This window comes from Mesorhizobium sp. M0768, assembly GCF_040320195.1.
Taxonomy (GTDB): Bacteria; Pseudomonadota; Alphaproteobacteria; order Rhizobiales; family Rhizobiaceae; genus Mesorhizobium.
Genome location: NZ_JAMYPD010000003.1, coordinates 227918 through 283441, shown reverse-complemented (window position 1 = coordinate 283441; position 55524 = coordinate 227918). Strand labels below are relative to the sequence as shown.

The window sequence follows — 55524 nt, the reverse complement described above, 5'->3', positions numbered from 1 at the left end:
ATGTCGGCCGGCTTGCATCGGTTGTGGAAGGACGCCATGGTCGCCTGGCTCAATCCACCGAAGCGGCCGGGCTGGAGCGTTCTCGACGTTGCCGGCGGCACCGGCGACGTCGCCTTCCGCATCGTCGAGGCGAGCGGCAGGCACTCTCATGCAACGGTTCTCGATATCAACGGCTCGATGCTCGCCGTCGGCCGCGACCGGGCCGAGAAAAAAGGCCTGTCGGCAAATACCGATTTCGTCGAAGCCAATGCCGAGGAACTGCCTTTTGCCGACGCTACTTTCGACGCCTACACCATCGCTTTCGGCATCCGCAACGTGCCGCGCATCGATGTGGCGCTTGCCGAAGCCTATCGCGTGCTGAAGCCTGGCGGGCGCTTTCTCTGCCTTGAATTCTCCGAGGTCGAGATGCCGCTGCTCGACAAGGTCTATGAAGCATGGTCGTTCAACGCCATTCCGCGGATCGGCAAGGTGGTGACCGGCGATGACGAGCCCTATTCCTATCTGGTCGAATCGATCCGCAAGTTTCCCAATCAGCAGAATTTCGCGGCGATGATTTCGCGCGCAGGCTTCGAGCGCGCCTCATTCCGCAATTATTCCGGCGGCATCGCCGCGCTTCATTCGGGCTGGAAGCTTTGAGGCTGGCCCGCATTTTCCGACGTGCCTTGCGCCAGTTCAGGAAACCGGCAGGGCAAAGCCAGCCATGAGCAGCATCGGCGCTGGTTTCAGGCTCGTGCGGGCCGGCTGGGTGCTTGTGCGCGAGGGCGTCATCGCGGCTTTGCCCGGTGACGAGCTCTTCGGCTTGCCGAAATTCGGCTGGCGCATGGCCCGGCTATTCACCCGCCGTCGGGCGCTTGCCTATGAGCGCGGCGACAGGCTGGCCAAGGCGGTCGTGCGGCTCGGCCCATCCTACGTCAAGCTCGGCCAGTTCCTGGCGACACGGCCGGATGTCGTCGGCAACGATATCGCGCTTGATCTTGCCATGCTGCAGGACAAGATGCAGACCTTTCCCAAGGCCGAGGCCATAGCGGCGATAGAAGCATCGCTCGGACGCAAGGTCGGTGAGCTCTATGCCAGTTTTGGCGAGGCCGTCGCCGCCGCCTCGATCGCCCAGGTCCATACCGCTGAAACCCTGCAGGACGGCGTCGTTAGGCGAGTGGCGGTGAAGGTCATCCGGCCGGGCGTGCGCCGCCGCTTCTTTCGCGATCTCGAAAGCTATTTCCTCGCCGCCCGGCTGCAGGAAAAGTACATCCCGTCGTCGCGCCGGCTGCGGCCGGTCGAGGTGACGGAGACGCTGGCCCAGACTACCAAGATCGAAATGGATTTGAGGCTGGAGGCAGCGGCTTTTTCGGAGCTCGGCGAGAATACCAAGGACGATCCGGGCTTCCGTGTGCCGTCGGTCGACTGGGAGCGCACCGGTCGTGACGTGCTGACCATGGAATGGGTCGACGGCATCAAGATGAACGATATTGCCGGCCTGACCGCCGCCGGCCACGACCTGAAAGCGATTGCCGCCAACCTCGTTCAGTCGTTTCTGCGCCATACGCTGCGTGACGGTTTCTTCCACGCCGACATGCACCCGGGCAACCTGTTTATAGAAGCCGACGGCACCATCGTCGCCGTCGATCTCGGCATTGCCGGCCGGCTCGGCAAAAAGGAGCGCCGCTTCCTCGCCGAAATCCTCTATGGCTTCATCACGCGCGATTACCAGCGCGTCGCCGAGGTGCATTTCGAGGCCGGCTACGTGCCGCGCCAGCACAATGTCGCCGCCTTCGCCCAGGCGATCCGGGCGATCGGCGAACCGATCCACGGCCAGCCTGCCGAGACCATCTCGATGGCCAAGCTGCTGACGCTGCTGTTCGAAGTGACCGACCTCTTCGACATGGCGACGCGGTCCGAGCTGGTGCTGCTGCAGAAGACCATGGTCGTCGTCGAAGGCGTCGCCCGCACCCTCGACCCGGCCTTCAACATGTGGAAGACGTCGGAGCCGGTGGTGAGCGGCTGGATTGCCCGCAACCTCGGCCCGCGCGCCCTGCTGGCCGATGCGCGCGACGGTGCCAACGCGCTGCTGGCGCTGGCCCGCCAGGCACCGGACCTCGCCGCCCGCACCGAGCGGCTGTCGCGTGAGATCGACCTGATGGCCGAACACGGCCTGCGCTTCGACGAAAGGACCGCACGCGCGATCGGCAAGGCCGAGGCGCGCTACACCCGCTCCGGCCGGCTGGCGCTGTGGGTGATCGCATTGACGCTCGTGTATATCGCCTGGCGTATTTTCTAGCGCTTGTTGCAAAGTGATTGCATTGCTATCATTGCACTCAGCAATTCCGGGCAAGGTGCAATCAGATGGCCAGCATCACGATCCGCAACCTTGATGACGAGGTCAAGGACCTGCTGCGCCGACTGGCGGCGGAGAATGGCCGGTCGATGGAAGACCAGGCGCGGGTGATGATCCGCGCAGCGGTCGAAGGTCAGTTCGGTTCGGCCGGTCGCATCGACCAGATCGAGAAAACACTGCGCGAACTGACGAGTTCGCAGAGTCCAGCAGCGCCGGTGGTCGCCGTCTCCAGCCCGCGAGGCATCCTCTCCGGCAAGCGCATCCTGCTGATCATCGGCGGCGGCATCGCCGCCTACAAGGCGCTCGACCTGATCCGCCGGCTGCGCGAGCGCGGCGCGGCAGTGCGGGTGGTGATGACCGCGGCGGCGCAGGAGTTCGTCACTACGCTGTCGGCCGGGGCGCTGTCGGCCGACCATGTTTTCACCGAATTGTTCGACCGGCAGGACGAGCACGACATCGGCCATATCAGGCTGTCGCGCGAGGCCGACCTTTTGGTCGTGGCGCCGGCCACCGCCGACCTGATGGCAAAGCTCGCCAATGGCCATGCCAACGACCTTGCCTCGACCGTGCTCATCGCCACCGACAAGCGAGTTTTGATGGCGCCGGCGATGAACCCGAAAATGTGGGCGCATCCGGCGGCCCGCCGCAACCGCGCGACGCTGAGCAAGGACGGCGTCGCATTCGTCGGCCCGGCGAAGGGCGAGATGGCCGAGAGCAACGAGGTGGGCGAGGGCCGCATGGCCGAGCCGCTGGAGATCGTCGCCGCGATCGAGGCGCTGCTCGACAGCCGGCCAAAGCCGCTGGCGGGCAGGAAGATCATTGTCACCTCCGGGCCGACGCATGAACCGATCGACCCGGTCCGCTACATCGCCAACCGGTCGTCGGGCAAGCAGGGCCACGCCATTGCGGCGGCGCTGGCCAGGCTCGGTGCCGACGTGCGTCTCGTCTCCGGCCCGGTCGGCATTGCCGATCCGGCCGGCGTCGCCACGCTGCACGTCGAAACGGCCGTCGAGATGAAGGACGCCGTCGAGCAACTGCTGCCGGCCGACGCGGCAGTGTTCGTCGCGGCTGTCGCCGACTGGCGCACTCAAAGTTCGGCCGGGGAAAAGATCAAGAAGGTGGCGGGCGAGGGGCCACCGGCGCTGCAGATGGTGGAAAATCCCGATATTCTCGCCGGTGTCGGGCATCACAAAAAGCGGCCGATGCTGGTGGTCGGTTTCGCCGCCGAGACGCAGGACCTGGTCAGGAATGCCCAGGCCAAGCTTGCAAAAAAGGGCGCCGATCTTATCGTTGCCAATGATGTCTCCCATGAAGATGGTTCCCCGGGCGTGATGGGCGGCGACCGCAACAAGGTGCGGATCGTCTCGAAGGCCGGCGTCGAGGAATGGCCGGAGATGAGCAAGGACGAGGTGGCGACGCGGCTCGCGGCGCTGATCGCCGACCGGATGAAGACGGTCGTTGTCTAGTCAATCTCCCCCACGGAGATTGACAGCTTCGCCGGCTTCGTGTCGGTCGCCCCCGAAATCCGCAAGGCGGCAAGGCATCCCAGGATTCCGAGCGGGATAAACGCCAGGAACAGCCAGGCGGCGACACTTGCCGCGGCCTCACGGTTCAGGCCTTCGGAAAAGCCGCTGGCGTTGGCGACGATGCCGGTCAGTGCCGCACCCACGGCATAACCGATGCGCTGCATGGTCGGCACAGCGGCCGAGGCGATCGTCTGCTCGCCTTCCTTGGCCGATGCCACGATGACACGCGTGACGAACGGCCAGGCGATGCCGAAACCGCCGCCTTGCAGCAAGGCACAAAGCAGGATCAACGGGATAGAGCCGGCCGGCACCGTATAGGCGAAACCGGCGACGCCCGTGGCGATCATCAGCGCCCCGCCGACGATGATGTAGCCGGTGGTCAGGATCGGAATGCCGTGCAGGCTGGTCAGAAGCAGCGGACCGTAGACGGTAAAGGAGCAGGTCGCCACCGAGAACGCGGCGACCATGGTCATGCCCGCGCCAACCGGCGAGCGCCATGAGAACAGCCGCGACGGGAACAGGCGCGAGCGCGGCTTCAGTGCGTCGATGTAGATAAACAGCGCCAGGCCGACCAGGCCGAGGGTGAGCAGCAGCGACGAGCGCAGCAGGGCGATGTCGACGCCGGCGGTGGCAATCAGCACGACGCTGACGGCGAGGCAGCCAAGTGCCGCAAAGGGAAAGGGCGGCGCCGAGCCGCCCGTCGCCTGCGGCCTTGTTGCTTCCGGTGTGTCGAGCACGATGAAGCTTGCCAGCGCCATCGCCGTGCCGCCGAGGGTGAAGACGCCGAAGGCCCAGCGCCAGGACAGCAATTCGGTCATGACCGCGCCGAGCACGGGGCCGCTGAAGGCGGCGACGCCCCAGATCGCCGACATGACGCCGAAAAGCTGCGGCCAGATCGCGCGGGCAAACAGCCGCTCGACCGAGACGAAGGCCAGCGACACCAGCGCGCCGCCCCCGAGCCCCTCGATCAGGCGGCCGCAGAGGAACAGCGGCATCGAAGGCGCGGTGGCGCAGACCAGCGCGCCGGCGGCATAGAGCATTGCGGCGACCATCATGTTGGTACGCAGCGCGACATAGCTCACCAGCCGTCCGGCGGCCGCACCGGCAACGATGGCGCCGAGCTCGTAGATCGCCAGCGACCAGCCGACCAGTTGCACGCCGGCGAGTTCGCCGACCATGGCCGGCATGACCGTTGCCACCATGGTTTCGTTGGTGGCGTGCAGCAGGATGCCGAGGCTGATGAAGCAGAAGCGCGCCAGGTCGCCGCTCGCCCACAGCGCGCGCCAGTCGACCCTGTTTGTGCTTGTCTTGGTCATCCGGTCCCCCAGGCTTTGCTGGTCTGAAGTATTGGAGCGTTCTTCACGTCCAAATGAGTACATGCCGCAGTATGGGAGGACTTCTAGAACCTCAACCGTAGTTGAGATCAAGCGGTCTTGATCGCCGTTGACGTGGCGGATTTCAAAATTGTGCGATGGGGGACGATCACGAGGCGTTGAGATTCTGGTCAGACCGAAGACAAGCAATATTGGATCGCCGCAATCTTCGGTCACGGTAACGGCATGAACACAGTTGCCATGCCGTGATCTTCGAGCGCCGCAACTTTGAACATCAGGGCGGCCCGTCCTCTGCGGAGTGGGCCTGCCGGAATCTATGAGCCTTCGGCAGCCATTCGCAGGCCGACACCTACGCTCCCCGCCGCTCGGGAGCCATGCTGCGCCGTTATTTGAACGAGTGGATCAGGTCGAGCGAGGTGACGGCGACCGCCAGGTTGACGCCGGTCTGTGCCTGGACACTGAGCGGCTGCAGCGAAAAGGCGCTGTCGAGGCCGCCGACCAGGAGATTGGCGCCGCCACCGGTGACCACGCTGGCCTCGGCGTTCACGCCATAGTAGCTGCCGGCAAGGTCGCCTTCATCGTGGTTGCGGGTCGCCGCCAGAACCGCCCATACCAGCTGGCCCTGATGCGTCCGGCCGACATCGACGCCGAGCTTGGAAATCACACCGGTATAGACTTCAGAGGGGCCGCCACGATGCGGACGAAAGACACAGGAAACACCCTTGTTGGAAGTGACGAGATAGGCCGTGCCGCCGTCGATGGTGCAGTCGAGCACGCCGAGCTGGAGTTTGCTGGCGCTGGCGGGAGCGGCAACGACGGTCGTGGCGAGAACAGCGGCACAAGCGAGTTTCTTGATCATGGCAGGGTCCTTTCGAAATTGCCTTGTACAAACGGCTGAGCACGCCGAGCGTTCCGCCGAAAACTTGGCGCCAGCAAGGCGAAGCTAAACGCAGGGTTGTCGGAGTGCGGAAACGGAGGCCCGATTAACCGGCCGCTCAGCCGGCACTGGTGCGGGCCAGGCCGTCCTTGGCCGGCTGGTAGGTCGGATTGAGGTGCACGGCCTCGCGGTAGGATTTCGCGGCCCTGACCTTGTCGCCGCGCCGCTCGTAGATCAACGCCTGGTTGGACCAGGCCTCAGCATTCTTGCCGTCGAGCTTGATCGCCATGTTGAAGTCGGCGAAGGCATTGTCCTCGTCGTTCATGGCAAGGTAGGAGAGGCCGCGCCCGTTGTAAGGCTCGGAGGCGTCCGGCGCCAACGAAATGGCGGTCGAGAAATCCTCGATGGCAAAGGCGTGCTGGCCCTGACTCTGGTAGATCAGGCCGCGATTGTGATAGGCGCGCGCATCGGTCGTGTCGAGCTGGATGGCTTTCTGGAAATCGTTGAAGGCTTCCTGGACCCGGCCCGCCCTGCGGTAGAGATTGCCGCGGCCGATATAGGCGGCGTCATAGTTGGAATTGATCTGGATCGAGCGATTGTAGTCGGCGAGCGCGCTCGCCTGATCGCCGAGGAAGCGCTGGATGAGCGCACGGTTCGAATAGGCCTGGTAAAAATTCGGATTGAGCTGGATGGCGGTGTTGAAGTCCTTCAGCGCCGCCTGGTACTGGCCGCCGCGGCCATAGGCCGAGCCGCGCACATTGTAGGCTTCCGGATCCTGGGGGTTGCGCTGGATCACCGCCGACAGCGAGGAGATGTTCTCGCTCGAGCCTTGCGCCTTGTCGATGTTGTTGAACTCGCCGGTCGGAACACTCTGGCAGCTGGCAAGCGCCATCCCGGAAAGCAGGGCTGCCGTCAGGGCGAGGCCGCGCCACGCGGTTCTGCGCTCTACGGTGATTGCGTCCATGTCTGCCCTGTCCTTACTGCGCCGTCTGGTCCGTTCCCCCTCCGAACCGGCATCTCTCCCAACCGGTCCTCTCGGACCGGGTCGAACTCACAACAAAAAGGTGGCGGCGATTCCGCATCGCGCCACCTTGGATATCCTTGGAAAAGGACGAAAAATTGACGTCAGAACCGCGGCGGACGCGGAGCACCGGCACCGGCAGCACCGGCCGCGACCGGACGCGGCGTCATCGGCAGCAGGCCTTCGCGCTGGGCGCGCTTGCGGGCCAGCTTGCGGGCACGGCGCACGGCTTCCGCCTTTTCACGGGCGCGCTTCTCGGAGGGCTTTTCGTAATGTCCGCGCATCTTCATTTCGCGGAAGATGCCTTCGCGCTGCATCTTTTTCTTGAGCGCGCGAAGCGCCTGATCAACATTGTTGTCGCGGACGAGTACCTGCACGTGCAATCCTGTCTTTCGGGTTTGAAATCAACAGGCAAGCGGCCATAGCCGCAAGCCTCCGCGGCGCGTTACACCACGAATTGGGGCGGCTGATAGCAGAATCAAGGGGCTCTGTCCACAGCCGATTGAGAGGCGGTGCCGTCCGGGCGGGCACGACAGTCCCACATGGCGGCTTGATTTTTTCAATCTGTGAACTATAGTTCACGAGTGACCATCGTTGAGCAAACCGCCGAGTTCCGGGACTGGCTCAAGGGTCTAAACGATATGCGGGCGGCCGAGCGGATTGCGATCCGCGTGGCACGTATCCAGTCCGGACTGATGGGAGACGTGAAGTTCTTCGATGGCATCGGCGAGCTTCGGATAGACTACGGTCCCGGTTACCGACTGTACTTCGTCAAGCGCGGCAGCGCGCTCGTTATCCTGCTCTGCGGCGGCGACAAGTCCTCGCAGAAGCGCGATATCAGGAAGGCCATTGAAATGGCCAAGGAGATCTGAAATGCCCCACGAGACCTTGCCTTTTGATCCTGCCGAACATCTCGGCCGCGCGGAGGCCCAGGCCGAACTTCTTGCCGACGCCTTTGCCACGGGCGATACCGGCTATATCGCGAATGCTCTCGGCATAGTTGCCCGCGCGCGTGGCATGTCCAAGGTGGCGAAAGATGCCGGCGTCACCCGGGAGGCCCTGTACAAGGCACTGAGCCCCGATGGCGACCCGCGCCTCTCGACATTGCTTGGCGTGGTGAAGGCCTTAGGGGTGAAACTCACCGCCGAAAAGACCGAAGCCTGAGGCCGCCGAATCCCGAAACGAAAAAACCCGCCTCGGCGGCGGGTCGCTGGTGTGAATCAGCACCGTAGAGAAATTAATAGCATAGCTGCCGGCACAAAGCAAGAACAAAATTCGCCTTGGGCCAGATAGGCGCCGCTACGCCGTGGCCAGGTGGAGCTGCTCGAAACCCTCGAAGAACTCGCCGTAGTCGCAGGTTATTTCCTCGCCGGCGGCGATGTCGCGGGTCGCGGTGGCCCCGCCATATTGCGAAAAGTCGGTGTTCGGCTTGTCGGCGTGGTTCATGAAGCGGCCATTGTCGACCTCATACACCATGAAGCCCGGCCGGTCCGGACTGGGATAGGCATATCTGTCGAGCAATTCCTTGAGGTGCGGCGGCGCCGTCTCGTATCTTTCCATCGGGATCAGCCGGTCGAAGTCCGGATCGAGCCGCCAGATCTGCGCCCCTTTCCGGATCGGCTCGGCGGCGAACACGCCGACGCCTTCGATTGCGCTTGCAGCGATATAGGTCCTGATCAGCAGCATGTTTCCAACCCGTTTTCGAGGAGAAGACGGAATCGTCAAATCGCCGGGAAAAGCAAGACCGGTTTTTCCGGCATTGCGGCTGGCGGCCGACATTGCGGCTGGCGGGCCGACGCCAACCGCGAAACGCTTCACGTGCGGGTGATCGAGACACCGCCGTCGGCGAACAGTGCCGTGCCGGTGGTGAAGCTCGATGCATCGGAAGCCAGGTAAAGCGCCGAGCGGGCGATCTCCTCTGGCTCGGCGACGCGCTTCAAGGCATGCAGGTTTTCGACGAACGCCCGCGATTCAGGTGTGTTGAATGTCGCCAAAGGCGTGTCGGTGCCGCCCGGCAGCAGCGCGTTGACCCGGACGCCCTTGGCGCCAAATTCGGCGGCCAGCACCTGCGTCAATCCGATCAGTCCGGCCTTGCTCGCGGCATAGCTGGTCATGCCGGGCATGCCGACCGTGTAGCCGACGAAGGTTGAGGTGAAGATCAGCGAGCCGCCGCCGCGTTCGACCATCGCCGGCACCTGGTATTTCGCGCCGAGAAAGGCGCTGGTCAGATTGGTATCGAGTGTCTCGCGCCAGCCCTCCAGCGACAGCTCAGAAACCGGCCCCATCCTGCCGACGGAGCCGGCATTGTTGAAGGCGATGTCGAGCCCGCCGAATTTCTCGACCGCCAGGTCGACCAGGACTTTCGCGTAGGCCTCGTCACGGACATCGCCGGCAAGAGCGATAGCCGTGCCGTCGGCGTCTTCGATTTCGGCAACCAGCGCATCGAGTTCCGCCTGGCGGCGGGCGGCGACGACGAGCCTGGCGCCTTCCTCGGCAAAGAGCTTTGCCGTGGCGCGGCCGATGCCGGAACTGGCGCCGGTGACGATGGCGACTTTGTTGGTGAGTGTGAACATTTTCTGCATCCTTTTTTCGCGCCGGTTCTGGCCGGCAATTGGATGCTTGGTCGCAAATCGGGGCGGTGCGGACCACCCGATACTTGCGCTGTTTTCAACAGCGCTCCTTGACGTCCGTTGGCCACCAAGTTACGGATCGTCATCCAAAACTCGCGGGTGGACGCGCCACCCATTCCAATGACCCCCCAAGACATAATGATCAAGTTGTTGGCCCCCGGCTTCGAGGGCGACAGCGAGTTGACGATCGCCCTTCAATCGGAATTTGGCAAAGGCTTTCCCCTTGAAAACCTCCGGCCGCTGCTGACGTCCGGCAACCTTCATACACAGGCCGCTGCCGCGTACTTGGTGGCCGAAGCCAATTCCAAAATGAGTTACAAGATGAATTGCGTCGTCGCGGAGATCGCCGATCTGCTCGACAGTGAATCTTCGGGTATCCGGTTCGACGCGATCGAGGCGCTTCTGGGATGCACGACGCCGGCCGATGGAGCCGTTCTCGGTCGCCTCATGCTGCGGCTGGATGACGAACATGCCGGTGTGCGGTGGAGGGTCGTCCAGTTCATCTGCCTTGCGGAGCGCTGGCAGCTAAGGCTTGCGGTGGAAAATGCCGCTACCCTGCGTCCGGACTCGGCTTTCAAGACACTGGTCAATGCTTATGGTCAATATAACATGCCGAGCGCCAAGGACCTGCCACGGTTGCTCGCGCATCCGGATGCCGTGTTGAGGCGCTTTGCTGCGGCAGTGGCTATTAGGCCGCGCCAGGTGATCGTCGAGCGCTTCGTGGCCATGGTGGAGCAGTCAGACGATGCGGAAATTCGTAAAATCGCCGCCGATTGCCGTGAGGGTTATTTGCGGCCGATCTATGCAATCGGGCCGTGCATCCTGAAGCGTGCTCCGGCTGACCCGTCAAAAGGCGAAGCTCAGAACAGCGATCAGTGAAAGCACGGCGCAAAACGGCAAGCGCCGTCGCAAACGGTGCAAGGCGACTATTGCCTGAGCAGCCAGCCGAGCCGATCGAGCGAAAATGCGTAGCTGACGGCGATCAGCAGGGCGACGGCAATGCCGGCTGTCGTGTAACCGGCCAGGTGGAATCCGGCAGCGCCGCCGAACAGGACGGCGAGTTCGAGCACCAGCCGCAAACCGCCCGGCACCGGAACCGGCGCCCGCCCCGACCGGCTCGGATCGTTCGGCACCGCGAAGATTCCCCAGAGCGCGGCGGCAACGAACGGCAATGCCACGGCAAGGATCCAGCGCCACATGCCCGCTGAGAGGCTCCAGCCCGCCATGCCGAGGCCGAGCAAAGCGGCGAGCTCCAGCAAGAAGCGCAACGTCAGATTCCACCAGACGTTACCCACCGCCATAATCCTCCGATCGTCAGGCGACGGATAGCGGTGGAAGGCAATTGCATCAACCTGCCCGGATGCGGCTTTTTCGCCACGGCGCAAAACGGCAAGCGCCGTCGCAAATAGTGCAAGGCTGGCAGCACGGTTTCGCTAGTGATACAAGCTCGCGCGCCGGGGTTGGCTGATCTGCCCGGCCGCCATTTGCGAGGCCTGCGACGTTGAAGAAATACTCGGTATTCGCCATTGCCCGCGAGGCCATGCGCGGCCATAGAGGCTGGGAGGAACAGTGGTCCTCGCCGGAACCGAAGAAGGAATACGACGTCGTCATCGTCGGCGCCGGCGGCCACGGCCTGGCCACCGCCTATTATCTCGCCACCGTACACGGCATCACCAACGTCGCAGTATTGGAAAAAGGCTGGCTCGGCGGCGGCAATACCGGCCGCAACACCACCATCATCCGCTCCAACTATCTCTACGACGAGAGCGCCGGCATCTACGACCATGCGCTGAAGCTGTGGGACGGGCTCAGCCAGGAGCTCAACTACAACGTCATGTATTCGCCGCGCGGCGTCATGATGCTCGCCCACAACATCCACGACATCCAGGTGCTGAAGCGGCACGTCCACGCCAACCGGCTGAACGGCATCGACAATGAATGGCTGACGCCGGAGCAGGCCAAGGAATTCTGCCCGCCGCTCAACATTTCGCGCAATGCGCGCTATCCGGTGATGGGCGCCTCCCTGCAGCGCCGTGGCGGCACGGCGCGCCACGATGCCGTCGCCTGGGGCTATGCGCGCGGCGCCTCGGCGCGCGGCGTCCACATCATCCAGAATTGCGAGGTCACCGGCGTCAAACGGGCGCCGAACGGCGCGGTCACCGGCGTCGAGACGACGCGCGGCTTCATCGGCGCCAGGAAGGTCGGCGTGGTTGCCGCCGGGCACTCATCGGTGATCATGAACATGGCCGGCGTGCGCATGCCGCTGGAAAGCTATCCGCTGCAGGCGCTGGTGTCGGAGCCGGTCAAGCCGGTGGTGCCTTGCGTGGTGATGTCGAACACCGTGCATGCCTATATCTCGCAGTCCGACAAGGGCGAGCTGGTCATCGGCGCCGGCACCGACCAATATGTCTCCTATTCGCAGACCGGCGGCCTGCACATTTTGCAGCATACGCTGGACGCCATCTGCGAGATGTTCCCGATCTTCACGCGCATGAAGATGCTGCGCTCATGGGGCGGCATCGTCGACGTGACGCCTGACCGTTCGCCGATCCTGGCCAAGACGCCGGTGCCCGGCCTGTATGTCAATTGCGGCTGGGGCACGGGCGGTTTCAAGGCGACGCCGGGTTCGGGCCATGTCTTTGCCCATACGATCGCCAGGGACGATCCGCACCCGATCAACGCGCCCTTCACCATCGAGCGCTTCCGCACCGGCCGCCTCATCGACGAGGCGGCGGCGGCGGCGGTGGCGCACTGAAGGCCGCAATGACGCGCAAGACTCACACCATGCTTTTCGGATTGGCCCTCGTGGGCGCCACGGTGCTCTTCATGCTGTTAGTGGTCAGGGAGATTTTGGTTCGAATAGTCGGGTATGAGGCCAACGGGGTCGATCCCGTCATGTTGGCCATGTTTGTAATTGTGGGCGTACCTACTTTTTTCTGCGTATGGGCGTTTGCCATACCGAAAATACTCGAAAACGCGTTTCTGGATATCGGTTCCCGAAGAACCTTCTCTGGACCACGAACGCAGGCTGATGTCGATCGAGCCAAAGTGAATTTGCGGGCGGTAGGATTGCTCGTCGAAGACCGCCCTGCCGAAGAAAATGTTGTGACCAATCGTGGCAGACATGACGGCTCTGCACATGATGGGTCGACTAAATCCAAGAAAGTCGATTGATGCTTCTCATCCGCTGCCCCTATTGCGAGGAAGAGCGTCCGGAGCTCGAATTCCGCAACGCCGGCGAGGCGCATATCGCGCGTTCCCCAAACATCGCCGGCGAGAGCGACGACGATTTTGAAAAGTTCTTTTTCATCCGCTCCAATCCTAAGGGGATCATCTATGAGCGCTGGCGGCACATGCATGGCTGCGCGCGGTTCTTCAATGCCGTGCGCGACACCCTCAGCGACAGGTTCCTGATGACCTACAAGGCCGGCGAGCCGAAGCCCGTAAAGCTGCCGGGAGCCGCCAAATGAGCGCCACGTTCCGCATTGCCGGCGCCGGGCGGCTCAAACAGGCAAAGATAGCTGGCTTCAGCTTCGACGGCCGCCCCTATACCGGCATCGAGGGCGATACGTTGGCCTCGGCGCTGCTTGCAAACGGCGTCCATCTCGTCGGCCGCTCGTTCAAGTACCACCGGCCGCGCGGTTTTCTGTCGGCTGGCGCCGAAGAGCCGAACGCGCTGGTCGAGATCAAGCGCGACGCGGCACGCAAGACGCCGAACGTGCGTGCCACGGTGCAGGAACTCTATGACGGATTGACCGCACAGTCGCAGAACCGCTGGCCGTCGCTCGCTTTCGACATTGGTGCCGTCAGCAGTATTGCCTCGCCGATGCTTTCGGCCGGCTTCTACTACAAGACCTTCATGTGGCCGAAGGCCGCGTGGAAAAACCTCTACGAACCCAAGATCCGCGCCGCCGCCGGTCTTGGCGTCGCTCCTGACCAGCCGGATCCCGACCAGTATTCGGCGCGCTTCGCCCATTGCGAGGTGCTGGTGCTTGGCGGCGGTGCCGCGGGCATCGCCGCGGCATTGGCCGCGGCCGAGACCGGCGCGCGCGTCATCCTTGCCGACGAGCAGGCGGAATTCGGCGGCAGCCTGCGCTTCGAGAGCGGCGCGAAGATCGAAGGCCAGGACGGTTTTTCCTGGGCGCAATCGGCTCTCGCCAAGTTGAGCGCGATGGACAATGTCCGCGTGCTGCCGCGTACCACGGCCTTCGGCTATTACGCGCAGAATTTCGTCGGGCTGGTCGAGCGCGTCAGCGACCATCTGCAGAACCCCGGCCGCGACCTGCCGCGCGAGCGGCTGTGGCAGGTTCGCGCTAAACGCGTGGTACTGGCGACCGGCGCCATCGAGCGCCACATGGTGTTTGCCGACAACGACCGGCCGGGCATCATGCTGGCGTCGGCGGCGCGCACCTATCTCAACCATTACGGCGTCGCCGTCGGCAGGAATATCGGCGTCTATACGGCGAACGATTCCGCCTATGCGGCGGCGATCGACCTGAAAAAGGCCGGCATCAACGTGGCGGCGATCGTCGACTTGCGCGACAACCCGACCGGGCCGGCGATCGACGAGGCGAGGGCGCTCGGCATCGAGGTCAATTTCGGCCGCGCGGTGATCCGCGCCGGCGGCAAATTGCGGGTGTCGTCGATGACCGTGCAGCCGAAGAATGGCGGCGGCGAGCGCACCATCCCGGTTGACGCGATTCTGATGTCGGCCGGCTGGACGCCATCGGTGCATCTGTTCTCGCAATCGCGCGGCAAGGTCGCCTTCAATGACGAGACCAAGCGCTTCGTGCCCGGAATTTATGCGCAGGACTGCGTCTCGGTCGGCGCCTGCAACGGTACCGACGGGCTGTCGGCGACGATCGACGAGGCCTATGCAGCGGGCGCCAAGGCGGCCAAGGACGCCGGCAGCAGGCCGGCCAAGGGCTCCAAGCCGAAGGTCGACGCCGGCGAGAGCTGGTCGCGCGGCATGCTGGGTGCAGCACCCGGTGCCGGATCGGATACGACGGTCAAGGCCTTTGTCGACTTCCAGAACGACGTCACCGCCAAGGACATCCGCCAGGCAGTGCATGAGGGCATGCGCTCGATCGAGCACGTCAAGCGCTTCACCACCAATGGCATGGCGACCGACCAGGGCAAGACCTCCAACATGCACGGCCTGGCGATTGCCGCCGAGACGTTGGGCAAGCCGATCCCGCAGGTCGGGCTGACGACGTTCCGCGCGCCCTATACGCCGGTGACATTCGGCTCGATCGTCGGCCACGCGCGGGGTCCCCTGTTCGACCCGACCCGCAAGACGGCGATCCATCCCTGGGCCGAGCGCCAGGGCGCTGTATTCGAGGATGTCGGCCAGTGGAAGCGCGCCTGGTATTTCCCGAAGCCGGGCGAGGACATACATGCGGCCGTCGACCGCGAATGCGTGACGGTGCGCAAGACGGCCGGCCTGTTCGACGCCTCGACGCTGGGCAAGATCGAGGTGGTCGGGCCGGATGCGGCCAAATTCATGGAACTGCTCTACACCAATCCATGGGAGAAGCTCGAGCCCGGCCGCTGCCGGTACGGCATCATGCTGCGCGAGGACGGCTTCATCTATGACGACGGTGTCGTCGGCAGGCTTGCACCCGACCGTTTCCATGTGACGACGACGACCGGCGGCGCGCCGCGCGTCATGAACCATATGGAAGACTATCTCCAGACCGAGTTCCCGCATCTCAACGTCTGGCCGACCTCGATCACCGAGCAGTGGGCGGTGATTGCCGTGCAGGGACCGAAGTCTCGCGACATCATTGCGCCGCTGGTCGAGGGCATCGACATGTCGGATGAGGCGCTGCCGCATATGTCGGTGCGCGAAGGCAGGATCTGCGGCGTGCCGACAAGGCTGTTTCGCATGTCGTTCAGCGGTGAGCGCGGCTTCGAGGTCAACGTGCCGGCCGATTATGGCGAGGCGGTCTGGGAAGCGCTATGGGCCGAGGGCCAGAAGCACGGAGCCTGTGCCTACGGCACCGAGTCGATGCATGTGCTGCGCGCCGAAAAGGGCTACATCATCGTCGGCCAGGATACCGACGGGACGGTGACGCCGAACGACGCCGGGCTCGACTGGGCCGTTGGCAAGAAGAAGACCGACTTCGTCGGCATTCGCGGCATGGCGCGGCCGGATCTGGTCGCCAAGGGCCGCAAGCAGCTTGTCGGCCTGAAGACCAGGGATCCCAAGGTGGTGCTGGAGGAGGGCGCGCAAATCGTCGCGGACCCGAAGCAGGCAATCCCGATGAAGATGATTGGCCATGTCACCTCGAGCTATTGGTCGCAAAATTGCGGTCGCTCGATCGCGCTGGGGCTGGTCGCCGGCGGCCGCGATCGCACGGGCGAGACGCTCTATGTGCCGATGCCGGACGGGATGATCGAGGTGGAGGTCACCGGCATGGTGTTCTTCGACGAGAAGGGGGAGCGCCTCAATGGCTAAGGCCGCTTTGAAAACCGACGCCGCCGGACCCTCAGTCGAACGCCGTCCGGCTCTCGCCGGCCAGTCGCTTTCCGCCGCCGGCGTTACACTTGCCGTGCTGCCGCCGGCCGAGCGCATATCGCTGCGCGCGCCGGAAGCCTCGATTGCGGCACTTTCGAAAGCGCTCCGCGTCGTCCTGCCGCAAAGGCCGAAAACCTCGGCGGCAAAGGCCGGACGCACGGCCTTGTGGCTCGGGCCGGACGAATGGCTGGTCATCGACGAGAGCGGAAAAGATCCGCTCGCCGACTGCGCCAGCATTTCCGTACTGCATTCGGCGGTCGGCATCTCGCACCGCAACGTCGCCATATCGGTTACCGGTCCGGCTTCCGCGGCGACGATCAATGCCGGCTGCCCGCAGGATCTGTCGCTCGACGTCTTTCCGGTCGGGGCGGCGTCGCGTACCATTCTCGGCAAGGTCGAAATCGTGCTGTTGCGCACGGCGGCCGACGCGTTCCGCGTCGAATGCTGGCGTTCCTTTTCCGATTATGTCTTTACTTTTCTGTCGGAGGCGGCGCGCGACGCGGCAGCATAGGCATGTTCGCCGCGCCCGCCCGTTCTGCGACGGCGAGCCGAGGGAGAACGCAAATGCCGCCGAACTCCGCGCCGAAGTCGCCGGTCAAGACGCCGGCCGTGCGCTCTTTCGAAGACGAGCAGCGCACTGGGACGGATATCGAAGAGGAACTCGAGGAAGGCCTCGAGGATACATTCCCGGCCAGCGATCCGGTGTCGATCACCGGAACGGCCATTCCCGGCGCACCGGCAAGACCCGGCAAGCCCAAAAGCGTGGTGGGACAGAAGCGCAAGAAGTGATCTGCGCGGGGTGACAAAAAGCAGGGCTGAGGCAGCACGATGGGCGGCCGGTAATTGCTGCCGCCCTTTCGGTTCATCACCGCGTGTTGTCGGCCGTCGGCTCAGAAGCTGCTTGGCACGATCCACGGGTCGATGCCGATGCCGAGCCTCGGGCCCTTGCTGCCGGCCTTGTGGGCCGCGGCGTCCGCCTTTTCAAGCGATCCGGTCGGCGCGCAATCGAGCTTCACATCAGCCTTGGTGTCGATGCAGGCCGCTTCTTGCTTGCCTGTCTGACTGCTGCCGGCAAATGCGGCGCTAGAGAGCGCCAGCAGGGCGGCGAGCGCGAGGATTGCCTTCTTCATCGTCGGTCTCCGGTTCAGCTATTGAATTTCTCGTACTTGTACGGTATTGCGTACAGATACGCCCTGGACTCCCGATGTTCAAGCAGAATCGTACGCGTACGGAGAATTGCCGAACGCTCGGCGCTGTGGCGCGGATCGTTCGGAGAAGATCCTGCAGATCGGGAGGAGCGCCGCTCTTCAGCAGTTGACGGGCGGCGTGAGCGGCGCAATCTCGTGCGCGGCGATGGCTTCGAGCATGATGTCGCCGATCCGTGTGATGAACGTCGTCTGGTCGCCGAACGGGTAGAACGGGAAGGTGATCAGCAGCGAGATGGCGCCGTGGCCGACCGCCCACAGCATGGTGGCGATGGCGCGTGGATCGCCTTTGAGCCTGCCGGCGGCAACGCAGGCTTCGACCCTCTCGATCAGCACTTTCATCGCCGGGTTGCCGCCTTCCATCTCGGCAAAGGTCTTGCCGGTCGGCGGCTTGACTTTTTCGGTCATGAAGACGGTGCGGTACTCGTTGGGATTTTCCAGCCCGAAGGCGGCGTATTCGACAAGCACCGCCTTGAGCGCCTCGATCGGGTCGTCGGCCGTATGATTTGCGATGCGCCTGGCCAGGGTCTCGAAGGCATCCTCGGCCAGCGCGAACAGGATGTCCTGCTTGTCGGCGAAATAGGAATAGACCGACATCGGCGCATAGCCGACGCGCTTGGCGAGCTTGCGGATGGTGAGGCCGTCATAGCCTTCTTCCTGGACAAGCTTGTGCGCGGCGTCGACAAGTTCGGAACGCAGTTCGGCCTTTTGTTTTTCGCGGCGCTCCTGGACGCTTAGCTGCAACTTTCTACTGCCTTATGACTGATGCTGGATGCAGCATATATACGCTGTACGGCGTCGGGCAAGGGCGGTGTGAAGCAGAGGCTTGACCTCACAAAACGATGTAACCAGGCAATAAAGCCGGCAACATCGGACTGTTACAGACAAAGACTAATTCGCGGCTCTGCAAAAATTTCGTTTCGGGAGGCCGTTATGAACCGGAACTGAGCTTTCGTCCGGCGTGCCGGACGTGGACCCGCTTTCTCATCGCGCCAGGATGGCGCTCAGGCGCGTCGTCATGGTCGCATGGCTGGCGATCGCGCTCGGCTTCGCCATGGAAGCTCTCATTCTGACCGTCAGATTTGCGGCAGGTGCCTACCCGGCGACGACGCAGGTTCTGATCGAACTGGCGCAAGGCGTGACCTGGTCGTTCTTCGTCTGCGCGGGCGTCAGCCTCGGCACGGCGCTCACCAAGGTGCGAGCCTCGCTCGGTGGCCTGATCGGTGCGATTTCGGCGCCACTGGCGATGGGCATCGCCAAAGGGACGCAAAAGGTTATGGTCAGCGCGCTGGACGCGGCGGCAAAGCCGGCCATCCTGTCGCTCACGACGCTCGGTGTGCTGCGGGCGATCGAATACGGGCTGCTCGGCTGGGCACTGGCGTCGCTGGCATCGAAGGAAGAACCGCGTCCGCTCCATTTCGCGCTGGCAGGCGCCCTGATAGGCGCGGTATTCGGCGGCGGCATCACGGTGCTGACCATCGAGACGGCCGCGGCGAACGACGCTGCTCTCGCAATGCCACAGGCGATCGCAACCGGCCTCAACGAGATCGTGTTCCCAATCGGTTGTTCACTGGTCGTCTACATTGCGCTGCAGGTCAGCCGTCACATGAAGTACGTCGCGGCCGAAGCCAAATAGATTTGGCACAGATAGATTTGGGCTTCTCCGCCCGACGAGAGTCAGACCGCTTCCGGCTGGCGTTCGATCAGCGTCAGCGTCAGCCAGCGCGCGGTCAGCGCCGGTTTTTTCGAGCCCTCGATCTCGATCGTCACGTCGTGCGCCGTCTGCACCCACCCCGACGGCCTGACCTTGACGTCGGCCAGCACGAAACGGGTGCGGATGCGCGAGCCGGTCTTCACCGGCGCCAGGAAGCGCAGCGAATCGAAGCCGTGATTGACGCCCATTTTGCTGTTTTCCAGCGGCGGCATGGTTTCGAAGGTCATCGCCGACAACAGCGAAAGCGACAGGAAGCCATGCGCGATGGTGCCGCCGAACGGCGTTTCGCGGCTGGCACGTTCCGGATCGCAATGGATGAACTGATGGTCGTCGGTGGCATCGGCGAACTGGTCGATCATGCGCTGGGTGACGACCCGCCATGGCGACACGCCGACTTCCTTGCCGACGTTGGCCAGAAGCACATCGAGACTGATCGGTTCCACGCTGATGTCCTCCATCTTCACCCCCGGCATTTCACTCGCCGGATGGCGTGCGTCTCATTCCTTGAACAATGTCAGCCCGTGTTGCACCGACTGCCCGCCATCGATCGGCAGGATGGCGCCGGTGACATAGCTGCCGGCCCGGCTGCACAAATAGAGCGTTGCGCCGGCAATGTCATCCGGTGCGCCGATGCGGCCGATCGGAACGTGGTTGCCGATATGTCTTGCCTGGTCCTCGGTGCCGGTGGCGAAGGCCGTCATCCGGCTCCGGAAAGGGCCAGGCGCAAAGGCGTTGACGGTGATGCGGCGGGCGGCGAACTCGATCGCCAGGATGCGCGTCAGGTGGTGAACCGCGGCCTTCGAGGCCGAGTAGGAGTAGGCATCTTCGGCCAAAGGCTGCGTGCCCATCACCGATCCGAGGTTGATCACCCGGGCCGGGTCGGCATCGCTGGCGGCGGCCTCGAGCAGAGGCAGCAATTCGCGCGTCAGGTGGAAGACCGCGGTGACGTTGACGCCGAACACCTTGGCCCAGGCATGGTAGGGAAAGCTTTCCAGCGGCGCGCCCCAGGAGATGCCGGCATTGTTGACCAGGATATGCAGCCGCTCGGTCCGCGCCCTGACCTCGGCCACAAGCGCCGCAATGCCGGCCTCGCTGGAGACGTCGCCGGCAAAACCTTCCGCCCGGCCGGATGCGCCAAGTCCGTTCAACTCGCCGGCAACCTTGGCGCAGTCCTCGCCCTTGCGCGAGGCAATCATCACCGAGGCGCCAGCCATGACCAGAGCGGTCGCCGCCATGCGGCCGATGCCGGTCGCGGCGCCGGTGACCAGCGCTGTCTTGCGGGCGACTGAGAACAGCTCGTCCAGATAGCTCATCGTACCCTCCGCGCAGTTCACCGCGCTTTGGTTCAAGGAAGCGGCTTCACGTCGACAAGGCTAGCCGAACTTCGATCATGCTTGCCATGGGTAAAGTAGCTGGGGTGGGGCACGCTTAGCGGCTGAATGGTTAAGCCCGAAATGCAAGGTGGTGATTCGGCCGTGACATGGGTCGGATGAATGATGCGGCCGTGCCCGTTAGCGAGCACCTTGGTAAGCGGTTCATTTCGCACGTGAACCAGTCGTCATTACTCCTCCGCCCCAGCCGCAGGCGGGTCTTGAGGAGTTGGGAGGTGGCCGAGCAGTGGGGCGGGACTGATATTCGCAGTCGTGGACGGGGACTATGCTGTCGGGGGGAAAGCCATGGGTAAGAAACAACGCACCGTCCTGCTGGCAGCGGTGGTTGCGACTGTCTTCGGCGTCCTTTTGCTGATCCTGATCCTGCAGATGATCAGTTTTCTAGTGGACTAGAGCGAAGCGAAAGGCGTGCCTTTCCGGAGGGGCTCTACCGCAGGCTTTCCAGTTCGCGGATGCGTTTGGCGCCGTCGGCTTCGAGCTGCCTTGTGACCGCGCCGATCAGCGCTTCGGCAACGACGAAAAGCGCGGCGGATGAGTCCCAGGCCGAAGGCACGGCGGTGCGCCCGGCGATGACATGGCGGGCGAAGCGGGCGATCGGCGACAGCCACTGGTCGGTAAACAGCACGATCTGCACGCCGCGCTGGTTGGCCGTCTCGGCGAAACGGACCAGGCTGTCCTGATAGCGCCTGATGTCGAAGATCACCAGCACGTCGCGCTTGCCCATGTCGATCAGTCGGTCGCGCCAGACGCTTTCCTGCCCGCCGAGGTGAAAAACGTTGGGCTGGATGATGGCGAGGTGGGCGGCCATGTAGCGCGCCAGCGGGTCGGTGAAGCGGCCGCCGATCAGGAATGTCTTGCCGCGCCGGTCGGCTAGCTTGGCGACGATGTCGGCAAGCTGTTTGTCCGAGAGATGCCGGAATGTCTCGCGCATGTTGTCGAGGGTCGCCTCCAGCATCGGCGACACGGCGCTGCTGCCCTGCGATGGCGGATTGAGCGTGCGCGAAGCCGGCGACTGCAATTGCGCCGCCAGCTCGTCTTGCAGCGCCGACTGGAATTCCGGATAGTTCTGGAAGCCGAGCCGGGCGACGAAACGCAGGATCGTCGGCGATGATACGCCGGCCGTAGCCGAGAATTCGGCGACTGTCTTCAGCCCGATCAGCGGATAGCTGGCGATCAGCGCTTGCGCTGCGCGCCGCTCGCCGGCCGGCATGGTGCCGATACGGTCGGAGATCAGTTCGGCAATGCTCGAAACCATGCTTTTTCCCCACCCTGGCCGTGCCGTTAGCGCATTATCGAAATCGCGTTTGACAAAGCCGGCCAAACTGTATGAAATCATCCGCAGGGACGCAATGAGGCAAAATACGTAACATACGATACAGCGCTCCCCGGGGACAGCAGACAATGGAGACAGCACGGCCCGCCAGCCTTGCATCGCCTGAAACCGTAAGGGTGACGAACCCCGGCGGATCAAGCCCTTTCGTGCTGACCTGCGACCACGCCTCCAATTTCCTTCCACCGGAATTCGGAACGCTCGGCCTTGCCGCCGAGGAACTTTCCCGCCACATCGCCTGGGATCCCGGCGCCTTGCCGGTGGCGCGCCGCATGGCCGAGGCGCTCGATGCGACGCTGGTCGAGACCTGCATCTCGCGGCTCATCATCGACTGCAACCGCCCGCTCGACGCGCCGGACCTGATAGTGACGGTCAGCGCCAGCGAAAAAACCGTGGTCCCGGCCAACCAGGGACTTTCGGCCGACCAGCGGGAGGCGCGCATCGCGCTGGCGTGGCGACCGTTTCACGAGCGGATCGCAACGGTCATCGACGAGCGCCTGGCGGCCGGGCGGGAGACCAGGCTGGTCTCGATCCATTCCTTCACGCCGCTCTACAAAGGCAAAAGCCGGCCCTGGCACATCGGCATCATCCACGACGAGGATTGCCGGCTGGCGGCGCCGCTGATCGCGACACTGAAGCGGCTTGCCGGTGTCAGCGTCGGCGTCAACGAACCCTATTCGCCGGCCGACCGGGTCTATTTCACGCTGGAACGCCATGCGCGCTCGCGCGGGCTGCCCTGCGCAATGATTGAAATCCGCAACGACGAGATCGCCGGCGCGGCCGGGCAGCGGAAATGGGCGGATCTGCTCACCGGTATTTTTCTCAATCTGGAGCCCGAAGCGGCCAAGGGCTCCAGACCAAGCGCAGTCGGAAAGTCAGTTCAATCGGCCAGCTAAGAAACCAAAAGGGGACTTTAAAATGGTAGCACCGGGTTACAGCGAAGTTGACAAGAAGGAGGACCTGAAAGTTCTCCACGGAATGGGCTATGCTCAGGAACTGTCGCGAAGCATGAGCCGCTTCTCGAATTTCGCGATCTCGTTCTCGATCATCTGCATCCTCTCAGGCGGCATCAATTCCTTCGCGCAAGCGACGTCGTCCATCGGTGGCGCCGGCGCTGGCATCGGCTGGATCGTCGGGTGCATGGTTTCGGGATTTTTCGCGCTCGCCATGGCCCAGATCGCCTCTGCATTTCCGACCGCCGGCGGCCTCTATCACTGGGCATCCATCCTAGGGAACCGTTTCACTGGCTGGCTCACCGCATGGCTCAATCTGCTCGGCCTGATCACCGTGCTCGGCGCCATCAACATCGGTACTGCTTTCTTCTTCGTCGGCACTTTCGGCGGAGCCTTCGGCATGACTGGCACGCCTGGTGAGATCGTCGGGTTTGTCGCCTTCATCACCGTGTTGCAGGCGCTGCTCAATCATTTCGGCATCAAATTGACGGCTATGTTGACGGACGCCTCCGGCTTCCTGATCCTGGCAACGACAGCCGTGCTGATCGTCGCCTGCCTGATGTTTGCTCCAGCGATCGACATCACGCGGCTGTGGACGTTCACGAACTATTCGGGCGACGCGGGCGGCGGTGTTTTCCCGCAGTCCGATTCCATGACGTATCTCTTCCTGCTCTGCCTGCTGCTGCCGGTTTACACCATCACTGGCTATGACGCGTCGGCGCATACTTCGGAAGAAACGTTGAGGGCGGCGCACTCGGTTCCGCGGGCAATCGTTTCGTCCGTAGTCTGGTCGTCGCTGATCGGCTGGGTGATGCTGTGCGCGATCGTACTGGCGATTCCGGATCTGGCGGCCGGCGCCAAGCAGGGCTGGAGCGTGTTCTTCGCCACGATGGACGCGATCTTGCCGGCGTGGCTGAAGACACTGCTCTATCTGGGCATCCTGATCGCGCAGTTCCTCTGCGGTCTGGCAACGGTCACCTCTGCCTCGCGCATGCTTTTCGCCTTCTCGCGTGACGGCGGCATGCCGGTCGGCTCGGCCTCGCTAGCCAAGGTCAGCCCGACCTGGCGCACGCCGGTCAATGCGATTTGGACGGCTGCTGTGCTCGAGGTAATCTATGTCTTTCTTGCCCAGTTCATCTCGGTCGGCGGCACGAACATCTATACCATCGTCGTCAATTCGACATTGGTGTTCCTGTTTCTGTCCTTCATCATTCCGATCGTGCTCGGCATGATGGCTTTCGGAACGGAAAAATGGCCGAACCCCGGCCCATGGAACCTCGGCGCCGGCCTGTTCAAGCTGTTTTGCATCCTGTCGGTCATCGGCATGGCGATCATCTTCTACATCGCCATCCAGCCGCCGAACGACAAAGTGCTCTATATCACCTTGGGCTTCATTGTGCTGACCGCGGTGCTTTGGTTCGGTTTCGAGAACCGCCGCTTCCAGGGTCCGCCCATCGGCGACCAGATCGCAAAGCGTCAGGCGGCGATCAAGGCAGCCGAGCTAGCCATAGGCGAAGCCGGCGCCTGACCCCCTCTCATGACCATGGCCGGCATTCGCGCCGGCCGTGGTTTTCGTTTCCTTTTCAAAGTGACAAGCCCGAAACGACAAGCGCTGGAGTGCCAAAGGAATGGCCGGAAATTTCTCGTTCGATCAGTTGAAGCAAGCGGTCTCCAGCGGCGAGGTCGACACGGTGCTGGCCTGCATCGTCGATATGCAGGGGCGGCTCGCGGGAAAGCGTTTCCTGGCCCGTTATTTCGTCGATTCCGCGCATGACGAGACGCATGGCTGTAACTATCTCTTGGCGGCAGACATCGATATGGAACCGGTGCCCGGCTACAAGGCGGCGAGCTGGTCGAAGGGTTATGGCGATTTCGTCATGAAGCCGGACCTTGCGACGCTGCGGCTCGTTCCGTGGCTGGAGAAGACGGCGCTGGTGATCTGCGACGTGCTCGACCACCATACCCATGACGACCTGGCGCATTCGCCGCGCGCCATGCTGAAGAAGCAGGTCAAGCGGCTGCAGGATCGCGGCTATATCGGCTATTTCGCTTCCGAGCTCGAATTCTATCTGTTCAGCGAAACCTACGATTCCGCCCGCAAGAAGCACTGGCAGGGCCTCGAGACGGCATCGCCCTACATCGGCGACTACCAGATCGGCATCACCACCAAGGAAGAAGGCGTCATGCGCCGGCTGCGCAACGAGATGGAGGCGGCCGGCATCCCGATCGAGAATTCGAAGGGCGAGTGGGGGCCAGGCCAGGAAGAGATCAATGTCCGCTACGCCGAGGCGCTCGACATGGCCGACCGCCACGTCATCCTGAAGAACGGCGCCAAGGAAATCGCCGAGTCCGAAGGCAAGGCGATCTCGTTCATGGCCAAGTACAATTACGGGCTCGCCGGCAATTCCAGCCACATCCATAATTCGCTGTGGAGCGCCGACGGCAAGACGCCGTTGTTCTACGACAAAAATGCCGAGTGGACGCTGTCGACACTCGGCCAGCAATGGGCGGCCGGCCAGCTCAAATATGCCAAGGAATTCACCTGGTTCCTGGCGCCCTACATCAATTCCTACAAGCGCTTCCAGGCCGGCACGTTTGCGCCGACCAAGATCATGTGGAGCGAGGACAACCGCACCGCCGGCTTCCGTCTTTGCGGCGAGGGCACCAAGGGCATCCGCATGGAATGCCGCATCGGCGGCGCCGATTTGAACCCCTATCTGGCTTTCGCCGCGCTGATCGCGGCCGGGCTCGCCGGCATCGATGAAAAGCTTGAGCTGCAGAAGCCCTTCGTCGGCGATGCCTACCAGGCCTCGCAGCTGCCTGAAATTCCAAAGACATTGCGCGACGCCACCGCGACGCTGGCGGAATCGAAAATGCTGAGGCAAGCGCTCGGCGACGATGTGCTGGAACATTACGTCCACACGGCACACTGGGAACAGTTCGAGTACGACCGCCGGATTACGGACTGGGAACTGCACAGGGGGTTCGAGCGGTATTGAATAATCTGGCAACGTTGGCGCCGCTCCTCACCCTCAGCCTCTCCCGTGAAGAACGGGGGAGAGGGGGCCCGGCGCTGAGCTTGTCCCTTCTCCCCGTCAGTATACGGGAAAAGGTGCCGGCAGGCGGATGAGGGACGGCGCTAACCAACGACATTATTGTAGAATGCGAGGACCCAAGGCATGACCGAAACGGTCAAGATAAAATCCCCCGTCGACGGTTCGATCTATGCCGAACGGCCTCTTGCCACCGACCAGGCGATCGGTGCCGCGGTCGAACGTGCCAAGGCGGCGCAGGAGAAGTGGGCTGAGACGCCGGTCATCGAGCGCGGCAAATACATGCTTGCCATGCTGGAAGCGCTGGTCGCCATGACCGACGAGATCGTGCCGGAGATCGCCTGGCAGATGGGCCGGCCGGTGCGCTATGGCGGCGAGTTCGGCGGCGTCAGGGAACGCGTCAGCTACATGGTCGAGATCGCCGAGGCGGCCCTGAAGCCGGTCATGGCCTCCAATCCGAAGGACGGCTTTCGCCGCTATGTGAAGAAGGTGCCACTCGGCGTGGTCATGGTGATCGCGCCGTGGAACTATCCCTATCTCACCGCCGTCAACACCATCGTGCCGGCGCTGATGGCGGGCAGCGCTGTCATCCTCAAGCATGCGGCACAGACATTGTTGGTCGGCGAGCGGTTTCAGCAGGCGTTTGATAAGGCCGGCCTGCCCAAGGGCCTGTTCCAGAACCTCGTCCTGAACCACGCGCAGACCGAAAGGCTGCTCGGCTCCGGCAAGATCGACCATGTCAACTTCACCGGCTCGGTCGCCGGCGGCCGCGCCATCGAGAAGGCGGTGGCGGGCACCTTCATGACGCTCGGCCTCGAACTCGGCGGCAAGGATCCGGCCTATGTGCTGCCGGACGCAAAGATGGACCATGCCGTTGCCAATCTGGTCGACGGCGCCTTCTACAATTCCGGCCAGTGCTGCTGCGGCATCGAGCGCGTCTATGTGCATGAGACGGTCTACGATGAATTCGTCGAGGGCTTCATTGCCGAGACCAGGAACTACGTCGTCGGCAATCCGCTCGACCAGGCGACCACCATGGGGCCGATGGCGCAGGCGCGCTTCGCCGACCTGATCCGCGAGCAGAAGGCCGAGGCGTTGCGCAAGGGCGCCAGGGCGCACATCGATATGAAGGTGGCCAACGACAGGCAAGGTTCCCCCTATCTGGCGCCGGAAGTGCTGACCCAGGTCGACCACCAGATGAGCGTCATGCGCGAGGAAAGCTTTGGCCCGATCGTCGGCATCATGAAGGTGCACAACGACGAGGAGGCGATCGCGCTGATGAACGACAGCCCCTATGGGCTGACGGCCTCGATCTGGACGCGCGACATTGAGCATGCGGCGGCGATCGGCGATCGTGTCGAGACCGGCACCGTGTTCATGAACCGCTGCGACTATCTCGACCCGGCGCTGGTCTGGACCGGCGTCAAGGACACCGGCAAGGGCGCGGCACTGTCGGCCATCGGCTACGACAATCTGACCAGGCCGAAATCATACCATCTGCGCGAGGTGATCTAAGGTGGCGATCGACAGGCATGCGATCGCTGTTGAGGGGGAGTAATGGCGGATACACAACAATCGGCGCTGCCAGATGGTGAGGGTCCCGAGGGTATCGGCGGATGGCTTGTCCTGCCGATGCTCGGGTTGATGCTCACGCCGATACTGGGGTTGGTACAACTGCACAATACCGACTATCTCGGCTTCGACTGGCAGGCCTTCAGTTTTTCTCAAGGTGCGCTGCTCGTTGCCGAACTGGTGACAGCAGGCGTTCTAAGCCTTACAGCCCCGGTCCTGTTATTGTTCTTCATGTTCAAGCGCTGGGAGATATTCCCGGGCTGGTACATGATTTGGGCAGTCGCGATGCCGGTATATGCCATCCTCGACCCATGGGCTGCGCATCTGGTTTTTCGCGAGAGCTTTCCAACCTTGGCTGATGCGTTCGACAGCGAAACGATGCGCGGAATTTACCGTTCCGTCTGGGCCGCAGCCATCTGGATTCCGTACATGATGCGGTCAGACCGTGTGGCCAATACCTTTGTGAATTGACGACATCCGAGAGCACGAAAGCAGTCAAGAAGGTCGAAATGACAAAACTCGTTTCCAAATGGAATTACCCGACGACCGTCCGCTTCGGCGCCGGACGCATCAAGGAGCTGCCGGAGGTGCTGGCGGCGACCGGCATCAAGCGGCCGCTGTTCGTCACCGATCCGGGACTGGCCAGGCTGCCGGTGGTGGCCTCGACGCTGAAGATCCTCGACGACGCCACGGTGCCCTATGGCGTATTTTCCGAGGTCAAGCCGAACCCGGTGGATTCCAACCTGACCGCCGGCATTGCCGTGTTCAAGAAGGGCAAGCATGACGGCGTCATTGCCTTTGGCGGCGGCTCGGCGCTCGACCTCGGCAAGCTGATCGCCTTCCAGGCCGGGCAGACACGGCCGGTCTGGGATTTCGAGGACGTCGGCGACTGGTGGACACGCGCCGATGCCGATGCGATCGCGCCGATCATCGCCGTGCCGACCACCGCCGGCACCGGCTCGGAAGTCGGCCGCGCCGGCGTCATCACTAATGAAGCGACCCATACCAAGAAGGTCATCTTCCATCCAAAGCTTTTGCCGGCGATCGTCATTGCCGATCCGGAGCTGTCGGTCGGTATGCCGGGCTTCATCACCGCCGGCACCGGCATGGATGCGCTCGCTCACTGTCTCGAAGCCTATTGCGCGCCGGGCTATCACCCGATGGCCGACGGCATCGCCGTGGAAGGCATAAGGCTGGTCTTCGAAAACCTGCCGAAAGCCTATGCCAACGGCAAAGATCTGGTCGCCCGCGCCAACATGATGAGCGCCGCTGCCATGGGAGCGGCCGCCTTCCAGAAAGGGCTTGGAGCGATTCATTCGCTGTCGCATCCGATCGGCGCGCTCTACGATAGCCACCACGGCATGACCAACGCCGTGTTCATGCCCTACGTGCTGGCCTTCAACCGCGAGGCGATCGAGCCGCGCATCGCCCGGCTTGCCGCCTATTGCGGCATCAAGGGCGGCTTCGACGGTTTTGCCAAGGCGATCATCAAGCTGCGCAAGGAGCTCAAGGTGCCGCATGCGCTGCCCGGCCTGATCAAGGGGCTCGACATGGACAAGAAGCGCAAGGGCCTGATTGCCGACATGGCGGTGGTCGATCCGACCGCCGGCGGCAACCCGGTCAAGCTGACCAAGAAGGCGGCGCTGACGCTGCTCGAACACGCCATCGCCGGCACCGTCTGAGACAATTTTCGCATCGGAAATCGACTTGGGAAAAGAGGCAAAGGAAAGGGGGAAAGATGAAAGGCAAGATCGAAACTAGTTAGCCGGAAAAAGAATCGCGGAGCGATTGCTACAGCCGGTTAAAAAGAGTTTACTTTTTCATACTGCGGGGCATCGCTTTCACAAAGCTTTCATCTGGCTGTCACACGAAAACGATACCGCATCGCAGGCGTCCAACGGCGTCAGTTCAACGGAGAGAACACATGTTCAAATTCACGGGAAAACTGCTTTCCCTTTCGGCCGTCGCCCTGATGGCGACCTCTGCCATCTCGTCGGCCCAGTCCATGGATGAACTGGTCGCCGCAGCCAAGGCTGAAGGCCAGCTCACCACCATCGCGCTGCCGCATGACTGGTGCGGCTACGGCGCGGTCATCGACGGCTTCAAGGCAAAATATCCGGGGATCACCGTCAACGAGCTCAACCCCGATGCCGGCTCCGGCGACGAGGTCGAGGCGATCAAGGCCAACAAGGACAACAAGGGCCCGCAAGCGCCCGACGTCATCGACGTCGGCCTGAGCTTCGGCCCGACCGCCAAGAAGGATGGCCTGATCCAGGCTTATAAAGTATCAACCTGGGACTCGATCCCGGACAGCGCCAAGGATGCCGAAGGCTTTTGGACCGGCGACTATTACGGCGTGCTTTCGTTTCTGGTGAACAAGGACCTGGTCAAGGAAGCGCCGGCCGACTGGGCCGACTTGCTGAAGCCGGAATTCGCCAATACCGTGGCGCTCGCCGGCGACCCGCGTGCTTCGAACCAGGCCATCCAGGCAGTCTATGCCGCCGGCCTTTCCGGCGGTGCGGCTGCCGGCGAAGCCGCCGGCACGGCTGGTCTCGACTTCTTCAAGAAGCTCAACGCCGCCGGCAATTTCGTGCCGGTCATCGGCAAGCCCGCGACGCTTGCTCAAGGCCAGACGCCAATCCTGGTGACCTGGGATTATAACGCGCTTGCCGGCCGTGATACGCTGAAGGGCAATCCGCCGGTCGACGTCGTCGTGCCGAAGACCGGTGTCGTCGCCGGCGTCTATGTTCAGGCGATCAGCGCCTATGCGCCGCACCCGAATGCTGCCAAGCTGTGGCTGGAATATCTCTATTCCGACGAAGGCCAGATCGGCTGGCTGAAGGGCTATTGTCACCCGATCCGCTTCAACGACCTCGCCAAGAATGGCAAGCTCCCGGCTGACGTGATGGCCAAGCTGCCGCCGGCCGAGTCCTATGCAGCCGCGGTGTTCCCGACGCTCGACGAGCAGGGCAAGGCCAAGGAAGCCATCACCAAGAACTGGGATGCCGTCGTCGGCGCCAACGTCAAGTAAGACTTGAGATCAGCCGGGCGGCTTAGATCGCCGCCCGGCATACCTCCAGGACGGTAGCCGCGCATGACCGATATCTCGTTGTCCGATCACGCTGTTGCCGGGAAGACCGCGCCTCCTGCCGACGCCCGCAGCATGAGACTGCCGACGCAATGGCTTGGCGTTGCGCCTTTCTTCATCTTCGCCATCATGTTCCTGATCCTGCCGACGCTCTATCTGATGCTGGGCGCATTCCGGAACGATGCCGGCGAATTCACTTTCGAAAACATAGCGGCCTTGGCGCAGCCGTCGATCGTTGCCGCCTACTGGATCTCAATCAAGGTCAGCCTCGCCTCGTCGCTGATCGGTGCTTTCGCGGGACTTGCCATTGCCATCGCCATCGTGCGCGGCGGGCTGCCGGAGTGGATACGCTCGGCGACACTGACCTTTTCCGGCGTGGCCTCCAATTTTGCCGGCGTGCCGCTGGCCTTCGCCTTTCTCGCGACGCTCGGCCGGCTCGGGCTCGCCACGGTGCTGCTCAACGTCTTGGTCGGCTTCAACATTTATGCCCATGGTTTCAACATCCTGTCGTTCTGGGGCCTGACGCTGACCTATGTCTATTTCCAGATCCCGCTGATGGTGGTGATCATCGTGCCGGCGATCGATGGGCTGAAGAAGGAATGGGGCGAAGCGGCGGCAACGCTTGGCGCGACCCAGGCGCAGTTCTGGCGCATGGTCGTCATTCCGGTGATCTGGCCAAGTTTCCTCGGCACCGTCATCCTCTTGTTCGCCAACGCCTTCGGTGCCATCGCCACCGCTTACGCACTGACCGGCTCCTCGCTTAACATCGTCCCTATCCTGCTCTACGCGCAGATCCGCGGTGACGTGCTGCACAATGCCCATCTCGGCTACGCCATCGCCTTCGGCATGATCGTCATCACTGGGCTGGCCAATGTCTTCTACATCTGGTTCCGGACGCGCTCTGAGAGGTGGCTCAAATGAAGTCCGGCAGATTCTGGGCCTGGATCGTCTTCGCGCTGGGCGCGGCCTATTTCTTCATTCCGCTGATCGCGACCGTGGAATTCTCCATGCGCATGCGGCGCGGCGCGTATTCCTTCGATGCCTATCAGGTCGTGCTCGGCGATCCCCGCTTCCAGGCGACCTTCATCTATTCGGTGGTCGCAGCCATCTTCACCATCGTCCTTGGCGTGCTGGTGGTGGTGCCGGCGGCGTACTGGATTCGTCTGCGGCTGCCGCAGATCAGGCCCGTCGTCGAGTTCATCACGCTGCTGCCGCTGGTCATTCCGGCCATCGTTATCGTCTTCGGCTACATCAGAATGTACGGGTCGAACTCACCGCTGCCGTTCCTGGCCAGCGAGATAGGAGCCAATGCCTTGCTGGTCATCGGTTATGCGACACTGGCGCTGCCCTATATGTATCGTGCCGTCGACACCGGGCTTCGCACAATCGACGTACGGACACTGACCGAGGCGGCGCAGATCCTCGGCGCCGGCTGGGGCACGATCATCACTCGGGTCATCCTGCCCAACGTGCTGATCGCGGTGCTGTCGGGCGCCTTCCTGACCTTCGCCATCGTCATCGGCGAATTCACCATGGCCAGCCTGCTCAACCGGCCTGCTTTCGGACCCTATCTGCAGAACGTCGGCGCCAATCGCGCCTATGAGCCGGCGGCGCTTGCCATCATCGCCTTTGCCATTACCTGGGGCTGCATGTCGCTGATCCAGATCCTGTCGCGCTTCGCGCCGCGATCGGCGAACCGTCCGAACTGACCCGAAGGAAAAAGCCATGGCCGAGCCATTCCTCTCAATCCAGCATGTGCAGAAATCCTTCGGCGCCGCCATTGTGGTGCAGGATTTCAACCTCGACGTCGAGCCGGGCGAATTCGTCTCCTTTCTCGGACCGTCGGGCTGCGGCAAGACGACGGTGCTGCGCATGGTCGCCGGTTTCGAAGAGCCATCCGCCGGCAAGATCGTCGTGGCCGGCAAGGACGTCACCCGGCTCAAGCCCAACCAGCGCAACATCGGCATGGTGTTCCAGGCCTATGCGCTGTTTCCGAACCTCACCGTGGCGCAGAATATCGGCTTCGGGCTGAAGGTCGCCGGTATGCCGAAGGCCGATGCCGACAGGCGCGTTGCCGAGATGCTCGACATCATCAAGCTGCCGCAGATGGGCGACCGCTATCCCTATCAGCTCTCCGGCGGTCAGCAGCAGCGCATCGCGCTGGCGCGGGCGATTGCGCCCAAGCCGAAGCTGCTGCTGCTCGACGAGCCGCTGTCGGCGCTCGACGCCAAGGTGCGCGTGTCGCTGCGCGAGGAAATCCGCTCGATCCAGAAGAAGCTCGGCATCACCACCATCTTCGTCACCCACGACCAGGAAGAGGCGCTGTCGATCTCCGACCGCATCGCCGTCATGTATGGCGGCAAGGCCGAGCAGGTCGGCACGCCGTTCGAGATCTACAACCGGCCGGCAACCAAATTCGTCGCCAATTTCGTCGGCACGCTGAACGTGCTCGAAGGCACGGTCACCGACGCCGCTTCGGGCAAGGTGCGCGTCAACTCGCAAGAGGTCTCGCTCAAGGGCAAGCTCAACGGCTCGAAATCCGGCGACACGCTGTCGCTGGCGTTGCGGCCCGAGGCGATCTCGCTCGGCCGACACCCCGGTCGCGATTCCAGCCTTTGGGGCGAAATCGCCGAGGTGCATTTCCTCGGCTCGGTCATCCGGGTTCGCGTCGGCATCGGCGGCAGCACGGTCTCGCTCGACACGTTCAACAGTCCGGCCACACCGCCGCCGGCCGTCGGCGAAAAGGCCGAGATTTCGTTCTCGTCGGGCGACATGCTGGTGCTGCATTAGGAGAAGAGTGAATAGTGAACAGTGAATAGTAAGAATGCGCTTTACGCGCCGAAATTGCTCTGCACGCAGCCATTCACCATTCACGAACAGCCAAAGCCGTCGTCGTTTTTGCAGTGCCAATCGACCGGCTTCACCGCTACGATAAGGCATGGCGCTTTTTGAACTCACCCTTGTCCTGCTTCTCATCGCGGTCGCCCTGACCGCGCTGTCGCGGCGTCTGCAGATTCCCTATCCGTCATTGCTGGCGCTGGCCGGCGCCGGCATCGCCTTCCTGCCGTTTGCCCCGACCATCGAGATCGACCCGGGGCTGGCGCTCGCTCTGTTCATCGCGCCGGTTCTGCTCGACGCGGCCTATGACACGTCGCTGCGCGATCTCAACCGCTACAAGGTTTCGCTCATCCTGCTGGCGCTTGGTGCCGTCATCTTCACCACCGTGACGGTCGCGCTGGTCGGCTGGACGATGGCAGACCTGCCCATTGCCGCCGCCATAGCGCTCGGCGCGATCGTGGCGCCGCCCGATGCGGTGGCGGCGGCGGCCGTGCTCGGACAGTTCAAGGTGCCGCACCGCATCACCGCCATCCTGGAAGGCGAGAGCCTGCTCAACGACGCCACGGCGCTGTTGATCTACAGGATGTCGGTTTCCGCAGCCGCCGGCTCCATCCTGTTGAGCAGTGCCGTTCCAATGATCCTGCTGTCGACGGTCGGCAGCCTTGCCGCAGGCTATGTGCTCGGCCGGTTGTCTCTCGCCATACTCGGCCGCATCGACGACCCGGCGAGCGGCACCGTGGTGCAATTCGCCTCAACCTTCGGCGTCTGGATCCTGGCCGACAGGATAGGGCTTTCCGCCATCATCACGATCGTCGTCTATGCCATGACGATCGCACGTACATCGCCGCGCCGCATGCCGGCAAGGAATCGTGTCAGCTCCTACTCGGTCTGGGAGACGGCGGTGTTCGTGCTCAACGTGCTGGCCTTCGTTCTGATGGGCCTGCAAGCGCGGTCCATCGTCGGGCGACTTGCCGAGCAAGGACAAAGCGAGGCGTTCGTCTTTGCCCTGGCTGTGCTGGCCGTCGTCATCGTATCACGGCTCGTCTGGGTTCTGGGCTGCGGCGCGATCCTCAGAGCGCTGGCCCGTCCGGGCGACGAGGACAGGCGGAAGGACGCACCGACATTCCGCGGCGGCGTGCTCATCGGCTGGTGCGGCATGCGTGGTCTGGTGACGCTTGCGGCAGCCTTCGCCTTGCCGGCCGACTTTCCGGGCCGTGATCCGATCGTGCTCGCCGCTTTCACGGTCGTGCTCGGCACGTTGGTGCTGCAAGGCGTCAGCCTGAAACCGTTGCTGCTTCTGCTCAATCTCGACCTCGACCGGACGGTCGACCGGGAGGTGGCGCAGGCGCGCGTCGCCATCATGCAGGCGGCGCTGGACGTGCTCAGCGGCAAGACATCGAGCGCGGCCGGGGCGGTGCGAGAGCAATATGCCGCCCAGCGCGCCATCGCCGAAAACCCGGAGGATGCCCAGGCGGCGACCGAGTATGACAGATTGCGTCTCTACGCCATCAAGAGCCAGCGCGATGCGCTGGAGCGTTTGCGCATCGACGGAACGATCGGCGACGAAGCCTACCACCGCCTTGAGGAAGAAATCGACTGGTCGGAACTGGCAGCATCCCCGCCCGGTCGGTTCCAGCCGCTGACCACTTAGCATCTGGCCCAAGCTCCCTCCGCCCGGCTGCACATTGCAAGGCTGTCAGCGAACGGCTACTGCCAGCAGGAAACTGAGCCGGATAAGCAATGAAGCTGGTCAGCTATAACATCCAGTACGGCTTCGGCAGCGATGGCCGCTACGACCTGGCGCGTTGTGCCAAGGTCGTGGCCGGCGCCGACATCGTCGCCTTGCAGGAGGTGGAACGGCACTGGTTGCGCAGCAACGAGGACGACCAGCCGGAACTTCTTTCGCAATTTCTGCCCGACTACCATTGGGTCTACGGGCCGGCCTTCGACATGGATGCCAGCCACCGGCGTGAAGGCCGCATCGTCAACCGGCGGCGGCAATTCGGCACCATGGTTCTGTCGAAGCTTCCGATCGTCTGGTCGCGGCTGCATACGCTGCCGCTCAGGCGCACGCTGCGGCCGCTCAACACCCGCAATGCCGCACTCGAATGCATGATCCGCACCCCTGCCGGTCCGGTGCGGGTGCTGTCGTTGCATCTGGCGCATATCGCGGCCGAGGAGCGGCTGGAGCAGATCGACTATTTGCTCGCCGAGCATCGCCGTGCGCCGTCCGAGGGCGGCCCATGGAGCGGCGCCGACGACGAGCCGGCGCGCAACTGGAGCAATGGCGAACAGGAGCCAGAAAACCCCGTAGCGGCGATCTGGTTGGGCGACTTCAACATGGAGCCGGATAGCGCCGAGTACCGGCGCATTGTCGGCAGCGCGCCCTATCATCGCGGTGCCGCCTATCTCGACGGTTTTGTCGATGTCGCCGCCGTCGCAATGGAACCGACAGCGGATTTCCACACCCATGTGAAGACTATCGATGGCAGGCTGGCAAAGCGCCGGCTCGACCATTGCTTCGTCGGCGGCATGTTTGCCGGGCGCGTGCGCTCGGTCAGCGCCGATATCGGCCAAATCGCTTCCGACCATTTTCCGCTCTGGGTCGATATCGACCTGGAGACGCCGATCGTCATCGGGACGGGCGGCGGATGAACCGCCGATGAGCCTGTTTGTCTTTTTTGGCGGTGCTCGCCGCCGCTTCCATGCATGCGATCTGGAACGCGCTGGTCAAGGTCCATCTCGACCGTTTCCTGTCGATCACACTGATGACGCTCGGCATGGGTGCCGCTGCGCTGGTGACGTTGCCTTTCGTCGAGGTGCCGAAGCCGGAAGTGTGGCCATACATCCTCGCCTCGGTTGTCTTCCACATGGGCTACAGGACGTTCCTGATCGGCGCCTACAAGGCCGGCGATTTCGCCCAGACTTATCCGCTGGCGCGCGGCACCGCGCCATTGCTGGCCGCTTTGGGGGGCGTTGTGGTGGTTGCCGAGATGCCGGCGCCGCTCGCCATTCTCGGCATCCTCTTGTTGTCGGCGGGCACGCTGGTGCTGTCGTTTCGCGGCGGCGCGCATCTGGAGAAATTGAACCTGCGCGCCGTCGGTTTCGCGTTGGGCACATCGATCTTCATCGCCAGCTACACGCTGTCGGACGGCAGCGGCGCGCGGCTGGCCGCCACCGCGTCGAGTTATGCCGCCTGGCTGTTCGTCTGCGATGCGCTGTGGGCGCTGGTGCTATGCGTCGTCTCTCGCGGCCCACAGGCGCTGCCGGTGCTGGCGCGCGACTGGAAGGCCGGAATCTATACCGGCGTGCTCAGCGGCGGCGCCTACTGGATCGTGATGTGGGCGATGACCAAGGCGCCGATCGCCTCGGTGGCGTCGCTGCGCGAAACATCGATCCTGTTCGCCATGATGATCTCGGTCTTCGCGCTCGGCGAGAAGATGACGGCATGGCGAGGTGCCGCGGTGCTTAGCATCGTTGCCGGCGTCGTTGCGCTGAGAATGGGATAGTCACGCGATCTCCAGATCAAACACCATCAGCCCGTCGGTGCCGCCTTCGAGCGCCGCGACCAGTTTTGCGCCGGCTCGCTGATGCGCTTCATGCTCCAGATAGGCATCGCGTGCCGCAGCGTCGCGAAAGTCGATGGTGAAGCCGTGCGTGAAGCCGCGGGCGAAGGGTTCCGGGCTGGTATTAGCGCTGAATTCGACCTTGCCCATGCCGTCGATCACGGCCCGCAACGCTTCGAGATCGGCATGGATTGCCGCGCGCTCGGCGTCGGCGGCATCGTTGCGAAATCTGACGAAGACACAGTGCCTGATCATTCTTTGTCCCTCATGCCGCTCGGTTGGTGGAAAACACCGCCGGCGGCAGCGGCTCGCGGCCAAGGATCAGATCGGCGCCTTTTTCGCCAACCATGATCGTCGGGGCATTGGTGTTGGAGGAGGGGATGCGCGGCATCACCGAGGCGTCACAGACGCGCAGGCCCTCGATACCGCGCAGCCTGAGATCTGGCGTTACCACGCTCATCGCATCGTGGCCCATGCGGCAGGTGCCGACCGGGTGGTGGTCGGTCTTGGAACTGCGGCAAGCGTAGTCGAACAGCTCGTCGCCGCTCTGCAGGTCGGGTCCCGGCAGTACCTCGCGCAGCACAAAGGGGGCCAGCGCCTTCTGCCGCATGATCTCGCGCGCCAGCCTCAACCCTTTGATCGACATGTCGCGGTCATAGGAATCGGACCAATAATTCGGATCGATCAGCGGGCGGTCGGCCGGATCGGCACTGTTCAGCCGCACGGTGCCGCGCGAGCGCGGGCGCAGGAACGCCGAGTTCAGTGTCACGCCCGGATTGTTCAGCTTCTCGACGCCGGCCTCGATGCCGGAGCCGAGGCCGAGATGCAGCTGGATATCGGGAGAGGCGGCGGTCGGATCGGCGTACCAGAAGCCGCCGGTCTCGAACAGGCTGGAGGCTACCGGGCCTTTCTTCAGGAGCAGATACTGCAGCCCGGCCCACGCCGTCCAGTGCAGCTTGGCGTAGTTGTCGTAGGTGTGATCGCCGGTGCATTCGGCGATGACGAACAGGTCGAGATGATCCTGCAGGTTGGAGCCGACGCCGGGCAGATCGTGCACCGGTGTCACGCCGACCGCCTTCAGATGGTCGGCCGGGCCGATGCCCGACTGCAGCAAAAGCTTCGGCGAGCCGATGGCGCCGGACGAGACGATCACCTCGCGCTCGGCGCGCAGGATCGTTGGCTGGCCGCCCGGCCTGTCGACGATCTCGACGCCGACGGCGCGGCCCTTGTCGACGACGATGCGCGTCACCAGAACGCCGGTCCTGACGGTGAGATTCTTTCGCTCGCGGATCGGCCGGAGATAGGCGACAGAGGCGGAGGAGCGCTTCGCGTCCTTCTGCGTCAGCTGATAATAACCGACGCCCTCCTGGGCTACCCCGTTGAAGTCGGGATTGAAGGGGATGCCCATCTCCTGTCCGGCACGGAAATAGGCCTCGCAGATCGGCAGCGGCGCGATCGGGTTCGATACGCCGAGCGGGCCTTGGTCGCCGTGGAAATCGTTGGCATAACGCTGGTTGTTCTCCGCGCGCTTGAAATAGGGCAGCACGTCGCGATAGCCCCAGCCGGCAAGGCCTTCTTCCTTCTCCCAGGCGTCGTAGTCGCGGGCGTTGCCGCGCGTGTAGATCTGGGCGTTGATCGAAGAGCCGCCACCGATCACCTTGGCCTGCGTGTATCGGAAGACACGGTCCTGCATGTGCTTTTGCGGCACCGTCGACCAGCCCCAGGCGGCGATGCCCTTGGTCATCTTGGCGAAACCAGCCGGCATGTGGATCAACGGATGCCAGTCCTTGCCGCCGGCTTCGAGCAGCAGCACCTGATGCGACGGATCTTCGCTCAGCCGGTTGGCGAGTACGCACCCGGCCGGGCCGCCGCCGACGATTATGTAGTCGGTCATGGCATCACCTGTTCATAGCCTCGGCACCGACAGCGCGCCGTCGATATTGATGACCGAGCCGGTCGAAAAGCCGAACTTGCCGCCGGCGAGCGCCGCCACGGCGGCACCGATATCTTCGCTCTCGCCCCAGCGCATCGCCGGCACCAGCCCGCCGTCGATCAGCCCGTCATATTTGGCGGTCACACCGGCGGTCATGTCGGTGCGGATGATGCCCGGGCGCACCTCGAACACGGCGATATTTTCGGCGGCGAGCCGCAGTGCCAGGTTCTTCACCCACATCGAAAGCCCAGCCTTGGAGATGCAGTAATCGGAACGTTCCGGCGAGGCCATGGCGGCGCTGACCGAAGTGATGGTGATGATCGATCTCGCACCATCGCTTGGCAGGCCGAGCATCGCTTTGGCGACGGCCTGGCTGAGGAATACGGTGCCGCGCAGATTGATGCCGAGCACCCGGTCGAAATTTTCCGGCTTGAGCTCGAGCAGATCGCCGCGCAGGACAGTGCCGATGCCGGCATTGTTGACCAGGCAGTCGATGCGGCCGAAGGCGCTTGTCGCGGCATCAATCAGCGCTGCGTGGCCGTCGAGGTCGGCGATGTCGCAGCTGACATAGGCGAATTTCGCGCCGCGCCCGGTGATGTCGGCGGCGAGCCCGTCTGCGGCTTCGTCAGCAAGGTCGGCGACGAGGATGTCGAAGCCTGCGCCGGCCAGCGCCTCGGCACAGGCAAGGCCGATGCCGCGCGCGCCGCCGGTGACGATCGCTGCCGGGCGGCTCATGTTGCAAGCTCCGTCTTGCGGATATGGTCGGCGACGCGCAGCGCCTGTGCGGCGATCGACAGCGCCGGATTGACGGCGGCCGAATTCGGCAGGAAGCCGGCATCGACGACGAATAAATTGCTGTGGTCGAAGGAGCGGCAGAACGGATCGAGCGGCGAGGTCGCTGGATCGTTGCCCATCTTCACAGTGCCGCATTGGTGCGAGGGCGTGCGCTTGTCAAACGGACGCGACAGGACGATCGGATAGCCGCAGGCGCGGAAATTCTCGCGCATCACCTTGGTCAGTCCGTCGAGCGACTGCATGTTGGAGCGCCGCCACTGCATGACGATGTCCTTGCCGTCGACCACGATGCGGCTCTCGGGATCGGGCAGGTCCTCGCACATCAGATACCAGTCGACGGCGTGGCCGGCCATGAAATCCAGCGCGAATTTGGGCGCGCGCCGGACATTGGCCTTGAGGATGTTGCCGTCGATCTTGCCGAGAAGCTGGACGTTGCCGAGCGGTTTGCCGCCCTTGCCGTCGGACAGATAATAGTCGTTCAGCATCAGCGTCTTCTGGTAGACGGATTTGTTCCTGCGGCGCGGATCGATCGCCAGCATGGCGCTCGAATTGTGGTTCATGAAGTTGCGGCCGACCTGGTCGGAACGGTTGGCCAGGCCTTTGCCACCTCCCTTGCCCTTGGAAGAAGGGGAAGGCGAACGCAGCAGGATGGCGGCTGAATTGACCGCGCCGGCCGACAGGATCACCAGCTTCGGCGCGACTTTCTTCAGCGCACCGTTCTGTCGATAATGGACGGCGATGATCGCCCTCGCATCCGGCGATGCCTCGAGATATTCGACATGGGCGCCGGTCTCAAGCCGGATATTCTGATCGGCAAGGGCTGCTGCCAACGGCCCGGATTGCGCGTCGATCTTGCCGGTCCCGGTGTTGGGAAACGCGTCCCACGGCGTGCTGCCATCTTTCAGCCAGGCTTCGATGTCGACGCCGAGCGGCAGCGATGCCGGATGCAGGCCTAAGCTCTTCAACTCGGCGCGCGCACGCGCGATCGGCGGCTCGTCTGGTACCGGCCCGAAAGGGTAGGGCGTAGAGTGGAACGGCTCGGTCGGGTCTTCGCCGAGTGCACCGCGCACGCGAAAAAGCTGCTCGGCCCTGGAATACCAGGGTTCGAATTCCTCATAGGAAAACGGCCAGGCCGGCGAGATGCCGCCATAGTGCTCCATCTCCGAAAAGTCTTCCCTGCGGTAGCGGATCAGCACAGCGCCGTAGAATTTCGAATTGCCGCCGACATAGTAGTAATTGCCCGGGTTGAAAGGCGCTCCGCCGGCCTCGAGCCACATCTCCTTCGGCCGATAATGACCATCGACGAAGATCGCGCGGGTGTCGCGTGTGTGCGGCGTTGCCGGCAGGGCTTCGCCGCGCTCCAGCATCAGGATCGAGGCGCCACTGCCGGCAAGGCCGGAGGCGATCGTGGCGCCGCCTATGCCGGAGCCGATGATGACGATGTCGGGATTTGTCATGGCCGTTAGACGATGCGTTTCTCGGTCGCCGGATCGAAGAACACCGCCTTGGTCAGGTTGAAGGCGAGCGGCGTGACCGTGCCGGGCTGGATTTTGGCATCGGCGCGCAGCCGCGCCACCACCGCCTTGCCGCCGAGATTGGTGACCGCGAACGTATCCGAGCCGGCCGGCTCGATGACCTCGATGTGACAGTCGGCGCGGGCGATGTTCGAGGCGTTGCGTTCGGCACCCTCGGGATCGGTCAGTGCTTCCGGGCGGACGCCGAAGATGATCGGTTTTCCCTGGAATGCCGACAGGCCGGCCGGCGCATTGCCCAGCGGCAGCGAGATCGGCTGGCGCGCCTCGCGCTCCATGACGACGGAGAAGCCGCTGCCGTTGCTGCCGATCGTCGCCGGGATCAGGTTCATCGCCGGCGAGCCCATGAAGTCGGCAACAAACAGGTTGACCGGATTGTTATAGATTTCGGCTGGCGTGCCGAACTGCTGCACCTCGCCGTCGCGCATCACCGCGATCTTGGTGGCCAGCGTCATCGCCTCGATCTGGTCGTGGGTGACGTAGACGATGGTGGTGCCGGTGGTGGCATGCAGGCGCTTGATCTCGATGCGCATGTCGACACGCAGCTTGGCATCGAGATTGGACAAAGGCTCGTCGAACAGGAACAGCTTTGGATCACGCACCAGCGCCCGGCCCATGGCAACGCGCTGGCGCTGGCCGCCGGAGAGCTGGCTTGGCTTGCGCTTCAGCAGATGGCCGATCTGCAGGACCTTCGCCACCTTGTCGATTGCCTTCTGGCGCTCGCCGGCCGGCACGCCGCGCATCTCCATGCCGAAGGCGATATTGCCGGCAACCGTCATGTTCGGATAGAGCGCGTAGCTCTGGAAGACCATGGCGATGTCGCGCTTGGAGGGGTGGAGATCGTTGATCGTGCGTCCGTCGACGCGGATTTCCCCTTCGGTGATGGTTTCCAGGCCGGCAATAGTGTTGAGCAGCGTGGACTTGCCGCAACCGGAAGGCCCGACCAGCACGAGGAAGCCGCCCTTTTCCAGGTCGAGGTCGATGCCTTTCAGGATCTCGACCGCTCCGAAACGCTTCTTCAGCCCGTCAATTTCCAGAAAAGCCATGCGATTATCCTTTGACGGCGCCGGCCATCAGGCCGCGCACGAAATAGCGGCCGGCGAGCACGTAGACGAGGAGCGTCGGCAGCGCGGCGATCATCGCCGCCGCCATGTTGACGTTGTATTCGACGACGCCGGTCGAGGTGTTGACGACATTGTTCAGCGCCACCGTCATCGGCATCACGTCGCCTGAGCCGGCATAGGCGGAAGCGAAGAGGAAGTCGTTCCAGATGTTGGTGAACTGGTAGATCACCGTCACCACGATGATCGGCAGCGAGTTGGGCAGCATGATGCGCCGGAAGATCTGGAAGAAGCTGGCGCCGTCGATCTGCGCCGCCTTCACCAGCTCGTTCGGAAACGCTTCGTAATAATTGCGGAAGAACAGGGTGGTGAATCCGATGCCGTAGACGACGTGAACGAACACCAGATTCACGGTCGGATTGCCGAAGCCGAAGGTGAGGCCGGTCGCGTTCTGCAGCTTGACGCCGAACCGGCCGAGGCTGCCGAGGATCGTTGCCATCGGCAAGAGGACGGACTGGAACGGAATGAAGCAGGCAAACAGCATCAGCCCGAACACCAGCGTCGCCCCGCGAAAGCGCCACTTCGTCAGCACATAGCCGTTGAGCGCGCCGAGCAGGGTCGAGATGATGACGGCCGGAACCACCATCTTGATCGAGTTCCAGAAATAACCCTTCATGCCGACGCAGGTGAGACCCGAGCAAACCTCGCTCCACGCCCTTATCCAAGGTGCGAAGGTCGGCTCCTGCGGCAGCGCCAGCATGTTGCCGTTCTGGATTTCGTCCATGGTCTTGAACGAGGTCACAAGCATGACGAACAGCGGCATCAGATAGAACAGCGCGAACAGCGCCAGCAGCCCGTAGATGACAATACGGTTGACCGTCCTGGCGCTGATACCGCCAGTGCTCTGGCGAGCAGGAGTGGCCACGGCGCTCATCGCGGCTTCTCCCGAAGCTCGGAATAGAGATAGGGAACGATGATCGCGGTGATGGTCATCAGCATGATCACGGCGCTGGCCGAGCCGACGGCCATCTCGTTGCGCTTGAAGGTGTACTCATACATGAAGTTGGACGGCAGCCAGGCCGAACCGCCCGGCCCGCCGCTGGTCAGCGCGACCACCAGATCGTAGGATTTGATGGCGAGATGCGCGAGGACGATCAAGGCGGACAGGAAGATCGGCCGCAGCAGCGGGATGACGATGCGACGGTAGAGCTGGAAGGTGGTGGCGCCGTCGATCTGCGCCGCCTTCAGGATCTCGCCGTCGATGCCGCGCAGGCCGGCCAGGAACATCGCCATGATGAAGCCCGACGCCTGCCAGACGCCGGCGATGACCACCGTGTAGATGACGAAATCCTTGTTCTTGATCCAGTCGAAATGGAAGCTCGTCCAGCCCCATTGGTGCAGTGTCTGCTCGAGGCCGAGGCCGGGGTCCAGAAACCATTTCCAGGCAACGCCGGTGACGATGAACGACAGTGCCATCGGGTAGAGGTAGATCGGCCGCAGCACACCTTCGCCGCGGATCTTCTGGTCGAGCAGGATCGCCAGGAACAGGCCGAGCGCCAGGCAGATGGAAATGTAGAGGAAGCCGAAAATCCCCATATTGGTGATCGACGTGTACCAGGAGGACGGCGGATCGCTTTCGAAAGTCCAGCGCCATAGCCGCTGATAGGCGCGTGGCCCGGTGATCGCATAGGAGGGAAAGGTCTTGGAATTGGTGAAGGACAGATAGATCGTCCACAGGATGAAGCCGTAGACGAAGACGATTGTGGCGGCGAAGCTCGGCGCCAGCACGAGCTTCGGCAGCGCATTCTGAAGGCGCGAGCGCACCGTGGCGGCCGGACGGGCATCGTGCTCCGGCGTCAGCGTGATACTGGTTTCAGCAACTGTGCTCATCTGTCCATTCCGTATGGCGGGTCCGGAATTCTGCTGTCTCGGGCTCTGCGGCACGAAAGCGTGCCGGTCGGCGCAACCGCAAAACCTCGCCGCAGGGGATCTCCCCGGCTTGCGCCGGGGAGATCATTCACATGGGCGGGTGCCTTACTTGGCGTCTTCGATCGCGCTGACCAGTTGGGTCACGGCCTCGTCCGAGGTCTTGATCTGGCCGTGCACGAATTTCGAGACGACATCCTTGTAGGCGTTGGCAACCGCGGGAGGCGCGCCATAGCCCTGCGCCAGCGAACCGAACAGCGTGCCGCCTTCATTGGCGGCCTTCAGGTCGGCCATGCCCTTCTTGCCGCAAGCGTCGAAGTCGGTGTCCGGCACGTCGGTGCGGGCCGGGACAGAGCCCTTGACGACGTTGAAGGCCGACTGGAAGCTCTTCGACAGCGTGGCGGTGGCCAGGGCGATCTGGGCGGCCTTGCGGTCCTCCGGAACGTTGAACATGCCGAACATGTCGGAGTTGTAGACGACGCTGCCGTCGGTGCCCGGGAAGCGGTAGCACAGGAAGTCGGTGCCCGGGACCTTCTTGGCGGCGTTGAATTCGCCCTTGGCCCAGTCACCCATCACCTGCACCAGCGCATCGCCCTTGATGACCATGGCGGTGGCGAGGTTCCAGTCCCGGCCCGAGAAGTTCGGGTCGACATAGGTGACGAGCTTGGCGAGATTGTCGAACGACTTCTTCATCGTGTCGGACTTCAGCGACTCCTCGTCGAGGTCGTTGAAGGCCTTCTTGTAGAACTCAGGCCCGCCGGTCGACAGCACGACTGAGTCGAACATTGTCGCTTCCTGCCAGTTCTGGCCGCCCAGCGCGAGCGGGATGACGCCCGCCGCCTTGGCTTTGTCCAGCAACGCAATGAAGTCGTCGAAGGTCTTGGGCTCGGTGCCGCCGATCTTGTCCATCACCGCCTTGTTGATCCATAGCCAGTTGACCGAGTGGACATTGACCGGAGCCGCGACCCACTTGCCGTCATAGACGGAGAATTTCTGCAGGGCCGCGGGAACGGACTTGTCCCAGCCTTCCTTTATCGCCGTCTCGGTCAGGTCGCCCATAACGCCGGCTGCGGCGTAATCGAGCACGGTATAGCCAAGCATCTGCGAGGCGGTCGGGTAGTTGCCCGCTGCCACCATCGCCTTCAGCGCGGTCATGGCGGCGTCGCCGCCGCCGCCGGCCACCGGCACGTCCTTCCAGGCAAAGCCTTCCTTGGCCAGATCCTGCTTGAGCACGTTCAGAGCGGCAGCTTCGCCGCCCGACGTCCACCAATGCAGCATCTGGACTTCCTTGACGTCCTCGGCATGGGCCGCGAACGCAACGCCCGATGCGAGAGCCGTCCCGATAAGCAGTTTGCGCAACATGTACTTCCTCCCTTGTTGAACTTACACGACCGGCGGATGCCCGCCGGGTTCTTCCCAACTCAGCCGACCCACCATCCGGTGCGCTGGCCGCGATGAAACTGGATTGTCTTTTCCTCGGTATAATCCTCGACGGCGCGCTTGCCGAGTTCGCGTCCGAGACCGGACTGCTTGTAGCCGCCGAAGGGCAGCTCGGGGTAACCCTCCATGAACGTGTTCACCCAAACGGTTCCCGAACGCACATTCCGCGCCACCGACATGCAGGTATCGATGCTGGCGCTCCACACGCCCGCCGACAGACCATAGGGCGTGTTGTTGGCGATGTGCAACGCCCTTTCAATCGATTCAAAAGTCAGCACCGAGAGCACCGGACCGAACACTTCCTCGCGTGCAATGGCCATGTCTTCGGTGACATCGCGAACGATGGTCGGATCAAGATACTGGCCGGCGCTCGAAGCAAGCTGATTGCCGCCGCTACAGATCCGGCCGCCGCCGTTTTCCGCTGCCGTCACGTAGCCGGTGACCTTGGCCATATGGTCGGCGGAGATCATCGCGCCGACCTTGGTGCGGTCGTCGAGCGGGTCGCCGACAACCACCTTGGCGGTGAGGGCATTGACGGCGCCGAGGAACTCGTCGGCGATCGCCTCATGGACGATCAGCCGGCTGCCGGCATTGCAGCATTCGCCGGCATTGAAAAAGCCGCCGAACACCGCTGCGTCGGCGGCGGCCTCGAGGTCGGCATCGGGAAAGACGATCTGGCCGTTCTTGCCGCCGAGCTCCATCGCGACTTTCTTCAGCGAGTTGGCGGCAGACGCCATGGTCATCTTGCCGACGCGGGTGGAGCCGGTGAACGACACCATCTCGACCAGCGGATGGCTGACCATCGGTGCGCCGACATCGGCGCCCAACCCGGCAAGGATGTTGACGACGCCATCCGGCAGGCCGGCCTGCATCAGGATCTCGCCGAGCACAAAGGTCGAGGCCGAGGTCATCTCGCTCGGCTTGACCACCGCCGTGCAGCCGGCGGCGAGCGCGAAGGGTAGTTTCTGGCTGACGATAAGGAACGGGAAATTCCACGGCGTGATGATGGAGACGACGCCGATCGGTTCGCGCAACACGACGCCGAGCATGGCATCGCCGAGATTGGCGTAGCTTTCGCCGTGAAGCGTGCGGGCAAGTGCCGCGGCATAACGCCAGATATCGACGGCGCCGCCGATCTCGCCGCGCGCCTGCGCAATCGGCTTGCCGGATTCCAGTGCGTCGAGCCGGGCAATCTCGTCCAGCCGCGCCTCGATCAGGTCAGCAGCCTTGAGCAGGATCGCGGCGCGCTCGGCGGCCTTCATGCGCGGCCACGGGCCGGTCTCGAAGGCCCTGTGCGCGGCCTGTACCGCAGCCTCCACGTCCGCCGCGCCGGCTTGTGCATAGCGCGAGACGGTGAAGCCGTGGCCAGGGCTGCTGCGCTCCAGCGTGCGGCCGTCCTGGGCGTCGACGAACCTGCCGCCGATCAGCAGCCGGTAGCTTTTCGGCGCTGCGGCTGCCTCGGCGGGCATGGCGATGTTGAGAGGTGCGTTCATGTGCGTTTCAGGTCCTAAGATCTTGAGAACGCCGGTTTCTGCTTGGCGTTGAAAGCATCGACGCCGGTCCTGAGATCGCTTGTCAGCGCGATGAAGCCGCTGGCCAGCGCTTCGGTCGCGGCAGCACTCTCTTCGCCCTCCGCGATGGCAATCATCAGCTTGGCGGCTTCGGTCGCGAGCGGGCCGCGCTCGGCGATCTTGCCGGCCCAGGCCTTGGCTTCAGCGAACGCCTTACCGGTCTCGACCACCCGGTCGACAATCCCCAGAGCAAGAGCCTCGGTAGCCAGAAACACTTCGCCGCCGAGCGCCATCCGCCGCACTGCCTGCGCGCCGAAGCGGCGCACGGCGCGCTGGGTGCCGGACCAGCCGGGAACGACGCCGATCGAGGTTTCGGGGAACCCCAGCTTCACCTGTGTTTCCGCCACGCGGAAGTCTGCAGCGGCCGCCAGTTCCAGCCCGCCGCCCAGCGCATGGCCGGCAAGCACGGCGATGGTCGGCTGCCGCAGCCGCGCCAGTCGGTCGAAGACGCGATGGCCGTAGCGCACCCATTGCACCTGGAAATCGGCGGCGCTCATTTCCGCCCAAGCCTCGACATCGCCGCCGGCGCAAAAGCCCTTGCCTTCGCCGCAGATCAGCACGACGCGGACGCCGGTTGCTGTCTCGGCCTCGTCGAGTGCCGCTTCCAGCGCCCGCAGCATCGGAATATCGAGCGCGTTGAATTTCTCCGGCCGGCGCAGTGTGACAATGCCGATGGGGCCGTCGGTTTCAAAGGTTACCAGACGCTCAGCCATGTGCGCCTCCAAGCGATGCGCCGCCATTGAGCGACAGGCCGATCGGCCGGTCCCGGTAGAGCGCCTCCGGCGTCGTCTTCAGATCGTTGGCGACGGCGAGTGGGATCTCGGCCTGCGCCAGCACATCGCGCTCCAAGTCTACACCTGGCGCCAGCTCGGTCACCATCAGCCCTGCCGGCGTCAGCTTCATCACGCAGCGCTCGGTGACATAGGTGATGTCCTGTCCCTGGGCGACAGCACGCTTGCCCGAGAAGGAGATATGCTCGACCTCGTCGACGACTTTCTTGACCTTGCCCTCCTGGTCGATGCGGATGCCGCCACCGGCAAGCGACAGCTTGGCGCCGGCGTTGAAGAAACCGGAAAAGACGATCTTCTTCGCCCGCGCGGTGATGTCGACGAAGCCGCCGGCGCCGGCGGTGACGTGGGGCCGCGCCGAAAGCTTCGAGACATTGACAGAGCCGTGGCGGTCGATCTGCAAGAAGGACAGCAGCGAGGCGTCGAAGCCGCCGGCCTGGAAATAGATGAACTGGTGCGGCGAGGGCATGAAGGCGTCGGCATTCGACGAGCAGCCGAACTTGAAGTCGAGCAGCGGCACGCCGCCGACCGCGCCCTGTTCGATGACCCAGGTGACCTTGCCGTGCTGGCCTTCCTCGAGCAGAATGCGCGGCACATTGGCCGAGATGCCGAAGCCGATATTGACCGCCATGCCGTCGGCAAGCTCCATGGCGACGCGGCGCGCAATGACCTTCTGGACGTTCATCTCGGCGTTGCGAAAGCTCGACAGCGGCCGGAAGATCTCGCCGGAGATGGCCGGATCGTAAGGCGTCAGCGTCGTCTGCAACTGGTCGGGCGCCACCACGATATGGTCGACCAGCACGCCGGGCACGCGCACATCGTGCGGCTTCAGCGTGCCGTTCTCGACGACGCGCTTGACCTGCGCGATGACGATGCCGCCATTGTTGCGGGCGGCCAGCGCCTGTTCGAGGCCGCCGAGATAGGCACCCTCATGCTCATAGGTAAGGTTGCCGCGCTCGTCCGCCGTGGTGGCGCGAATGATCGCGACCTGAGGTACGATCGAGCGGAAATAGAGCCATTCCTCGCCGTCGAACTGCTGCACCGAAACGATCGGCTCGCTGGCGGCAGCATTCATGGCGCAACCCTGGTGGCGCGGGTCGGCAAAGGTGTCGAGCCCGACCTTGGTCAGCACGCCGGGGCGCTTGGCCGCGGCCTCACGATGCATGTCGAACAGGATGCCGGACGGCACGTTGTAGGCGGCGACCGTATTGTCGCCGATCATCTTCCAGATCTGCGGCGGTTCCGACGATGAAGGCCCGGACGGATAGGAGCCGCACAAAGTGCGCTTCAACAGGCCGGGCTTGGCTACATGGTCGATGCCCTTGATGCCGTACATGTCACCGGCGGCGATCGGGTGCAGCGTCGTGATGTCCTTGGGATGGCCGTCGGCGTCGAAGCGCTCGCCGATGGCGGCAAGCACCGCATCCGGGCAGCCGAGGCCGCTCGACGACGACACGGAAACGACCACGCCATCCCTAATCAGGCCGGCAGCCTCAGCCGCGGAAACGAGTTTGCTCACGCTGCGCTCCCGAGCTTCGGGTCGATGGCAACGGCCTTGCCGGACCTGGCCGATTGCAATGCCGCTTCGGCTGATGTCAGCGACCAGACGCCGTCCTCGCCGGTGGCGGAAGGCTGGCCCTCGCCGCGGATCGCCGCGTGGTATTGGCGCAGCGAACGGGCATAGAGGTCTTCGCGGTCGAAGCTCAATTCCTCTTCGTCCTGTGCCGTGCGAAGCAACACAGAGCCGAGCGGCTTCTGCGTCATCACGTCCTTGGCGATCAGCGAGCCTTCGCTGCCATGCACCTCGAAGCCGGTGCCGGCGAATTTGGTGGTGAAGCCCTCATGCGATTGGGCAATGATCCCCGATGCGAAGCGCCAGATGCACATGGCGCCGTCTTCCAGCCCGCCGGCGGCCATGCCGGCCGACTGCGTGAATGCCGAGATCTCGACGGGATCGTCGCCGAGCACGAAGCGCAGCGTGTCGGCATCGTGGACGGTGATGTCGAGCACCACGCCGCCGCCGGCGTCCGGCCTGGTGATGCGCCAGCCCTGCAGGTTTTCCGGCAGATAGACGGAGTGGAAGACGCGCGCGGCGATCGGCATGCCGATGCGGCCGGCAGCGATCGCTTCGCGCATCGCCCGATGCGAGCCGGCATTGCGCAGGTGGTGATTGGTGCCGAGCACGACGCCGGCGGCCCTGGCCGCCGCGACCATCTTGCGCGCGTCGGCGCTGGTCAGCGCCAGGGGTTTTTCGCACAGCACATGCTTTCCCGCCTCGATCGCGGCGAGTGCCTGTTCGAGATGCAATTCGTTGGTGGTCGAGATGTAGACGGCGTCGACATCGGATTTGAGCAGGGCGTCGAGCGTCGAGACCGCCGCCGGAATGCGGTTTTCCCGAGCATAGGCGGTAGCCCGCTCCGGGCTGGAGCTCATCACTGCGGCGATCTCGCCGTCCGGCTGCGCGCGGATGGCGCCGATCATGAACTGTCTTGCGATCGTGCTGGCGCCGATCAGCCCCCAACTGACGGTCATGCCGCGTCTCCCATTCCTGCGCAGCCATGCTCCTTGCGATCGGGGCCGCAGCTTTCCCTGACCACGAGGTTGACGGCGCCGATATGATCCTCGGCGCGCGTGGTGCGCGATTGGATCATCTTCAGCACGACATGGGCGGCGCGCTCGCCGAGGCCAGCGGTGTTCACCGCGACGCTGGTCAGCGCCGGCATATAGTGCTCGGCCTCGGCAACGTCGTCGAAGCCGACGACGGCAAAGTCCGCGCCGGGTTCCAGGCCGCGCTTGCGCAGCGCCAGCAAGACGCCGAAGGCGACCGCATCGTTGAAGCAAAGGGCCGCGGTCGGCGGCGCGGCCATGGCGAGTGCGGTTTCCAGGCAGGCAATACCGCCCTTGCGGCTGGTTTCGCCCTCGAAGACCAGTCTGTCGGCCGGATCGATGCCGAGCGCTTCACAGGCCTCGCGAAAGCCGCCCAGGCGCTCGTGATAGACGACAAGGTCGGACGAGCCGCCGAAGAAGGCCAGCCGGCGGTGGCCCTTGCCGATCAGATGGGTGGTGGCAAGATAGGCGCCGCGATGATTGTCGGGCGTGATCACCGGGATACGGCTTTCGGGAAGCCGGCGCATGACGAAGACGACCGGAACGCCTGCGGTCTCAAGGCGACGGAACGCGCCAGGCGTGGTGCCGCGCGCCGGCGACACGACGAGCCCGGCGACACCCTGCTCCATCAGCGATTTCAGAACCTCTTCCTGGCGCACCGGGTTTTCGGCCGTATTGGCGATGAAAGGCACGACGCCGGCCGACTGGAAGACGCGCTCCATGCCGACCGCGAGCTCGGCGAAAAACGGATTGGTGAGATCGTTGATGACCATGCCGATGACGTTGGAATGGGCCTTGCGCAGATTGGCGGCGCCGCGGTTGTAGACATAGCCGACGTCCTCGATCGCCTTACGCACCTTGAGCGCGGTTTCGGGCCGGATCAGCCCGCTGCCTTGCAGCACCAGCGATACCGTCGATTTGGACACGCCCGCCTCACGGGCGATGTCGAGTATCGTTGCCTTGGCCCGGCTGGCCATCCAGATCTGTCCTCCCGGTGGTTTCTTGTGCGATTTTATTGGAACGATCTAATCCCTGCGGTGCATTTGAGTCAATCGCGTTTTTGCGAAGCCGGGAAAAATGCGGCTCGGCGGCGCAATCCTCCGGCAAGCAGGGCTTTCGGCTACTGCGATGCAGCAATTTTCGCTGCACGAGGCAGGGGCAAAATATCTTGATTTGTTGGAACGTTCCATTTAATAGGCATTGGTAAGGGAGAGAGCCATGGACATCACCTTGCCCGGGGAAGGCGCCGGCCGTGTCCGCTACCGGCTTGTCGGCCAGCCGGTGCAGCCTGTGGCCGGCGCTCGCTTCTCGCGCATCGCCTACGCCGCCGCCCATGTCGTTGCCGATCCCCTCGCCATGACCGATCCGTGGTCGAGGCCCGCGGTCGACTGGGACAAGACGATGGCGTTTCGCCGTCACCTCTGGCGGCTTGGCTTCCGTGTCGCCGAAGCGATGGACACCTCTCAGCGCGGCATGGGTTTCGACTGGGCGAATGCCAAAGAATTGATCCGCCGCTCGATCGCCGAGGCGCACAGCGTCGAAGGCGCCGATCTTGCGTCGGGCGCCGGCACCGACCATCTGGCGCCGGGGGGCGCCAGCAGGCTAGACGATGTCATCGCGGCCTATGAAGAACAGCTCGGCTTCATCGAAGGGCTTGGCGGCAAGGCGATCGTGATGGCCAGCCGGGCGCTGGCGGCGGTCGCCAAAAGCCCCGACGACTATATCGGCGTCTACGACCGCATCCTGTCCCAGGTCTCCGGCAAGGTCATCCTGCACTGGCTGGGCGACATGTTCGACCCGGCGCTGAAAGGCTACTGGGGCAGCAGCGACTTCGAAACTGCGCTGGAGACGCTGGTCGCGATCATCGAACGCCATGCCGGCAAGGTCGAAGGCATAAAGATATCGCTGCTCGATGCCGGCAAGGAGATTGCGCTCAGGGATCGGCTGCCCGAGGGCGTGCTGATGTTCACCGGCGACGATTTCAATTACCCCGAGCTGATCGCCGGCGACGGCGACAGACATTCGCACGCGCTGCTCGGCATTTTCGATGCCATCGCGCCGGTCGCCAATGCGGCGCTGGCAAAGCTGGCCGACGGCGACCGCGCGGGCTACGACGCGCTGATGGCCCCGACAGTGTCGCTGTCGCGCAAGATCTTCGAGGCGCCGACCGAATACTACAAGGCCGGCATCGTCTTCATGGCATGGCTGAACGGCCATCAGGAGCATTTTTCGATGGTCGGCGGCATGCAATCGGCGCGCGGCATCCGTCACTATGCCGATGTCTTTCGCCTTGCCGACCAGGCAGGGTTGCTGGCCGACCCCGAGCTTGCCATTGCCAGAATGACAAGCCTCTGCACGGTAGCGGGCGTCTGATCGCGAGCGCTACAGCGTCCGATCCAAAGGTTGCTTCGGGTGGCTTTGCGATTTGCCTTGTCTGGGCAAATCTGTATGCGGTATGCGTCCGGCAACAGAGAAGCCGATCCGGCGCTCCGCCGGCCAACTGGCATAGCTGCCGTTCTGCATTGGGGTAAGCTGATGACCTTCGACCTTCAGGGCAAGCGCGTTTTCGTGGCCGGACATCGCGGCATGGTCGGCTCGGCCATCCTGCGCCGATTGGCCGACGAGGATTGCGAGGTCCTGACCGCCTCGCGCGCCGAGCTCGATCTTCTCGACCAGGCCGGCGTGCGGCGCTGGATGGCCGACCGCAAGCCGGATGCAGTGGTGATGGCGGCGGCCAAGGTTGGCGGTATCCTGGCCAACAACAGGCTTCCCGTCGATTTCCTGCAGGACAATCTCGTCATGCAGAACAATGTCGTCGACAGCGCCTTCCGCAACGAGGTACAGAAGCTGCTGTTTCTCGGTTCATCCTGCATCTATCCCAAATTCGCGGCGCAGCCGATCTCCGAGGACGCCTTGCTGACCGGGCCGCTCGAGCCCACCAACGAATGGTATGCGATCGCCAAGATCGCCGGGCTGAAACTGTGCCAGGCCTATCGGCGCCAGTACGGCGTCGACTACATCTCGGCGATGCCGACCAATCTCTACGGCCCGGGCGACAATTTCGACCTCAATTCCAGCCATGTCGTACCCGCTCTGATGCGCAAGGCGCACGAGGCCAGGCGCGCCGGCCGCAAGAGCCTGGAGGTGTGGGGATCAGGCACGCCGATGCGCGAATTCCTGCATGTCGACGACGCCGCCGACGCGCTGGTCTGGTTGCTGAAGAATTATTCGGGCGACAGCCACATCAATGTCGGCTCGGGGGAAGACATCACCATTGCCGATCTTGCCCGCACCATCGTGTCGGTCGCTGGCGCCGATGCCGCGATAACATTCGATGCGACGAAGCCGGACGGCACGCCGCGCAAGCTGATGGACGTGTCGCGTCTGTTCGCCACCGGCTGGCGCCCGCGCTACTCGCTGCGCAGCGGGTTGGAACAGACCTATGCCTGGTTTCTGGAGCACGTCGAGACCGGCGATCTGCGCCTCGGTGCGGCCTGAGGCCGGTATAGGCAGGGAACGTCAGTCAACGAAAAATACCGACGGCCAATTGAGGGATTATTTGGATGGTGGGCGTGACAGGGATTGAACCTGTGACCCCTGCAATGTCAATGCAGTGCTCTCCCGCTGAGCTACACGCCCATCCGAAGCCGCGCATACACCATTTTTGGTTCGGCACGTCAATAGCGGGAAAAGGGAAAGAACGCCTGGCTTGCGGCGTCGGTCAAGACGCGACAAAAAGCGCGTCAGGCGGCCTGCAGCATCTTTTCGACCTCGTTGACGAGGTCGCGCAGGTGGAACGGCTTCGATAGCACCTTGGCGTCTTTCGGCGCCTTGGAATCAGGGTTCAGCGCGACGGCGGCGAAGCCGGTGATGAACATCACCTTGAGGTCGGGATCGATCTCCGTGGCGCGTCGGGCGAGCTCGATGCCATCCATCTCGGGCATGACGATGTCGGTCAAAAGCAGCGAAAAAGGTTCCTCGCGCAGCCGCTCATAGGCGCTGGCGCCATTGTCGAAATCGCTGACCTGATAACCGGCGCGCTCCAGCGCCTTGACGAGGAACCGGCGCATGTCGTCGTCGTCTTCCGCCAGCAGAATGCGTGCCATGTTGTCCCGTCCGAATCACCCAACCGACAATGCCGTTCGGCAAGCCCGTTAACCATGCTGTATATGAGGAGGTGACGGTAAACATCAAGTGAACGTTGGCCGCACAATCCTGATTTGGCTGGCGCTTCGGCGGCTGGACATGCGGGCGGCGAGGTGGCACTTTCCCATCATGATGCATTGGTATTCCCGGGTTCGTCCAAATTGAAAACGGCAGCCGAGGATTTTTCGGTCGTTCCACCCTTCGAAATCCGATCGGGCGCCGAACAGCGCGTTCCCTTCCTCTTCAACTCGCCGCATAGCGGCCGCTACTATCCGGACCGGTTCATGGCTATGGCCAAGCTGGACCGCAACGCCATCCGCCGCTCCGAGGACTGCTATGTCGAGGAATTGTTCGGCGGCGCCGTCGCGCTCGGAGCGCCGATGCTGGCGGCAAACTTCCCGCGCGCCTATCTCGACGTCAATCGGGAGCCGTGGGAACTCGACCCGCGCATGTTCGCCGAACCGGTGCCGTCATTCTGCAACATCCGCTCGGCGCGGGTGGCCGGCGGGCTCGGCACCGTGCCCAAGCTGGTCGGCGAGGGGCTCGACATCTATTCCGGCCGCTTGCCGCTGGCGGAAGCCGTGGCGCGCATCGAAGCGGTCTACAAGCCCTATCACGAGACGCTGAAACGGCTTTTGACCAGAACCCATGCGCGCTTCGGCTACGCCGTGCTGATTGACTGCCACTCGATGCCGGCAAGCATAAGGGTCGGCGACAGCGGATTGCGGCCGGATTTCATCGTCGGCGACCGTTTCGGCATCTCGGCCGCGGCGGC

55 protein-coding genes and 1 tRNA gene (2 of these 56 only partly in view) are annotated in these 55524 nt (G+C 63.5%); 29 read left to right on the top strand and 27 right to left on the bottom strand.

From position 1 onward, the window contains the following. From ubiE to coaBC, 3 genes are all read left to right on the top strand, one after another. Window positions 1-636, top strand: the 3' portion of a protein-coding gene (ubiE, locus tag NKI08_RS05780; protein ID WP_352698522.1) for a bifunctional demethylmenaquinone methyltransferase/2-methoxy-6-polyprenyl-1,4-benzoquinol methylase UbiE. Its footprint begins 141 nt before the window's first position; 636 of the gene's 777 nt are visible here — the last part of the coding sequence; its start codon lies beyond the left edge, outside the window; its stop codon occupies window positions 634-636. A 64-nt stretch (window positions 637-700) separates the two neighbouring features. Then, window positions 701-2275 carry a 2-polyprenylphenol 6-hydroxylase gene (ubiB, locus tag NKI08_RS05775; RefSeq protein ID WP_352469478.1) on the top strand — a complete coding sequence of 525 codons (1575 nt, stop codon included), beginning with the start codon at window positions 701-703 and terminating at the stop codon, window positions 2273-2275. Window positions 2276-2340: 65 nt separating this feature from the next. Continuing rightward, window positions 2341-3798, top strand: a complete 1458-nt coding sequence (gene coaBC / locus NKI08_RS05770; RefSeq protein ID WP_352767729.1) for a bifunctional phosphopantothenoylcysteine decarboxylase/phosphopantothenate--cysteine ligase CoaBC — start codon at window positions 2341-2343, stop codon at window positions 3796-3798. On the opposite strand, the gene NKI08_RS05765 is transcribed toward coaBC, so the two are convergent. The 4 genes from NKI08_RS05765 to rpsU all read right to left on the bottom strand — a co-directional run bounded on the left by NKI08_RS05765 (window position 3795) and on the right by rpsU (window position 7467). Further along, window positions 3795-5174, bottom strand: a complete 1380-nt coding sequence (locus NKI08_RS05765; RefSeq protein WP_352767727.1) for an MFS transporter — start codon at window positions 5172-5174, stop codon at window positions 3795-3797. The genes coaBC and NKI08_RS05765 overlap by 4 nt on opposite strands. 403 nt (window positions 5175-5577) lie before the next feature. Then, window positions 5578-6051, bottom strand: a complete 474-nt coding sequence (locus NKI08_RS05760; protein ID WP_352469481.1) for a DUF992 domain-containing protein — start codon at window positions 6049-6051, stop codon at window positions 5578-5580. 136 nt (window positions 6052-6187) lie between these two features. Continuing rightward, complete coding sequence (locus NKI08_RS05755) at window positions 6188-7033, bottom strand: tetratricopeptide repeat protein (protein ID WP_352469482.1); 846 nt, start codon at window positions 7031-7033, stop codon at window positions 6188-6190. A gap of 161 nt (window positions 7034-7194) precedes the next feature. After that, a complete protein-coding gene (rpsU, locus tag NKI08_RS05750) occupies window positions 7195-7467 on the bottom strand; it encodes a 30S ribosomal protein S21 (RefSeq protein WP_023675331.1) in 273 nt (90 codons plus the stop codon). Window positions 7468-7674: 207 nt separating this feature from the next. Here rpsU and NKI08_RS05745 point away from each other — a divergent pair, with 207 nt between their 5' ends. Beyond that, the gene (locus NKI08_RS05745; protein ID WP_352448269.1) at window positions 7675-7962 is read left to right on the top strand and encodes a type II toxin-antitoxin system RelE/ParE family toxin; all 288 of its coding nucleotides are present in this window, start codon (window positions 7675-7677) and stop codon (window positions 7960-7962) included. A 1-nt stretch (window position 7963) separates the two neighbouring features. After that, window positions 7964-8254 carry an addiction module antidote protein gene (locus tag NKI08_RS05740; protein ID WP_352448268.1) on the top strand — a complete coding sequence of 97 codons (291 nt, stop codon included), beginning with the start codon at window positions 7964-7966 and terminating at the stop codon, window positions 8252-8254. 135 nt (window positions 8255-8389) lie between these two features. Here NKI08_RS05740 and NKI08_RS05735 read toward each other — a convergent pair whose 3' ends face one another. Continuing rightward, window positions 8390-8776 (bottom strand): SET domain-containing protein, encoded by a 387-nt coding sequence (locus NKI08_RS05735; protein WP_352454023.1) that lies wholly within the window; start codon window positions 8774-8776, stop codon window positions 8390-8392. Between the two features lie 128 nt (window positions 8777-8904). After that, window positions 8905-9663 (bottom strand): SDR family oxidoreductase, encoded by a 759-nt coding sequence (locus NKI08_RS05730; RefSeq protein WP_352767724.1) that lies wholly within the window; start codon window positions 9661-9663, stop codon window positions 8905-8907. Between the two features lie 195 nt (window positions 9664-9858). Between NKI08_RS05730 and NKI08_RS05725 the strand changes: the two genes are divergently transcribed. Continuing rightward, window positions 9859-10599, top strand: coding sequence for a hypothetical protein (locus NKI08_RS05725; protein WP_352612963.1), 741 nt, complete (start codon window positions 9859-9861; stop codon window positions 10597-10599). Window positions 10600-10646: 47 nt separating this feature from the next. Here NKI08_RS05725 and NKI08_RS05720 read toward each other — a convergent pair whose 3' ends face one another. Beyond that, entirely contained in the window at window positions 10647-11021 is a 375-nt protein-coding gene (locus tag NKI08_RS05720) for a YrdB family protein (RefSeq protein ID WP_352767722.1), read from the bottom strand. Between the two features lie 200 nt (window positions 11022-11221). Between NKI08_RS05720 and NKI08_RS05715 the strand changes: the two genes are divergently transcribed. Genes NKI08_RS05715 through NKI08_RS05690 form a run of 6 tightly spaced genes read left to right on the top strand, consistent with a single transcriptional unit; the run spans window position 11222 to window position 17029 of the window. Beyond that, window positions 11222-12475 carry a sarcosine oxidase subunit beta gene (locus NKI08_RS05715; protein ID WP_352767720.1) on the top strand — a complete coding sequence of 418 codons (1254 nt, stop codon included), beginning with the start codon at window positions 11222-11224 and terminating at the stop codon, window positions 12473-12475. An 8-nt stretch (window positions 12476-12483) separates the two neighbouring features. Further along, complete coding sequence (locus NKI08_RS05710) at window positions 12484-12894, top strand: hypothetical protein (protein WP_352767718.1); 411 nt, start codon at window positions 12484-12486, stop codon at window positions 12892-12894. Further along, on the top strand, window positions 12894-13190 hold the full coding sequence (locus tag NKI08_RS05705) for a sarcosine oxidase subunit delta (protein WP_352767910.1): 297 nt from the start codon (window positions 12894-12896) through the stop codon (window positions 13188-13190). Before NKI08_RS05710 ends, NKI08_RS05705 begins: the two co-directional genes overlap by 1 nt. Next, on the top strand, window positions 13187-16180 hold the full coding sequence (locus NKI08_RS05700) for a sarcosine oxidase subunit alpha (RefSeq protein WP_352767716.1): 2994 nt from the start codon (window positions 13187-13189) through the stop codon (window positions 16178-16180). Before NKI08_RS05705 ends, NKI08_RS05700 begins: the two co-directional genes overlap by 4 nt. After that, entirely contained in the window at window positions 16173-16751 is a 579-nt protein-coding gene (locus tag NKI08_RS05695; RefSeq protein WP_352767714.1) for a sarcosine oxidase subunit gamma, read from the top strand. Before NKI08_RS05700 ends, NKI08_RS05695 begins: the two co-directional genes overlap by 8 nt. 53 nt (window positions 16752-16804) lie before the next feature. Continuing rightward, window positions 16805-17029, top strand: a complete 225-nt coding sequence (locus NKI08_RS05690) for a hypothetical protein (RefSeq protein ID WP_023675341.1) — start codon at window positions 16805-16807, stop codon at window positions 17027-17029. A 101-nt stretch (window positions 17030-17130) separates the two neighbouring features. On the opposite strand, the gene NKI08_RS05685 is transcribed toward NKI08_RS05690, so the two are convergent. Together NKI08_RS05685 and NKI08_RS05680 are read right to left on the bottom strand one after the other, a co-directional pair. After that, window positions 17131-17370 (bottom strand): DUF680 domain-containing protein, encoded by a 240-nt coding sequence (locus NKI08_RS05685; RefSeq protein WP_352767712.1) that lies wholly within the window; start codon window positions 17368-17370, stop codon window positions 17131-17133. Between the two features lie 177 nt (window positions 17371-17547). Beyond that, window positions 17548-18189: a TetR/AcrR family transcriptional regulator gene (locus NKI08_RS05680; protein ID WP_352469491.1), complete on the bottom strand. Its 642-nt coding sequence runs from the start codon at window positions 18187-18189 to the stop codon at window positions 17548-17550. 226 nt (window positions 18190-18415) lie between these two features. On the opposite strand from NKI08_RS05680, the gene NKI08_RS05675 reads away from it, so the two are divergent. Beyond that, window positions 18416-19081 carry a hypothetical protein gene (locus NKI08_RS05675; RefSeq protein WP_352767710.1) on the top strand — a complete coding sequence of 222 codons (666 nt, stop codon included), beginning with the start codon at window positions 18416-18418 and terminating at the stop codon, window positions 19079-19081. A gap of 41 nt (window positions 19082-19122) precedes the next feature. Here the strand turns inward: NKI08_RS05675 and NKI08_RS05670 are convergent, their stop codons facing one another. The 3 genes from NKI08_RS05670 to NKI08_RS05660 form a co-directional block, all read right to left on the bottom strand. Then, on the bottom strand, window positions 19123-19617 hold the full coding sequence (locus tag NKI08_RS05670; protein ID WP_031211357.1) for a MaoC family dehydratase: 495 nt from the start codon (window positions 19615-19617) through the stop codon (window positions 19123-19125). Window positions 19618-19656: 39 nt separating this feature from the next. Next, entirely contained in the window at window positions 19657-20472 is an 816-nt protein-coding gene (locus NKI08_RS05665; RefSeq protein ID WP_352767091.1) for an SDR family oxidoreductase, read from the bottom strand. A gap of 505 nt (window positions 20473-20977) precedes the next feature. Beyond that, window positions 20978-21805 carry a MurR/RpiR family transcriptional regulator gene (locus NKI08_RS05660; RefSeq protein ID WP_352469495.1) on the bottom strand — a complete coding sequence of 276 codons (828 nt, stop codon included), beginning with the start codon at window positions 21803-21805 and terminating at the stop codon, window positions 20978-20980. 146 nt (window positions 21806-21951) lie between these two features. Here NKI08_RS05660 and NKI08_RS05655 point away from each other — a divergent pair, with 146 nt between their 5' ends. The 13 genes from NKI08_RS05655 (at window position 21952) to NKI08_RS05595 (ending at window position 36893) form a co-directional block, all read left to right on the top strand. Then, entirely contained in the window at window positions 21952-22776 is an 825-nt protein-coding gene (locus NKI08_RS05655) for an N-formylglutamate amidohydrolase (protein WP_352767707.1), read from the top strand. Between the two features lie 22 nt (window positions 22777-22798). Then, window positions 22799-24361: an amino acid permease gene (locus NKI08_RS05650; protein ID WP_352448255.1), complete on the top strand. Its 1563-nt coding sequence runs from the start codon at window positions 22799-22801 to the stop codon at window positions 24359-24361. A gap of 100 nt (window positions 24362-24461) precedes the next feature. Then, window positions 24462-25832 carry a glutamine synthetase family protein gene (locus tag NKI08_RS05645; protein WP_352469498.1) on the top strand — a complete coding sequence of 457 codons (1371 nt, stop codon included), beginning with the start codon at window positions 24462-24464 and terminating at the stop codon, window positions 25830-25832. Window positions 25833-26012: 180 nt separating this feature from the next. Beyond that, window positions 26013-27401: an aldehyde dehydrogenase family protein gene (locus tag NKI08_RS05640; protein WP_352767705.1), complete on the top strand. Its 1389-nt coding sequence runs from the start codon at window positions 26013-26015 to the stop codon at window positions 27399-27401. Window positions 27402-27443: 42 nt separating this feature from the next. Then, window positions 27444-27929, top strand: a complete 486-nt coding sequence (locus NKI08_RS05635) for a DUF2569 domain-containing protein (protein WP_352767095.1) — start codon at window positions 27444-27446, stop codon at window positions 27927-27929. 38 nt (window positions 27930-27967) lie between these two features. After that, complete coding sequence (locus NKI08_RS05630; protein ID WP_352767703.1) at window positions 27968-29140, top strand: iron-containing alcohol dehydrogenase; 1173 nt, start codon at window positions 27968-27970, stop codon at window positions 29138-29140. Between the two features lie 242 nt (window positions 29141-29382). Further along, on the top strand, window positions 29383-30489 hold the full coding sequence (locus tag NKI08_RS05625) for an ABC transporter substrate-binding protein (protein ID WP_352469502.1): 1107 nt from the start codon (window positions 29383-29385) through the stop codon (window positions 30487-30489). A gap of 63 nt (window positions 30490-30552) precedes the next feature. Continuing rightward, on the top strand, window positions 30553-31467 hold the full coding sequence (locus tag NKI08_RS05620; RefSeq protein ID WP_023675356.1) for an ABC transporter permease: 915 nt from the start codon (window positions 30553-30555) through the stop codon (window positions 31465-31467). Continuing rightward, window positions 31464-32255, top strand: a complete 792-nt coding sequence (locus NKI08_RS05615; protein ID WP_352767701.1) for an ABC transporter permease — start codon at window positions 31464-31466, stop codon at window positions 32253-32255. The genes NKI08_RS05620 and NKI08_RS05615 overlap by 4 nt, the downstream gene beginning before the upstream one ends. 16 nt (window positions 32256-32271) lie before the next feature. Beyond that, window positions 32272-33336, top strand: coding sequence for an ABC transporter ATP-binding protein (locus tag NKI08_RS05610; RefSeq protein ID WP_352469503.1), 1065 nt, complete (start codon window positions 32272-32274; stop codon window positions 33334-33336). 148 nt (window positions 33337-33484) lie between these two features. Beyond that, the gene (locus tag NKI08_RS05605) at window positions 33485-35035 is read left to right on the top strand and encodes a cation:proton antiporter (RefSeq protein WP_352767699.1); all 1551 of its coding nucleotides are present in this window, start codon (window positions 33485-33487) and stop codon (window positions 35033-35035) included. Window positions 35036-35124: 89 nt separating this feature from the next. Then, the gene (locus tag NKI08_RS05600) at window positions 35125-36039 is read left to right on the top strand and encodes an endonuclease/exonuclease/phosphatase family protein (RefSeq protein ID WP_352767697.1); all 915 of its coding nucleotides are present in this window, start codon (window positions 35125-35127) and stop codon (window positions 36037-36039) included. A gap of 17 nt (window positions 36040-36056) precedes the next feature. Continuing rightward, complete coding sequence (locus NKI08_RS05595) at window positions 36057-36893, top strand: EamA family transporter (protein ID WP_352767695.1); 837 nt, start codon at window positions 36057-36059, stop codon at window positions 36891-36893. Here the strand turns inward: NKI08_RS05595 and NKI08_RS05590 are convergent, their stop codons facing one another. The 13 genes from NKI08_RS05590 to NKI08_RS05530 all read right to left on the bottom strand — a co-directional run bounded on the left by NKI08_RS05590 (window position 36894) and on the right by NKI08_RS05530 (window position 51580). Continuing rightward, the gene (locus tag NKI08_RS05590; protein ID WP_352682488.1) at window positions 36894-37205 is read right to left on the bottom strand and encodes a Dabb family protein; all 312 of its coding nucleotides are present in this window, start codon (window positions 37203-37205) and stop codon (window positions 36894-36896) included. 10 nt (window positions 37206-37215) lie between these two features. Next, a complete protein-coding gene (locus tag NKI08_RS05585; protein WP_352767693.1) occupies window positions 37216-38844 on the bottom strand; it encodes a GMC family oxidoreductase in 1629 nt (542 codons plus the stop codon). 12 nt (window positions 38845-38856) lie between these two features. Next, the gene (locus NKI08_RS05580) at window positions 38857-39618 is read right to left on the bottom strand and encodes a 3-ketoacyl-ACP reductase (protein ID WP_352767691.1); all 762 of its coding nucleotides are present in this window, start codon (window positions 39616-39618) and stop codon (window positions 38857-38859) included. Continuing rightward, on the bottom strand, window positions 39615-41135 hold the full coding sequence (locus tag NKI08_RS05575; RefSeq protein ID WP_352767689.1) for a GMC oxidoreductase: 1521 nt from the start codon (window positions 41133-41135) through the stop codon (window positions 39615-39617). Before NKI08_RS05575 ends, NKI08_RS05580 begins: the two co-directional genes overlap by 4 nt. 5 nt (window positions 41136-41140) lie before the next feature. Next, window positions 41141-42256, bottom strand: coding sequence for an ABC transporter ATP-binding protein (locus NKI08_RS05570; RefSeq protein ID WP_023675366.1), 1116 nt, complete (start codon window positions 42254-42256; stop codon window positions 41141-41143). Window positions 42257-42260: 4 nt separating this feature from the next. Further along, window positions 42261-43205 carry a carbohydrate ABC transporter permease gene (locus NKI08_RS05565; RefSeq protein ID WP_023675367.1) on the bottom strand — a complete coding sequence of 315 codons (945 nt, stop codon included), beginning with the start codon at window positions 43203-43205 and terminating at the stop codon, window positions 42261-42263. Further along, window positions 43202-44161, bottom strand: coding sequence for a carbohydrate ABC transporter permease (locus NKI08_RS05560; protein ID WP_352767687.1), 960 nt, complete (start codon window positions 44159-44161; stop codon window positions 43202-43204). Before NKI08_RS05560 ends, NKI08_RS05565 begins: the two co-directional genes overlap by 4 nt. Before the next feature lie 144 nt (window positions 44162-44305). After that, window positions 44306-45559 carry an ABC transporter substrate-binding protein gene (locus tag NKI08_RS05555; RefSeq protein ID WP_031194023.1) on the bottom strand — a complete coding sequence of 418 codons (1254 nt, stop codon included), beginning with the start codon at window positions 45557-45559 and terminating at the stop codon, window positions 44306-44308. Window positions 45560-45618: 59 nt separating this feature from the next. After that, complete coding sequence (locus NKI08_RS05550) at window positions 45619-47130, bottom strand: aldehyde dehydrogenase family protein (protein ID WP_352682494.1); 1512 nt, start codon at window positions 47128-47130, stop codon at window positions 45619-45621. A gap of 14 nt (window positions 47131-47144) precedes the next feature. Further along, window positions 47145-47921, bottom strand: a complete 777-nt coding sequence (locus NKI08_RS05545; protein ID WP_352767686.1) for an enoyl-CoA hydratase/isomerase family protein — start codon at window positions 47919-47921, stop codon at window positions 47145-47147. After that, window positions 47914-49515 carry an acyl CoA:acetate/3-ketoacid CoA transferase gene (locus NKI08_RS05540; protein WP_352767685.1) on the bottom strand — a complete coding sequence of 534 codons (1602 nt, stop codon included), beginning with the start codon at window positions 49513-49515 and terminating at the stop codon, window positions 47914-47916. Before NKI08_RS05540 ends, NKI08_RS05545 begins: the two co-directional genes overlap by 8 nt. Continuing rightward, a complete protein-coding gene (locus NKI08_RS05535) occupies window positions 49512-50528 on the bottom strand; it encodes a Gfo/Idh/MocA family protein (RefSeq protein ID WP_352767684.1) in 1017 nt (338 codons plus the stop codon). Before NKI08_RS05535 ends, NKI08_RS05540 begins: the two co-directional genes overlap by 4 nt. Then, a complete protein-coding gene (locus NKI08_RS05530; protein WP_352767682.1) occupies window positions 50525-51580 on the bottom strand; it encodes a LacI family DNA-binding transcriptional regulator in 1056 nt (351 codons plus the stop codon). The genes NKI08_RS05535 and NKI08_RS05530 overlap by 4 nt, the downstream gene beginning before the upstream one ends. A gap of 241 nt (window positions 51581-51821) precedes the next feature. Here NKI08_RS05530 and NKI08_RS05525 point away from each other — a divergent pair, with 241 nt between their 5' ends. Together NKI08_RS05525 and fcl are read left to right on the top strand one after the other, a co-directional pair. Continuing rightward, window positions 51822-52976: a dihydrodipicolinate synthase family protein gene (locus tag NKI08_RS05525; RefSeq protein ID WP_352767680.1), complete on the top strand. Its 1155-nt coding sequence runs from the start codon at window positions 51822-51824 to the stop codon at window positions 52974-52976. Between the two features lie 162 nt (window positions 52977-53138). After that, a complete protein-coding gene (gene fcl / locus NKI08_RS05520; protein WP_352767678.1) occupies window positions 53139-54101 on the top strand; it encodes a GDP-L-fucose synthase in 963 nt (320 codons plus the stop codon). Window positions 54102-54167: 66 nt separating this feature from the next. On the opposite strand, the gene NKI08_RS05515 is transcribed toward fcl, so the two are convergent. Both NKI08_RS05515 and cpdR read right to left on the bottom strand, forming a co-directional pair. Further along, a tRNA-Val gene (locus tag NKI08_RS05515) sits at window positions 54168-54242 on the bottom strand. A gap of 104 nt (window positions 54243-54346) precedes the next feature. Next, window positions 54347-54709, bottom strand: coding sequence for a cell cycle two-component system response regulator CpdR (cpdR, locus tag NKI08_RS05510; RefSeq protein WP_006199474.1), 363 nt, complete (start codon window positions 54707-54709; stop codon window positions 54347-54349). A gap of 153 nt (window positions 54710-54862) precedes the next feature. On the opposite strand from cpdR, the gene NKI08_RS05505 reads away from it, so the two are divergent. Beyond that, window positions 54863-55524, top strand: partial view of an N-formylglutamate amidohydrolase gene (locus tag NKI08_RS05505; protein WP_352539364.1) — the 5' portion only. The gene runs 280 nt beyond the window's last position; 662 of the gene's 942 nt are visible here — the first part of the coding sequence; the start codon lies at window positions 54863-54865; its stop codon lies beyond the right edge, outside the window.

What these genes read in the sequence shown, in the direction of transcription:
- ubiB (WP_352469478.1), top strand. Translation starts at nt 701, where the DNA reads ATGAGCAGCATCGGCGCTGGTTTCAGGCTCGTGCGGGCCGGCTGGGTG.
- coaBC (WP_352767729.1), top strand. Translation starts at nt 2,341, where the DNA reads ATGGCCAGCATCACGATCCGCAACCTTGATGACGAGGTCAAGGACCTG.
- NKI08_RS05765 (WP_352767727.1), bottom strand. Translation starts at nt 5,174, where the DNA reads ATGACCAAGACAAGCACAAACAGGGTCGACTGGCGCGCGCTGTGGGCG.
- NKI08_RS05760 (WP_352469481.1), bottom strand. Translation starts at nt 6,051, where the DNA reads ATGATCAAGAAACTCGCTTGTGCCGCTGTTCTCGCCACGACCGTCGTT.
- NKI08_RS05755 (WP_352469482.1), bottom strand. Translation starts at nt 7,033, where the DNA reads ATGGACGCAATCACCGTAGAGCGCAGAACCGCGTGGCGCGGCCTCGCC.
- NKI08_RS05740 (WP_352448268.1), top strand. Translation starts at nt 7,964, where the DNA reads ATGCCCCACGAGACCTTGCCTTTTGATCCTGCCGAACATCTCGGCCGC.
- NKI08_RS05735 (WP_352454023.1), bottom strand. Translation starts at nt 8,776, where the DNA reads ATGCTGCTGATCAGGACCTATATCGCTGCAAGCGCAATCGAAGGCGTC.
- NKI08_RS05730 (WP_352767724.1), bottom strand. Translation starts at nt 9,663, where the DNA reads ATGTTCACACTCACCAACAAAGTCGCCATCGTCACCGGCGCCAGTTCC.
- NKI08_RS05725 (WP_352612963.1), top strand. Translation starts at nt 9,859, where the DNA reads ATGATCAAGTTGTTGGCCCCCGGCTTCGAGGGCGACAGCGAGTTGACG.
- NKI08_RS05720 (WP_352767722.1), bottom strand. Translation starts at nt 11,021, where the DNA reads ATGGCGGTGGGTAACGTCTGGTGGAATCTGACGTTGCGCTTCTTGCTG.
- NKI08_RS05710 (WP_352767718.1), top strand. Translation starts at nt 12,484, where the DNA reads ATGACGCGCAAGACTCACACCATGCTTTTCGGATTGGCCCTCGTGGGC.
- NKI08_RS05705 (WP_352767910.1), top strand. Translation starts at nt 12,894, where the DNA reads ATGCTTCTCATCCGCTGCCCCTATTGCGAGGAAGAGCGTCCGGAGCTC.
- NKI08_RS05700 (WP_352767716.1), top strand. Translation starts at nt 13,187, where the DNA reads ATGAGCGCCACGTTCCGCATTGCCGGCGCCGGGCGGCTCAAACAGGCA.
- NKI08_RS05695 (WP_352767714.1), top strand. Translation starts at nt 16,173, where the DNA reads ATGGCTAAGGCCGCTTTGAAAACCGACGCCGCCGGACCCTCAGTCGAA.
- NKI08_RS05690 (WP_023675341.1), top strand. Translation starts at nt 16,805, where the DNA reads ATGCCGCCGAACTCCGCGCCGAAGTCGCCGGTCAAGACGCCGGCCGTG.
- NKI08_RS05685 (WP_352767712.1), bottom strand. Translation starts at nt 17,370, where the DNA reads ATGAAGAAGGCAATCCTCGCGCTCGCCGCCCTGCTGGCGCTCTCTAGC.
- NKI08_RS05670 (WP_031211357.1), bottom strand. Translation starts at nt 19,617, where the DNA reads ATGGAGGACATCAGCGTGGAACCGATCAGTCTCGATGTGCTTCTGGCC.
- NKI08_RS05665 (WP_352767091.1), bottom strand. Translation starts at nt 20,472, where the DNA reads ATGAGCTATCTGGACGAGCTGTTCTCAGTCGCCCGCAAGACAGCGCTG.
- NKI08_RS05660 (WP_352469495.1), bottom strand. Translation starts at nt 21,805, where the DNA reads ATGGTTTCGAGCATTGCCGAACTGATCTCCGACCGTATCGGCACCATG.
- NKI08_RS05655 (WP_352767707.1), top strand. Translation starts at nt 21,952, where the DNA reads ATGGAGACAGCACGGCCCGCCAGCCTTGCATCGCCTGAAACCGTAAGG.
- NKI08_RS05650 (WP_352448255.1), top strand. Translation starts at nt 22,799, where the DNA reads ATGGTAGCACCGGGTTACAGCGAAGTTGACAAGAAGGAGGACCTGAAA.
- NKI08_RS05645 (WP_352469498.1), top strand. Translation starts at nt 24,462, where the DNA reads ATGGCCGGAAATTTCTCGTTCGATCAGTTGAAGCAAGCGGTCTCCAGC.
- NKI08_RS05640 (WP_352767705.1), top strand. Translation starts at nt 26,013, where the DNA reads ATGACCGAAACGGTCAAGATAAAATCCCCCGTCGACGGTTCGATCTAT.
- NKI08_RS05635 (WP_352767095.1), top strand. Translation starts at nt 27,444, where the DNA reads ATGGCGGATACACAACAATCGGCGCTGCCAGATGGTGAGGGTCCCGAG.
- NKI08_RS05630 (WP_352767703.1), top strand. Translation starts at nt 27,968, where the DNA reads ATGACAAAACTCGTTTCCAAATGGAATTACCCGACGACCGTCCGCTTC.
- NKI08_RS05625 (WP_352469502.1), top strand. Translation starts at nt 29,383, where the DNA reads ATGTTCAAATTCACGGGAAAACTGCTTTCCCTTTCGGCCGTCGCCCTG.
- NKI08_RS05620 (WP_023675356.1), top strand. Translation starts at nt 30,553, where the DNA reads ATGACCGATATCTCGTTGTCCGATCACGCTGTTGCCGGGAAGACCGCG.
- NKI08_RS05615 (WP_352767701.1), top strand. Translation starts at nt 31,464, where the DNA reads ATGAAGTCCGGCAGATTCTGGGCCTGGATCGTCTTCGCGCTGGGCGCG.
- NKI08_RS05610 (WP_352469503.1), top strand. Translation starts at nt 32,272, where the DNA reads ATGGCCGAGCCATTCCTCTCAATCCAGCATGTGCAGAAATCCTTCGGC.
- NKI08_RS05605 (WP_352767699.1), top strand. Translation starts at nt 33,485, where the DNA reads ATGGCGCTTTTTGAACTCACCCTTGTCCTGCTTCTCATCGCGGTCGCC.
- NKI08_RS05600 (WP_352767697.1), top strand. Translation starts at nt 35,125, where the DNA reads ATGAAGCTGGTCAGCTATAACATCCAGTACGGCTTCGGCAGCGATGGC.
- NKI08_RS05590 (WP_352682488.1), bottom strand. Translation starts at nt 37,205, where the DNA reads ATGATCAGGCACTGTGTCTTCGTCAGATTTCGCAACGATGCCGCCGAC.
- NKI08_RS05585 (WP_352767693.1), bottom strand. Translation starts at nt 38,844, where the DNA reads ATGACCGACTACATAATCGTCGGCGGCGGCCCGGCCGGGTGCGTACTC.
- NKI08_RS05580 (WP_352767691.1), bottom strand. Translation starts at nt 39,618, where the DNA reads ATGAGCCGCCCGGCAGCGATCGTCACCGGCGGCGCGCGCGGCATCGGC.
- NKI08_RS05575 (WP_352767689.1), bottom strand. Translation starts at nt 41,135, where the DNA reads ATGACAAATCCCGACATCGTCATCATCGGCTCCGGCATAGGCGGCGCC.
- NKI08_RS05570 (WP_023675366.1), bottom strand. Translation starts at nt 42,256, where the DNA reads ATGGCTTTTCTGGAAATTGACGGGCTGAAGAAGCGTTTCGGAGCGGTC.
- NKI08_RS05565 (WP_023675367.1), bottom strand. Translation starts at nt 43,205, where the DNA reads ATGAGCGCCGTGGCCACTCCTGCTCGCCAGAGCACTGGCGGTATCAGC.
- NKI08_RS05560 (WP_352767687.1), bottom strand. Translation starts at nt 44,161, where the DNA reads ATGAGCACAGTTGCTGAAACCAGTATCACGCTGACGCCGGAGCACGAT.
- NKI08_RS05555 (WP_031194023.1), bottom strand. Translation starts at nt 45,559, where the DNA reads ATGTTGCGCAAACTGCTTATCGGGACGGCTCTCGCATCGGGCGTTGCG.
- NKI08_RS05550 (WP_352682494.1), bottom strand. Translation starts at nt 47,130, where the DNA reads ATGAACGCACCTCTCAACATCGCCATGCCCGCCGAGGCAGCCGCAGCG.
- NKI08_RS05545 (WP_352767686.1), bottom strand. Translation starts at nt 47,921, where the DNA reads ATGGCTGAGCGTCTGGTAACCTTTGAAACCGACGGCCCCATCGGCATT.
- NKI08_RS05535 (WP_352767684.1), bottom strand. Translation starts at nt 50,528, where the DNA reads ATGACCGTCAGTTGGGGGCTGATCGGCGCCAGCACGATCGCAAGACAG.
- NKI08_RS05530 (WP_352767682.1), bottom strand. Translation starts at nt 51,580, where the DNA reads ATGGCCAGCCGGGCCAAGGCAACGATACTCGACATCGCCCGTGAGGCG.
- NKI08_RS05525 (WP_352767680.1), top strand. Translation starts at nt 51,822, where the DNA reads ATGGACATCACCTTGCCCGGGGAAGGCGCCGGCCGTGTCCGCTACCGG.
- fcl (WP_352767678.1), top strand. Translation starts at nt 53,139, where the DNA reads ATGACCTTCGACCTTCAGGGCAAGCGCGTTTTCGTGGCCGGACATCGC.
- cpdR (WP_006199474.1), bottom strand. Translation starts at nt 54,709, where the DNA reads ATGGCACGCATTCTGCTGGCGGAAGACGACGACGACATGCGCCGGTTC.